This window comes from Pseudomonas sp. NPDC090208 (assembly GCF_044746785.1).
Classification (GTDB): domain Bacteria; phylum Pseudomonadota; class Gammaproteobacteria; order Pseudomonadales; family Pseudomonadaceae; genus Aquipseudomonas.
Genome location: NZ_JBIVCU010000014.1, coordinates 204 through 55,865, shown reverse-complemented (window position 1 = coordinate 55,865; position 55,662 = coordinate 204). Strand labels below are relative to the sequence as shown.

The 55,662-nt window shown below is 63.0% G+C and carries 56 protein-coding genes (1 of these 56 cut by a window edge); 29 read left to right on the top strand and 27 right to left on the bottom strand.

The window, feature by feature from the left end; genetic code table 11:
* The 3 genes in view from ACIPL0_RS21970 to ACIPL0_RS21960 are tightly spaced (at most 33 nt apart) and all read right to left on the bottom strand, a layout consistent with a single transcriptional unit that may run on beyond the window.
* Positions 1 to 55 carry the 5' portion of a GMC family oxidoreductase N-terminal domain-containing protein gene (locus tag ACIPL0_RS21970; protein WP_400599358.1) on the bottom strand. 1,547 nt of this gene lie to the left of the window's left edge, so the window shows 55 of its 1,602 coding nt (coding positions 1-55); it begins with the start codon at positions 53 to 55; its stop codon lies beyond the left edge, outside the window.
* A 33-nt stretch (positions 56 to 88) separates the two neighbouring features.
* Positions 89 to 619: a twin-arginine translocation pathway signal protein gene (locus tag ACIPL0_RS21965; protein WP_400599359.1), complete on the bottom strand. Its 531-nt coding sequence runs from the start codon at positions 617 to 619 to the stop codon at positions 89 to 91.
* Complete coding sequence (locus ACIPL0_RS21960; protein ID WP_400599361.1) at positions 616 to 2,055, bottom strand: coniferyl aldehyde dehydrogenase; 1,440 nt, start codon at positions 2,053 to 2,055, stop codon at positions 616 to 618. Before ACIPL0_RS21960 ends, ACIPL0_RS21965 begins: the two co-directional genes overlap by 4 nt.
* Positions 2,056 to 2,342: 287 nt before the next feature.
* Here ACIPL0_RS21960 and ACIPL0_RS21955 point away from each other — a divergent pair, with 287 nt between their 5' ends.
* From ACIPL0_RS21955 to ACIPL0_RS21945, 3 genes are all read left to right on the top strand, one after another.
* A complete protein-coding gene (locus ACIPL0_RS21955) occupies positions 2,343 to 3,539 on the top strand; it encodes an MFS transporter (protein ID WP_400599362.1) in 1,197 nt (398 codons plus the stop codon).
* Between the two features lie 73 nt (positions 3,540 to 3,612).
* Positions 3,613 to 4,299, top strand: coding sequence for a TetR/AcrR family transcriptional regulator (locus ACIPL0_RS21950; protein WP_400599363.1), 687 nt, complete (start codon positions 3,613 to 3,615; stop codon positions 4,297 to 4,299).
* A gap of 53 nt (positions 4,300 to 4,352) precedes the next feature.
* Complete coding sequence (locus ACIPL0_RS21945; RefSeq protein ID WP_400599364.1) at positions 4,353 to 5,207, top strand: sulfurtransferase; 855 nt, start codon at positions 4,353 to 4,355, stop codon at positions 5,205 to 5,207.
* 251 nt (positions 5,208 to 5,458) lie between these two features.
* On the opposite strand, the gene ACIPL0_RS21940 is transcribed toward ACIPL0_RS21945, so the two are convergent.
* From ACIPL0_RS21940 to ACIPL0_RS21915, 6 genes are all read right to left on the bottom strand, one after another.
* Positions 5,459 to 5,782, bottom strand: coding sequence for an AzlD domain-containing protein (locus tag ACIPL0_RS21940; RefSeq protein WP_400599365.1), 324 nt, complete (start codon positions 5,780 to 5,782; stop codon positions 5,459 to 5,461).
* Positions 5,779 to 6,501, bottom strand: a complete 723-nt coding sequence (locus tag ACIPL0_RS21935; RefSeq protein ID WP_400599367.1) for an AzlC family ABC transporter permease — start codon at positions 6,499 to 6,501, stop codon at positions 5,779 to 5,781. The genes ACIPL0_RS21940 and ACIPL0_RS21935 overlap by 4 nt, the downstream gene beginning before the upstream one ends.
* Before the next feature lie 209 nt (positions 6,502 to 6,710).
* The gene (locus tag ACIPL0_RS21930; RefSeq protein ID WP_400599368.1) at positions 6,711 to 7,736 is read right to left on the bottom strand and encodes a hydrolase; all 1,026 of its coding nucleotides are present in this window, start codon (positions 7,734 to 7,736) and stop codon (positions 6,711 to 6,713) included.
* A 221-nt stretch (positions 7,737 to 7,957) separates the two neighbouring features.
* A complete protein-coding gene (gene rsmD, locus ACIPL0_RS21925; RefSeq protein WP_400599369.1) occupies positions 7,958 to 8,569 on the bottom strand; it encodes a 16S rRNA (guanine(966)-N(2))-methyltransferase RsmD in 612 nt (203 codons plus the stop codon).
* Positions 8,569 to 10,065, bottom strand: a complete 1,497-nt coding sequence (locus ACIPL0_RS21920) for a M16 family metallopeptidase (protein ID WP_400599371.1) — start codon at positions 10,063 to 10,065, stop codon at positions 8,569 to 8,571. The genes rsmD and ACIPL0_RS21920 overlap by 1 nt, the downstream gene beginning before the upstream one ends.
* Positions 10,062 to 11,414 (bottom strand): M16 family metallopeptidase, encoded by a 1,353-nt coding sequence (locus ACIPL0_RS21915; protein ID WP_400599372.1) that lies wholly within the window; start codon positions 11,412 to 11,414, stop codon positions 10,062 to 10,064. Before ACIPL0_RS21915 ends, ACIPL0_RS21920 begins: the two co-directional genes overlap by 4 nt.
* Positions 11,415 to 11,647: 233 nt before the next feature.
* Between ACIPL0_RS21915 and ftsY the strand changes: the two genes are divergently transcribed.
* From ftsY to rpoH, 4 genes are all read left to right on the top strand, one after another.
* Positions 11,648 to 13,246 (top strand): signal recognition particle-docking protein FtsY, encoded by a 1,599-nt coding sequence (ftsY, locus tag ACIPL0_RS21910; protein ID WP_400731606.1) that lies wholly within the window; start codon positions 11,648 to 11,650, stop codon positions 13,244 to 13,246.
* Positions 13,243 to 13,914 (top strand): cell division ATP-binding protein FtsE, encoded by a 672-nt coding sequence (gene ftsE, locus ACIPL0_RS21905; RefSeq protein ID WP_400599374.1) that lies wholly within the window; start codon positions 13,243 to 13,245, stop codon positions 13,912 to 13,914. Before ftsY ends, ftsE begins: the two co-directional genes overlap by 4 nt.
* Positions 13,911 to 14,936: a permease-like cell division protein FtsX gene (gene ftsX / locus ACIPL0_RS21900; protein WP_400599375.1), complete on the top strand. Its 1,026-nt coding sequence runs from the start codon at positions 13,911 to 13,913 to the stop codon at positions 14,934 to 14,936. Before ftsE ends, ftsX begins: the two co-directional genes overlap by 4 nt.
* A gap of 138 nt (positions 14,937 to 15,074) precedes the next feature.
* A complete protein-coding gene (gene rpoH, locus ACIPL0_RS21895) occupies positions 15,075 to 15,929 on the top strand; it encodes an RNA polymerase sigma factor RpoH (protein WP_400599376.1) in 855 nt (284 codons plus the stop codon).
* Between the two features lie 181 nt (positions 15,930 to 16,110).
* Here rpoH and mtgA read toward each other — a convergent pair whose 3' ends face one another.
* Positions 16,111 to 16,821: a monofunctional biosynthetic peptidoglycan transglycosylase gene (gene mtgA / locus ACIPL0_RS21890; protein ID WP_400599377.1), complete on the bottom strand. Its 711-nt coding sequence runs from the start codon at positions 16,819 to 16,821 to the stop codon at positions 16,111 to 16,113.
* Between the two features lie 71 nt (positions 16,822 to 16,892).
* Between mtgA and ACIPL0_RS21885 the strand changes: the two genes are divergently transcribed.
* The 5 genes from ACIPL0_RS21885 (at position 16,893) to ACIPL0_RS21865 (ending at position 20,061) form a co-directional block, all read left to right on the top strand.
* Complete coding sequence (locus ACIPL0_RS21885) at positions 16,893 to 17,276, top strand: DUF423 domain-containing protein (RefSeq protein WP_400599378.1); 384 nt, start codon at positions 16,893 to 16,895, stop codon at positions 17,274 to 17,276.
* 241 nt (positions 17,277 to 17,517) lie between these two features.
* A complete protein-coding gene (thiS, locus tag ACIPL0_RS21880) occupies positions 17,518 to 17,718 on the top strand; it encodes a sulfur carrier protein ThiS (RefSeq protein WP_400599379.1) in 201 nt (66 codons plus the stop codon).
* A gap of 70 nt (positions 17,719 to 17,788) precedes the next feature.
* On the top strand, positions 17,789 to 18,583 hold the full coding sequence (locus ACIPL0_RS21875; RefSeq protein WP_110949439.1) for a thiazole synthase: 795 nt from the start codon (positions 17,789 to 17,791) through the stop codon (positions 18,581 to 18,583).
* 55 nt (positions 18,584 to 18,638) lie between these two features.
* Complete coding sequence (gene trmB / locus ACIPL0_RS21870; protein WP_400599425.1) at positions 18,639 to 19,352, top strand: tRNA (guanosine(46)-N7)-methyltransferase TrmB; 714 nt, start codon at positions 18,639 to 18,641, stop codon at positions 19,350 to 19,352.
* Positions 19,353 to 19,623: 271 nt separating this feature from the next.
* Positions 19,624 to 20,061, top strand: coding sequence for a hypothetical protein (locus ACIPL0_RS21865; RefSeq protein ID WP_400599380.1), 438 nt, complete (start codon positions 19,624 to 19,626; stop codon positions 20,059 to 20,061).
* A 506-nt stretch (positions 20,062 to 20,567) separates the two neighbouring features.
* Here the strand turns inward: ACIPL0_RS21865 and ACIPL0_RS21860 are convergent.
* From ACIPL0_RS21860 to ACIPL0_RS21820, 9 genes are all read right to left on the bottom strand, one after another.
* Positions 20,568 to 20,891 (bottom strand): DUF3392 domain-containing protein, encoded by a 324-nt coding sequence (locus ACIPL0_RS21860; RefSeq protein WP_400599381.1) that lies wholly within the window; start codon positions 20,889 to 20,891, stop codon positions 20,568 to 20,570.
* A gap of 22 nt (positions 20,892 to 20,913) precedes the next feature.
* On the bottom strand, positions 20,914 to 22,128 hold the full coding sequence (gene hemW, locus ACIPL0_RS21855; protein ID WP_400599382.1) for a radical SAM family heme chaperone HemW: 1,215 nt from the start codon (positions 22,126 to 22,128) through the stop codon (positions 20,914 to 20,916).
* On the bottom strand, positions 22,125 to 22,721 hold the full coding sequence (gene rdgB, locus ACIPL0_RS21850; RefSeq protein ID WP_400599383.1) for an RdgB/HAM1 family non-canonical purine NTP pyrophosphatase: 597 nt from the start codon (positions 22,719 to 22,721) through the stop codon (positions 22,125 to 22,127). Before rdgB ends, hemW begins: the two co-directional genes overlap by 4 nt.
* A complete protein-coding gene (locus ACIPL0_RS21845; RefSeq protein ID WP_400599384.1) occupies positions 22,718 to 23,170 on the bottom strand; it encodes a DUF4426 domain-containing protein in 453 nt (150 codons plus the stop codon). Before ACIPL0_RS21845 ends, rdgB begins: the two co-directional genes overlap by 4 nt.
* 23 nt (positions 23,171 to 23,193) lie before the next feature.
* On the bottom strand, positions 23,194 to 23,814 hold the full coding sequence (gene metW, locus ACIPL0_RS21840) for a methionine biosynthesis protein MetW (protein WP_400599385.1): 621 nt from the start codon (positions 23,812 to 23,814) through the stop codon (positions 23,194 to 23,196).
* 7 nt (positions 23,815 to 23,821) lie between these two features.
* On the bottom strand, positions 23,822 to 24,961 hold the full coding sequence (locus ACIPL0_RS21835; RefSeq protein WP_400599386.1) for a homoserine O-acetyltransferase: 1,140 nt from the start codon (positions 24,959 to 24,961) through the stop codon (positions 23,822 to 23,824).
* A 281-nt stretch (positions 24,962 to 25,242) separates the two neighbouring features.
* Positions 25,243 to 25,833: a YggT family protein gene (locus ACIPL0_RS21830; protein WP_400599387.1), complete on the bottom strand. Its 591-nt coding sequence runs from the start codon at positions 25,831 to 25,833 to the stop codon at positions 25,243 to 25,245.
* A 10-nt stretch (positions 25,834 to 25,843) separates the two neighbouring features.
* A complete protein-coding gene (gene proC / locus ACIPL0_RS21825) occupies positions 25,844 to 26,662 on the bottom strand; it encodes a pyrroline-5-carboxylate reductase (RefSeq protein ID WP_400599389.1) in 819 nt (272 codons plus the stop codon).
* A 23-nt stretch (positions 26,663 to 26,685) separates the two neighbouring features.
* A complete protein-coding gene (locus ACIPL0_RS21820; protein ID WP_400599390.1) occupies positions 26,686 to 27,372 on the bottom strand; it encodes a YggS family pyridoxal phosphate-dependent enzyme in 687 nt (228 codons plus the stop codon).
* 53 nt (positions 27,373 to 27,425) lie between these two features.
* On the opposite strand from ACIPL0_RS21820, the gene ACIPL0_RS21815 reads away from it, so the two are divergent.
* Positions 27,426 to 28,460 carry a type IV pilus twitching motility protein PilT gene (locus ACIPL0_RS21815; RefSeq protein WP_400599391.1) on the top strand — a complete coding sequence of 345 codons (1,035 nt, stop codon included), beginning with the start codon at positions 27,426 to 27,428 and terminating at the stop codon, positions 28,458 to 28,460.
* Positions 28,461 to 28,593: 133 nt separating this feature from the next.
* Here ACIPL0_RS21815 and ACIPL0_RS21810 read toward each other — a convergent pair whose 3' ends face one another.
* Positions 28,594 to 29,322: a C40 family peptidase gene (locus ACIPL0_RS21810; RefSeq protein WP_400599392.1), complete on the bottom strand. Its 729-nt coding sequence runs from the start codon at positions 29,320 to 29,322 to the stop codon at positions 28,594 to 28,596.
* A 250-nt stretch (positions 29,323 to 29,572) separates the two neighbouring features.
* On the opposite strand from ACIPL0_RS21810, the gene ACIPL0_RS21805 reads away from it, so the two are divergent.
* Positions 29,573 to 29,992, top strand: a complete 420-nt coding sequence (locus ACIPL0_RS21805) for an NINE protein (RefSeq protein ID WP_400599393.1) — start codon at positions 29,573 to 29,575, stop codon at positions 29,990 to 29,992.
* A gap of 189 nt (positions 29,993 to 30,181) precedes the next feature.
* On the opposite strand, the gene ACIPL0_RS21800 is transcribed toward ACIPL0_RS21805, so the two are convergent.
* The 7 genes from ACIPL0_RS21800 to gshB all read right to left on the bottom strand — a co-directional run bounded on the left by ACIPL0_RS21800 (position 30,182) and on the right by gshB (position 36,442).
* A complete protein-coding gene (locus tag ACIPL0_RS21800; protein ID WP_400599394.1) occupies positions 30,182 to 31,453 on the bottom strand; it encodes a dihydroorotase in 1,272 nt (423 codons plus the stop codon).
* Positions 31,450 to 32,454, bottom strand: a complete 1,005-nt coding sequence (locus ACIPL0_RS21795) for an aspartate carbamoyltransferase catalytic subunit (protein WP_400599395.1) — start codon at positions 32,452 to 32,454, stop codon at positions 31,450 to 31,452. The genes ACIPL0_RS21800 and ACIPL0_RS21795 overlap by 4 nt, the downstream gene beginning before the upstream one ends.
* A 12-nt stretch (positions 32,455 to 32,466) precedes the next feature.
* A complete protein-coding gene (gene pyrR / locus ACIPL0_RS21790; RefSeq protein WP_400599396.1) occupies positions 32,467 to 32,988 on the bottom strand; it encodes a bifunctional pyr operon transcriptional regulator/uracil phosphoribosyltransferase PyrR in 522 nt (173 codons plus the stop codon).
* Positions 32,989 to 33,064: 76 nt separating this feature from the next.
* A complete protein-coding gene (ruvX, locus tag ACIPL0_RS21785) occupies positions 33,065 to 33,505 on the bottom strand; it encodes a Holliday junction resolvase RuvX (RefSeq protein WP_400599397.1) in 441 nt (146 codons plus the stop codon).
* Entirely contained in the window at positions 33,505 to 34,074 is a 570-nt protein-coding gene (locus ACIPL0_RS21780) for a YqgE/AlgH family protein (protein ID WP_400599398.1), read from the bottom strand. The genes ruvX and ACIPL0_RS21780 overlap by 1 nt, the downstream gene beginning before the upstream one ends.
* A 228-nt stretch (positions 34,075 to 34,302) precedes the next feature.
* Positions 34,303 to 35,205 (bottom strand): TonB family protein, encoded by a 903-nt coding sequence (locus ACIPL0_RS21775; protein WP_400599399.1) that lies wholly within the window; start codon positions 35,203 to 35,205, stop codon positions 34,303 to 34,305.
* 280 nt (positions 35,206 to 35,485) lie between these two features.
* Positions 35,486 to 36,442, bottom strand: coding sequence for a glutathione synthase (gene gshB / locus ACIPL0_RS21770; protein WP_400599400.1), 957 nt, complete (start codon positions 36,440 to 36,442; stop codon positions 35,486 to 35,488).
* A gap of 263 nt (positions 36,443 to 36,705) precedes the next feature.
* Between gshB and pilG the strand changes: the two genes are divergently transcribed.
* The 15 genes from pilG (at position 36,706) to madM (ending at position 55,016) form a co-directional block, all read left to right on the top strand.
* Entirely contained in the window at positions 36,706 to 37,116 is a 411-nt protein-coding gene (gene pilG, locus ACIPL0_RS21765) for a twitching motility response regulator PilG (RefSeq protein ID WP_400599401.1), read from the top strand.
* Positions 37,117 to 37,162: 46 nt separating this feature from the next.
* Positions 37,163 to 37,528 (top strand): twitching motility response regulator PilH, encoded by a 366-nt coding sequence (pilH, locus tag ACIPL0_RS21760; protein ID WP_093468272.1) that lies wholly within the window; start codon positions 37,163 to 37,165, stop codon positions 37,526 to 37,528.
* Between the two features lie 15 nt (positions 37,529 to 37,543).
* Positions 37,544 to 38,083: a chemotaxis protein CheW gene (locus tag ACIPL0_RS21755; RefSeq protein ID WP_400599402.1), complete on the top strand. Its 540-nt coding sequence runs from the start codon at positions 37,544 to 37,546 to the stop codon at positions 38,081 to 38,083.
* A 177-nt stretch (positions 38,084 to 38,260) separates the two neighbouring features.
* Positions 38,261 to 40,303: a methyl-accepting chemotaxis protein gene (locus tag ACIPL0_RS21750; protein WP_400599403.1), complete on the top strand. Its 2,043-nt coding sequence runs from the start codon at positions 38,261 to 38,263 to the stop codon at positions 40,301 to 40,303.
* Between the two features lie 54 nt (positions 40,304 to 40,357).
* Complete coding sequence (locus ACIPL0_RS21745) at positions 40,358 to 46,348, top strand: Hpt domain-containing protein (protein ID WP_400599404.1); 5,991 nt, start codon at positions 40,358 to 40,360, stop codon at positions 46,346 to 46,348.
* Positions 46,341 to 46,832, top strand: a complete 492-nt coding sequence (locus ACIPL0_RS21740; RefSeq protein WP_400731605.1) for a chemotaxis protein CheW — start codon at positions 46,341 to 46,343, stop codon at positions 46,830 to 46,832. The genes ACIPL0_RS21745 and ACIPL0_RS21740 overlap by 8 nt, the downstream gene beginning before the upstream one ends.
* An 845-nt stretch (positions 46,833 to 47,677) precedes the next feature.
* Entirely contained in the window at positions 47,678 to 49,348 is a 1,671-nt protein-coding gene (mdcA, locus tag ACIPL0_RS21735; protein WP_400599406.1) for a malonate decarboxylase subunit alpha, read from the top strand.
* Positions 49,348 to 50,235, top strand: a complete 888-nt coding sequence (locus tag ACIPL0_RS21730) for a triphosphoribosyl-dephospho-CoA synthase (protein ID WP_400599407.1) — start codon at positions 49,348 to 49,350, stop codon at positions 50,233 to 50,235. The genes mdcA and ACIPL0_RS21730 overlap by 1 nt, the downstream gene beginning before the upstream one ends.
* Positions 50,236 to 50,237: 2 nt before the next feature.
* Positions 50,238 to 50,537: a malonate decarboxylase subunit delta gene (locus tag ACIPL0_RS21725; RefSeq protein WP_400599408.1), complete on the top strand. Its 300-nt coding sequence runs from the start codon at positions 50,238 to 50,240 to the stop codon at positions 50,535 to 50,537.
* Positions 50,530 to 51,381, top strand: coding sequence for a biotin-independent malonate decarboxylase subunit beta (locus ACIPL0_RS21720; protein ID WP_400599409.1), 852 nt, complete (start codon positions 50,530 to 50,532; stop codon positions 51,379 to 51,381). Before ACIPL0_RS21725 ends, ACIPL0_RS21720 begins: the two co-directional genes overlap by 8 nt.
* On the top strand, positions 51,378 to 52,181 hold the full coding sequence (mdcE, locus tag ACIPL0_RS21715) for a biotin-independent malonate decarboxylase subunit gamma (RefSeq protein WP_400599410.1): 804 nt from the start codon (positions 51,378 to 51,380) through the stop codon (positions 52,179 to 52,181). The genes ACIPL0_RS21720 and mdcE overlap by 4 nt, the downstream gene beginning before the upstream one ends.
* The gene (locus ACIPL0_RS21710) at positions 52,181 to 52,807 is read left to right on the top strand and encodes a malonate decarboxylase holo-ACP synthase (protein WP_400599412.1); all 627 of its coding nucleotides are present in this window, start codon (positions 52,181 to 52,183) and stop codon (positions 52,805 to 52,807) included. Before mdcE ends, ACIPL0_RS21710 begins: the two co-directional genes overlap by 1 nt.
* Positions 52,804 to 53,739, top strand: coding sequence for a malonate decarboxylase subunit epsilon (mdcH, locus tag ACIPL0_RS21705; RefSeq protein WP_400599413.1), 936 nt, complete (start codon positions 52,804 to 52,806; stop codon positions 53,737 to 53,739). Before ACIPL0_RS21710 ends, mdcH begins: the two co-directional genes overlap by 4 nt.
* Positions 53,740 to 53,803: 64 nt before the next feature.
* The gene (gene madL, locus ACIPL0_RS21700; RefSeq protein WP_400599415.1) at positions 53,804 to 54,250 is read left to right on the top strand and encodes a malonate transporter subunit MadL; all 447 of its coding nucleotides are present in this window, start codon (positions 53,804 to 53,806) and stop codon (positions 54,248 to 54,250) included.
* 1 nt (position 54,251) lies between these two features.
* The gene (gene madM, locus ACIPL0_RS21695) at positions 54,252 to 55,016 is read left to right on the top strand and encodes a malonate transporter subunit MadM (protein WP_400599416.1); all 765 of its coding nucleotides are present in this window, start codon (positions 54,252 to 54,254) and stop codon (positions 55,014 to 55,016) included.
* The last annotated feature ends 646 nt before the right edge of the window (positions 55,017 to 55,662 follow it).

Below are 55,662 nucleotides of genomic sequence, written 5' to 3'. Positions count from 1 at the left end.
CACGGGTTTTCCAGCCACGGGCGAGACCTTCGCGAAAAATGTCGGGAACTGGCATGCAACCTCGGTGTTGTTCTTGTTTTTGTAGGGATCAGATTTTCGGTGGGCCGGGGTAACCACACTGCGCCCAGGCCTCGGCGCGGCCGTACCACGCCATCAGCACCAGTTGCAGTAATGAGGCGTGGCCCTGACGCAGCAGGTTCAGCGAGCTGTGCTCCCAGCGTTGCAGAAAACCGCCGATCTGCGTGGTTGTCGCCTGTTCCCAGGCGCCCCAGACACCCGTCAGCGGCCCGCGGGTGATCGCCAGCGTCAGCACGTCGAAAAGCTGCCGGGTCAGCTTGAGCATTTCCGGCGACAGCCGCGCCAGGCTGTGATCGAGGCTGCGCAAGGTGCCATCGATGGCCGCTGCGGGCGTGATGTCGGACAGCGCGCCGTCCAGCACCACCGGAATCAGTGCCCGCAGAAACGGCAGGTCGCCACCCCGCAACACCTCGAAGCCGCTCGCCGCCGTGCTGCCGGTGCAGCCGACCAGGCTGGCCGTCGATAGAAACAGCGTCGCACCCAGACCCAGCTTGAGCGTGTCCCGGCGTGACAGACCGCCGCTGTCGAGCGCCGCGCTCATCGTACGAACAGCCGCTGGATCAGCTTCTGGATCGCCTTGCCGTAGGGCGGATAAATCAGTCGCGCGGCATTGAAGCGCTGTTTGACGAACACACCCTTGGCCTTGCTGAAGGTCAGAAAGCCCTCATGGCCGTGGTAATGGCCCATGCCGGACGGGCCGATGCCGCCGAACGGCAGGTCGTCCTGCGCCACATGCAGCAGGGTGTCGTTGATGCACACGCCGCCGGAGTGGGTCTGCTCCAGCACGCGGTGCTGTTCTGCCTTGTCGTAGCCGAAGTAATACAGCGCCAGAGGCCGGGGCCGCTGGTTGATGTAGTCGAAAGCCTGTTCGATGCGTTCATAGGGCACGACGGGCAGCAGCGGCCCGAAAATCTCGTCCTGCATGACCCGCATGTCGTCGTTGACGTCCAGCAGCAGGCTGAACGGCAGGCGTCGGCCCTGAGCTTGCGGGTAAAGCGATATCACCCGAGCGCCCTTGCTACTGGCATCCGCCAGGTAATCGTTGAGCCGCGCCACATGGCGCGGATTGATGATCGCGGTGTAGTCCGGGTTGTCGGCCAATGTCGGATAAAACCCGGTGATTGCCTGTTTGTAGGCGTCGACGAACTCGTCGATCCGCGCTCTCGGCACCAGGACGTAATCCGGCGCCACGCAAGTCTGCCCGGCGTTGAGGGTCTTGCCGAAGGCGATGCGCTCGGCGGCGTCTTTCATAGGCACGTCGTGAGCGACGATGGCCGGCGACTTGCCGCCCAGTTCAAGGGTGACCGGCGTCAGGTTTTCCGCCGCCGCGCGCATCACATGGCGGCCGACGCTGGTGGCGCCGGTGAACAATAAATGATCAAACGGCAAGCGGGAGAAGGCCACGCCAACGTCCGCTTCGCCCAGCACCACGGTCACCAGGTCTTCCGGGAAGATCCGCGCGAACAGTCGTTTCAGCAGCTCGCCGGTGGCTGGCGTCGATTCGCTGAGCTTGAGCATCACCCGGTTGCCAGCAGCGAGGGCGCCGACCAGCGGGCCGATGGCCAGATAAAGCGGGTAATTCCACGGCACGATCACCCCGACCACGCCCAGCGGCTGATACACCACTTTTGCCGAAGCCGGCTGAAAGGCCATGCCGACACTGCGCCGCGACGCACGCATCCAGCGTTTCAGGTGGCGGCGGGCGTAATGGATGTTGTGCAGGCTGGGCATCAGCTCGGCGAGCAGGGTTTCGTCGGCGCTGCGATTGCTGAAATCTGCACTGATGGCCTGGATGATCGCCTGACGTTCCTCGCTGAGCAGTGCTCGCAGATTGTCGAGCCACTGTCGGCGTTGCGCCGCAACCGGCATCGGATTGGCTGCAAATGCGCGTTTTTGCGCAGCGAACGTTTGTTCAAGCTCGGCCGCGAAAGCCGGGGCGGGATCTGACACAGGCAAGCGCACGGATTCGACAGGCATCGCTGCAGTTCCTTTTTGACGTTATGCAGTGTTTCTAGAGTCATTGCTCTAGAAAGTCAAATGTCACAGCCGCTGAAGATTCGTAGGAGCTGCCTTGCTGGCGAACGCGGCGTGTCATTCACAGCAGTAGCCCCAGTTCTGCCGCATTCGCCAGCAAGCCGGCTCCCACAGGTGAGTGATCACACCCTCACATTGGAGATAACCCCATGGCGTACTTGCGTACCAAAAAGCCTCGGTCCAGACTGTGCGACCGCTCTACCACAACGCTTGAATGACATGGAGTCTCGATGCGCACGGATTATCTGGCGTTCTTCTTCTCGCTGTTTCTGTCCCGGCTGGCCGACCAGATTCTGCTGTTTCTGGTGCCGTTGATCGTCTTCCAGACCACCAATAGCGCGTCATGGGCGGGGCTGGCGTTTTTCGTTGAAGCGCTGCCGCGTTTTCTTGCGTTTCCAGTGTGCGGTGCGTTGTGCGACCGTTTTGCGCCGATCCGTCTGTTGCACGTCAGCCAGATGTCTCGCGCGGTACTGTGCGTCGTGGCGATGATCCTGTACGGCGTTTTCGGCGGGATTTACTGGCTGGTGCTGCTCTCGGCGATCTGCGGCGTGCTGACCACCCAGGGCATCATGGCTCGGGAAGTGGTGATGCCCCATGTGTTTCCCGAATATCGCTACGGCAAGACCCTGTCGTATTCGCAGATCGCTGACCAGACCGGCCTGGTGCTCGGTCCGCTGCTGGCGGCGCTATCGCTGGACCTGTGCCCGTGGCCCGGCGTGGTGCTGGGCGTGGCCGTGCTGTTCGTGCTGGCGGATCTGGCGATGCGCGAATGGCAGCGCGGCAGCGACGTGCAACTGGAAGTGTTCGAACAACCGACCGGCCGTTGGTGGCAGCCGGTGAAAACCGCGTTCGGTCATATTCGCCAGCAACCCGAGCTGCAGAAAATCATCAGTCTGGCGGTGGGCGTCAATCTGTTGGTCGGGGTGACGCTGGCGAGTTCGGCGGCGATGGTCATCGGCTCATTCGGCCTGAGCAAGGACTATTACGCCGGCCTGCAGGCCGCCGGGGCATTGGTGACCATCGCCATCCTGTTTCTGCTGGCGCGGGTCGAACTGCCGCTGCGCCTGCTCGGCGGGCTGGCTTACTGCGCGATGACCGCCGGCACGCTGATGACCGCGACCGGCGCGGCGTCCGAGGTGTATCTGCTGGGCTTTTTGCTGATCGTCGGCTTCGACAAGATGTTCAACGTCTACATGCGCACGATCCGTCAGCAGGTGATCCCCCGTCAGGACTTCGGCAAGACCGTCGGCGTGATCACCCTGCTCAACAACCTGTCGCAGCCGCTGGCCGGGCTGCTGGTGGCGATACTGGCCGCGCCGATGGGGTTACGTGGGGTGATTCTGCTGCTGACGCTGGTCAGCGGTTTGATCGGCGTGGCCGTGTTGGCATTGGTGCGCAAACGCGAGACGGGCGCGGTCGAGTCGTAAGGGATGCCCTTGATCCTGATGCTTGCGTTAAGATCCAGCACATTCCTGTTACGTATCGACGTTCGAGCTGAACATGGCGCCTCGCATCAAAGCCCTACGCATCAACACCCGTGATCGCATCGTGCAGAGCAGCCTGGAACTGTTCAATCAGCAGGGCGAGCGTAGCGTCAGCACCAACCACATCGCGGCGCACATGGAGATTTCACCGGGCAATCTGTATTACCACTTCCCCAACAAGCAGGCGATCATCGCCGAGCTGTTCAGTGAATACGAAAGCTTGGTCGACAGTTTTCTGCACCCGCCCAAGGGCCGTCTGCCCGGCGTCGAAGACAAGCGCCATTACCTGATCGCGATCCTCGACGGCATGTGGCGCTACCGATTTCTGCACCGCGATCTGGAGCATCTGCTCGACGCCGACCCTGAGCTGGCGGCGCGGTACCGGCGCTTCTCCCAGCATTGTCTGATCAAGGCCATGGCCATTTACGGTGGCTTTGTCGAGGCCGGCATTCTGGACATGGACAAAGTGCAGATCGAGTCGCTGACCCTCAATGCCTGGATCATTCTCACCTCTTGGGTGCGCTTTCTCTGCACCACCCGGGAAAATGCCACGCACCTCAACGAAGACGCCATTCGCCGTGGCGTGTACCAGGTGCTGATGCTGGAACTGGCCTACGTCACGCCCCAAGCGCGCGAAGCCGTCCATGCGCTGTGCGCGGAATTTTACGTGCCGTTGAACAAGGCACTGGAGGACGCGGGCTGAGCCTCGCGCCACCGAACAATCATTGCCACTTTCACTGTCTGCAGGAGCCCAGCATGTCCATCGCGCAACTGATCAGCCCGCAACAACTGGCCGAACGGCTGAACCAGCCGGGTCTGGTGATTCTCGATTGTCGTTCCTCCCTCGATGACCTGGACTACGGCCAGCGCAGCTATGCCGAAGGGCATATCGAAGGTTCCTCCTACGCCGACCTGCTCAATGACCTGAGTGGCAAGATCACCAAGGGCGTCACCGGGCGCCATCCGCTGCCGGAGCCGCAAACCCTGATCGAACGTCTGCGCTTCTGGGGTGTGAATGACGACAGCGACATCGTGCTGTATGACGACGGCCCTGGCGCCTATGCCGCGCGTGCCTGGTGGCTGCTGGCATGGCTGGGCAAGCGCAGTGGCGTGTATCTGCTCGATGGCGGCCTGAAGGCCTGGCATGCAGCAGGTCTGCCGCTGAGCCTGGACCCGCCGGAGCATCGGGTCGGCAACTTCCAGGGTCGCCCTGACAACTCGCTGGTGCTGAGCGCCGAGCAGGTGCAGAAACGCCTGGACCGGCCCGAAGTGACCCTGATCGACGCCCGTGCCGGGGCACGCTTCCGGGGTGAGGTCGAGCCGATCGACCCGGTCGCCGGGCATATTCCTGGCGCGCAATGCGCGGCCTTCACCGACAACCTCGGCGCAGACGGGCGCTTTCTGCCGGCCGATCAGTTGAAGCAGCGGTTTGACGGTTTCCTCCAGGGGCGGGCGGCGGAAAAGCTGGTGGCCTATTGCGGCTCGGGCGTGACTGCCTGCCACAACCTGTTCGCGCTGTGTCTGGCGGGCTATCCGTTGGGCGGGCTGTATGCGGGGTCGTGGAGCGAGTGGATCAACGATCCGGCGCGGGGTGTGGCGACGGGGGATTGATCGCCGCCGCCCCTTGTAGGAGCTGGCTTGTCCTGCGACCGGCTGCGAAGCAGTCGTAGATTCAGGCGCATTGATAGTGTCAGGCATGGTTTACGTCACGACGCGGTCTTTGTGGGAGGGGCTGAGTGCCGCAGAACCTGGGGCTGATCCTATTGTAGGAGTGAGCTTGCTCGCGATGGCGGTGGATCGGTCACTACCGATTGTCAGCACCGACGAATCGCGAGCAAGCTCACTCCTACAGGAATTGCGATTCAGATTTGCCCCAACGCCCAGCGCAGCAAGAAGAACACCAGCAACCCACCACCAATCGTCGCCAGCAGGTTCCGGCTGAACGCGGCGATGGCAATGGCAGCTATCCCTGCCAGCAGATAGGCGTTGTCCAGCGACACCTGCCAGTGCTGGCCATCCGGCAGGAGCATGCCTGGCACCACGATGGCGGTGAGTACCGCCGTCGGCACGTAATGCAGACCCTGACGCACCACCGGCGGAAAGCGCAGGTTGGGCCAGGCGAACAGGCTGTAGCGCATCAGGAACGTGATCAGGGCCATGCCGAACACCAGCCACCAGTAATTCATGAGTGCACCTCGTTGCCCGTGGTGTGATCGGCAGTCTGGCGACGCTCCAGCAGCACGCCGACGGCAATGCCACTGAATGCAGCGGCCATCAGGCCCAGTTTGTATGGCCACGACCAAGTCAGCAGCGCGACAGCCCCGGCCGCCAGCGCGGCGGCGATCTGTGGCTGGTTGCGCAGCATCGGCACGACAATGCCGATAAAGGTCGCCAGCATGGCGAACTCCAGACCCCAGCTGGCCATGTCCGGCACGGCCTGGCCGAACAACACACCCACCAGCGAACTGCCGACCCAGCAGGCGTACAGCGCGCAGGTCACGCCAAGCCAGTACCAGTGCGCCAGCGGCGTGCGGCCATGGACCAGATAGAAACGCTGCACCACGGCGAAGGTCTCATCGGTCAGCCAGAACGCCAGCAGCAGACGCCAGCGTTGTGGCAGGTTCTGCACCTGCGGTTGCAGGGTGGCGCTGTACAGCACGTGGCGCAGGTTGACGATCAGCGTGGTCAGCAGGATCACCACGGCGCTGGCCCCGGCGCCCATCAGGCTGATCACGATGAATTGCGCGGAACCGGCATAGACGAACATCGACATGCCGACCGCCTGCCACAGCGACAGGCCGCCGACGCCAGCCAGGGTTCCGAAGATGATGCCGAACGGCGCAATGCCGACCAGCATGGGCACGCTGTCGCGAAGACCGCGAACATAGAGTTGATTGCGGGACATGGTCTTTCTCCTTATGCCCCGAATGGTAGGCCCGTGTTCGGCGGAGTGTCTTGAACGATCCTGCACATTGACGAGGGCTTGTAGGAGCGCGGCTTGTCCCGCGACCGGCGACGAAGTCGTCGTAAAACCAGTGAATGCGATGTGCCTGACACGGCCAATGCGTATGGTTTTACGACGGGTTCCCCGCCGGTCGCAGGGCAAGCCAGCTCCTACAGATTGATCGGCGCGCCGTGAACGTCAACCAGCCACGCCGGAATCCGTCGTTCCAGGTAATAGGTTGGATTTCTCAACGAGCCATCGACAAAGCCGACATGACCACCCCGACTCTGCAAATCGAACTCGGTGCTTGCCGATAGCTCGCTGACGTCCGGCAGGCTGTGCTTGAACACGAACGGGTCGTCGATGGACTGCACCAGCAGCGTCGGTGTGCGGATCGCGCCGAGGAAGTAGCGACTGGACGCACGGCGGTAATAGTCGTGGGCGTCGGCGAAACCGTTCAGCGGTGCGGTGACCTTGCCGTCGAACTCCCAGAACGTGTTCAGGTTCTCCAGCGAGCCCAGGGCCGCCAGTTCGGCCAGCCCTTCGCTGAAGCCTTCATGCTGGAAGCGCCGCTGTTTGTCCTTGATATAGCCGACCATCTCGCGCATGAAGTGGCGCTGATAGACCTTGGAGAAGCCTTGGCCGATGCGGTTGGCGCACTCATCCAGACGGAATGGCACCGACACCGCCGCCGCGCCTTGCAGGTTGCTGTCCAGTCCCGATTCGCCGAGGTGCTTGAGCAGGATGTTGCCACCCAGCGAATAGCCGACCGCATACAGCGGCGCCAAGGGTCGAGCCGCGCGCAAGTGAGCGAGCACGGCGGCGAGATCTTCGCTGGCGCCGGAGTGATAGCTGCGCGGCAGCAGGTTGGGTTCGCCGGAGCAGCCGCGCCAGTTCAGCGCCACGCTGGTCCAGCCGAATTTCGCCATGGCCTGTTGCAGGCCCACGACATAGGGCGAGTTGGAGGAGCCGGTCAGCCCGTGCAGCACCAGCACCACCGGTACGTGTGCGTCGTGGGGGCCGTGCCAGTCCATATCGAGGAAATCGCCGTCGTCCAGCCAGATCCGTTCGCGCCGCCGCTCAAGATGGATTGTGCGCCGCCACAGCGGCCCCCACAGGGTTTGCAGATGCGGGTTACCCAGACCGAAAGCAGGCACGAAACGTTGAGAAGGCGATGAAACGCGGGCGGTGGACACGGTGAAATCCGGTGGCAAGTTACATGTCGCTAACTTGCCACAATCACGGCGGGGTGTGAGCGGGTTTTTGCGGCCGACTCCTGCAACGCGCACACGACTTTTACCTGTGGGAGCGAATTCATTCGCGATGGGCCATTCCAGACGCAGCACAGGTTGCGTTTGAAATACCGCATCGCGAATGAATTCGCTCCCACGCAGTGCAATCGCGGCGAGCGTGAGCTTCAGGCGGCGCTGCGCTCCCACAGCGCGTAATACACCTGACCGGCTTTTTTCTCACGGTGCAGGCGCCAGTTGCCAGGCATGCCGAGGGTCGACGGCGCGGTTTCGCTTTCGGTGTAGATCCAGGTGTCATCGGCCAGCCAGCCGCGTGACTCCAGCAGGGCACAGGCCGGGGCCAGCAGGTTCTGGTGGAACGGCGGATCGAGGAACACTACGTCGAATTGCTCGGCCGGCTGGGTTTCCAGATAGCGCAGCGCATCGGTGGCGGCCGTTCGGCCGACCGTGCAGCGCAGGGTGCCGAGGTGTTCGCGCAGGCTGGAAATCGCCACGGAGTTGGCGTCCAGTGCCAGGCCCATGCTGGCGCCACGGGACAGCGCCTCCAGATACAGCGCGCCACTGCCGGCGAACGGATCGAGCACGCGAGCGCCCTCGATGTACGGCGCCAGCCAGTTGAACAGGGTTTCGCGCACACGGTCCGGCGTCGGGCGCAGGCCCGGCGCGTCGGGGAAACTAAGGCGCCGGCTGCGCCATTCGCCTCCGATGATCCGCAGGTGGCCGAGGCCGCTGTGGATTTTCGCGCCTTTGTGAATGCGCGGTTTGGAAGTCGAGGTCATCAGTGCTCCGGGACGCCGAGAGGTTGTTCGGCGGGTTTATCGGTAGGGGGTGGCAGCGGTTTCTGCGGCACGGTAGGACCGGCCGTGACGATCACCAGCTTGTCGGCATTCAGGTGTTTGTTCATCACCGCCTTGATCTGCTCGACGGTGACGCCCTGGGATTGGGTCATGAAATCTTCGAGGTACGTCAGCGGCAGATTATAGAAGCCGATGGCACCCAGTTGGCCGACGATGGCCGAATTGCTTGCCGTCGACAGCGGGAAGCTGCCGGCCAGTTCGCGCTTGGCGTCGTCGAGTTCTTTCTGGGTCGGGCCATTGGCCAGGAAATCACGGGTGATGTCCTTGACCAGCTTGAGGGTGTTTTCGCTCAGCTCGGCGCGGGTCTGCAGGCCGATCATGAACGGACCCTGCGCCTGCATCGGCGTGAAGCCCGAGGAAACGCCATAGGTCAGGCCGCGACGCTCACGCACTTCGCTCATCAGGCGGCTGCCGAAGCCACCGCCACCGAGGATCGAGTTGCCCAGCGACAGCGCGGCGTAGTCCGGGTCGGCGCGGTCGATGCCCAGCTCAGCAAGCATCAGGTGCGTCTGCTTGGACGGAAACTCGATGTGGGTTTCGCTTGGCGCCGGTTCGTTCGGCGCGATGGTTTTCGCCAGCGCCGGGCCTTTCGGCAGCGACGCCGAGACTTGCGCGGCAATGGCTTCAGCCTCGGCGCGAGACAGATCGCCCACCAGCGCGATCACCGCGTTGCCGGCAGCGTAAGCCTTGGCGTGGAACGCGCGCAGCTGCGCCAGGGTGATCGGCGGAATCGTCTTGGCCGTGCCCATGCTCGGGTGAGCGTAAGGGTGATCGCCGTACAGACGCTTGAACAGCTCTTCGCCGGCCAGCTTGCCGGGGTTTTGCTTCTGGTATTCGAAGCCGGCCATCAACTGGTTCTTGATCCGCGCCAGCGAGTCGGCAGGGAAGGTCGGTTTGCCGACCACTTCGGCAAACAGCTTGAGCGCCGGCTCGCGCTTGTCGGGCGCGCTGAGGCTGCGCAGCGAGGCAATCGCCATGTCGCGATAGGAGCCGTTGCCGAAGTCGGCACCCAGGCCTTCGAAACCGGCGGCGATGGCGCTGACGTCCTTGCCCTTGATGCCTTCGTTGAGCATGGCGTTGGTGACCAGGGCGATGCCCGGTGTGGCGCCGTCCTGGCTGCTGCCGGCGGCGAACAGCAGGCGCATGTCGAACATCGGCAGCTCATGGGCTTCGACGAACAGCACGCGGGCGCCTTCGGTGGTGTTCCACGCCTGGATGTTCAGCTTGCGTCGGGCCGGGGCCTTGCCGTCGAGTTCCTTCAGGGATTCCAGCTTGCTGGCGGCCTGATCGATGGCTTTGGGCGCCGCCTCGGCGGTTTCGGCCATGGCCGGAACGCTGCCGAACAGGCCAACGGTGATCGCCAGCAGCAAGGCAGACGCCCGGGGCCGCGCAACGCGAGTGTCGGTGCGCTGGGTCATTGGGCTTTCTCCTCTGGCAGAACATGGGCAACGGCGAGGCGTTCGCGGGTGAAGTAGGTGCGCGCGGCTTTCTGGATGTCTTCCGGTGTCACGCTTTGCAGCGCGGCCAGTTCCTGATCGATCAGGCGCCAGGACAGGCCGACGGTTTCCAGCTCGCCGATGGTGCTGGCCTGGCTGGTGATCGAGTCACGCTCGTAGACCAGCCCGGCAATGACCTGGGCGCGGACACGCTCCAGTTCTTCCTGGGTCGGCGGCTTGCTTTTCAGCTCGTCGAGCAGACGCCAGATGCCTTTTTCGGTGTCGGCCAGGGTTTTCTTCTTCTGCTGGTTCGGCGTGGCGCTGATGGTGAACAGGCTGTCGCCGCGGGTGTAGGCGTCGTAATCCGACGACGCGCCGGTCACCAGCTCTTCGCCGCGCTCCAGACGCGTCGGGATGCGCGCGCTGTAGCCACCGTCGAGCAGCGCCGAAATCAGCCGCAGGGCGTTGACCGACTGCGGGTCGGTGGCGGTGGCCAGGCTCGGCACGTTGAAGCCGTACATCAGGCTCGGCATCTGCGTGGCGACATGCACGGTGATCTGGCGCAGACCCGGCTCGGCCAGCTCCAGCGGTTTTTTCGACGGCGGCACGTCACGGCGCGGGATCGGCCCGAAGAAACGCTCGGCCAGCGCCTTCACTTCGTCGGGTTTCACGTCACCGACGACCACCAGCGTGGCGTTGTTCGGCACGTACCAGGATTCATACCAGTGGCGCAGCTCTTCGACGGTCATGCGGTCGAGATCAGCCATCCAGCCGATGGTCGGCGTGTGATAGCCACTGGCCGGGTAGGCGAGGGCCTTGAAGCGCTCGTAGGCCTTGGCGGTCGGTTTGTCGTCGGTGCGCAGGCGGCGCTCTTCCTTGATCACCTCGATCTCGCGGGCGAACTCCTCCGGCGGCAGGCGCAGGCTGGCCATGCGGTCGGCTTCCAGCTCCAGCGCCACGCCCAGACGGTCGCGGGCCAGCACCTGGTAATAAGCGGTGTAGTCATCGCTGGTGAAGGCGTTTTCTTCGGCACCCAGATCGCGCAGGATCAGCGAGGCTTCGCCGGGGCCGGTCTTGGAGCTGCCTTTGAACATCATGTGTTCCAGCGCGTGGGACAGACCGGTCTGACCCGGGGTCTCGTAGCTGGAGCCGACCTTGTACCAGACCTGAGACACCACCACGGGCGCCCGGTGGTCTTCACGCACGACGACTTTCAGGCCGTTGTCGAGGATGAATTCGGAAGTGGGTTGCGGATCGGCAGCGACGGCTGCCAGGGGCAGACACAGTGTGCCGAGCAGCAGGCCTGCGGCACAGCGGGCAAGAGCATTCATTGGCAATTCGAACCTTCGAGGCGGCCTGCGTGAACTTAGCGTCGGCGGGCGCGGGGGTGTTAGGATAGCGGCCAGTTTGCCTGACGACCACGACCAAAATGTCTGCGATGTTTGAACATCGTGGTCAGGCAGTCTATGAACAAGCAGACTTAAATGCAGTCTGTTTCGCATTCAGAGAATTTTTATCAGAGGCGCCGCTCTGGCGCGTCGCGACCTTGAGATAGCCGTCCTCCATGTTTGGTTCCAACGACGACAAAAAGAACCCAGCCCCGGCTGGCGAGAAAAAAGGCCTGTTCGGATGGCTGCGCAAAAAGCCGCAGGAAACCGTCGCCGAACCGCCTAAAGACGTAACGCCCCCAGCGCCCGAGCCGGTCGTCGAGCCGACGCCGTTGGCTGTCGAGCCACAGACCGCGCCCGTCATCCCGGCCCAGCCGGTGACGCCTTCCGCGCCAGCACCGGTGGTCGCGCCGATTGTCGAACCCGCTGGCGAGCCGTGGCTGAAACTGCCGGTCGCCGAAGAGCCGGTGGCGCTGACCGACGAAAGCGAACCCCATGTCACGCCACCGATTCCCGCGCACACTGCATCCCACGTGCAGCCGGAAGTCGTCACTACGCCGCCGGTCGAACCGGCCGTGGTTACCGCCTCGTCGTTCGAACTGCCGCCGGTCGTCGAGCCGACCCCGGTGGCGCAGCCTGATCCGGTCGCCGGCAGCGATCTGCCTTCCCTGGCGCAACCGTCGCCGGTTACGCCTGCGCCTGTGATTGCACCGGTTGTCGCTCCGGCTCCAGCTCCTGCACCCATCCCGGTTCCAGCAGCTGTTTCTGCGCCTGCTCCGGTAGCGCCCGCACCGGTCGCGGAAACGCCGGCTCCAGCGCCTGAGGTCAAACCCGAGCCGAAACAGCCCGGTTTCTTCGCCCGTCTGAAACAGGGCCTGTCCAAGACCAGCGCCAGTATCGGCGAAGGCATGGCCAGTCTGTTCCTGGGCAAGAAAGCCATCGACGACGACATGCTCGACGAACTGGAAACCCGCCTGCTGACCGCAGACGTGGGCGTCGAGGCGACCTCGCTGATCGTGCGTAACCTGACCCAGAAAGTCGCGCGCAAGCAACTGACCGACAGCGACGCGCTGTATGCCTCGCTGCAGGGTGAACTGACCGAGATGCTCAAGCCGGTGGAAGCGCCGCTGGTGATCAAGTCAGACAGCAAGCCGTTCGTGATTCTGGTGGTCGGCGTCAACGGCGCCGGCAAGACCACCACCATCGGCAAGCTGGCGAAGAAGCTGCAGACCGAAGGCAAGAAGGTCATGTTGGCCGCTGGCGACACCTTCCGCGCCGCTGCCGTTGAGCAACTGCAAGTCTGGGGCGAGCGCAACAAGATCCCGGTGATCGCCCAGCACACCGGCGCCGACTCGGCTTCGGTGATCTTCGACGCCGTACAGGCCGCCAAGGCCCGTGGCATCGACGTGCTGATCGCCGACACCGCCGGTCGTCTGCACACCAAAGACAACCTGATGGAAGAGCTGAAGAAGGTCCGCCGGGTCATCGGCAAGCTCGACGCTGACGCGCCGCATGAAGTGCTGCTGGTGCTCGACGCCGGTACAGGTCAGAACGCCATCAACCAGGCCAAGCAGTTCAACCAGACCGTCAGCCTCACCGGCCTGGCCCTGACCAAGCTCGACGGCACGGCCAAGGGCGGGGTGATCTTCGCACTGGCCAAGCAGTTCGGCCTGCCGATTCGTTACATCGGCGTCGGTGAAGGCATCGACGACCTGCGGACTTTCGAGGCCGAACCTTTCGTTCAGGCCCTATTCGCCGAGCGGGAGCGCACATGATTCGTTTCGAAGGGGTCGGTAAACGCTATCCGAACGGACACGTCGGCTTGCATGAGCTGAGCTTTCGAGTACGTCGTGGGGAGTTCCTGTTTGTCACCGGCCACTCCGGGGCCGGTAAAAGTACCTTGCTGCGCCTGCTGCTGGCGATGGAGCGTCCGACCTCCGGCAAACTGCTGCTGGCCGGGCAGGACCTGGGCCAGATCAGCACCGCGCAGATCCCGTTTTTGCGCCGGCAGATCGGCGTGGTGTTCCAGAACCACCAGTTGCTGTTCGACCGCACAGTGTTCAACAACGTCGCGCTGCCGCTGCAGATCCTCGGCCTGTCCAAGGCCGAAATCCTCAAACGCGTCGACTCCGCACTGGAGCGTGTGGCCCTGTCGGACAAAGCCGATCTTTACCCCGGCGACCTGTCCACCGGCCAGCAACAGCGCGTCGGCATCGCCCGCGCCATCGTTCACCGCCCGGCCTTGCTGCTGGCGGACGAACCGACCGGTAACCTCGACCCCCGACTGGCGGCGGAAATCATGGGTGTATTCGAAGACATCAACCGGCTGGGCACCAGCGTGCTGATCGCCAGCCACGATTTGGCCCTGATCGCCCGCATGCGGCATCGCATGCTGACCCTGCAACGCGGTCGTCTGATCGGTGACGGGGAGGCTGCGGAATGAGTGCCACACGCAGCCCGAAAGTATCCGAACGCGTTGCCCCGAAGGCCAGCGAGCCGGCACCGCAGAAAAAAAAGAAACACGATGACGACGACGGCCCGGACTTCGCGACGCTGTTCCACGCCTGGATCGAGTCCCACCGCTCCAGCCTGGTCGACAGCCTGCGGCGCCTGGGCAAACAGCCGATCGGCAGCTTCTTTACCTGTCTGGTGATGGCGGTTGCACTGAGCCTGCCTATGGGCCTGTCGTTGCTGCTGAGCAACGTCGAGCGCCTGGGTGGATCGTGGCAACGTGCCGCACAGATTTCGCTGTACCTGCAACTGGATGCCTCGGCCCGCGAGGGCGAAGGTCTGGTCGAACAGATCAAGGCCATGCCCGGTGTCGCCGATGTTGAATACGTCAGCCGCGATCAGGCCCTGAAAGAATTCCAGCAGCAGTCCGGTCTGGGCGAAGCGCTCAAGGAATTGCCGGAAAACCCGCTGCCCGGCGTGGTGGTGGTGACGCCGCAGGAAATCGACAAGTCGGCGCTGGAGTCCCTGCGCGGTCGTCTGGCCGAGCTGCCCAAGGTGCAGCAGGCGCAGCTCGATCTGGTCTGGGTCGAGCGTCTGGCGGCGATTCTCAAGCTGGGTGACCGCTTTGTGTTCGGTCTGACGGTGATTCTGGTGGGCGCGCTGTTGCTGGTGATCGGCAACACCATCCGCCTGCACATCGAAAACCGCCGCACAGAAATCGAAGTGATCAAGCTGGTCGGCGGCACCGACAGCTACGTGCGCAGGCCCTTCCTTTATATGGGTGCAATCTACGGTCTGGGCGCCGGTGTGCTGGCCTGGGGCGTGCTCGCGTTCGGTCTGGACTGGCTGAACGAGGCGGTCGTGCACCTCTCCGGACTGTATGGCAGCAACTTCGCCCTGGCCGGCGTGCCGTCTGCCGACGGTCTGTCGCTCTTGCTAGGGGCGGTGTTGTTGGGGTATATCGGTGCGTGGATTGCCGTAGCGCGTCACCTGAGAGAGCTGGCACCCCGTTGAGTTTTAATGTTCAGGTAATGTTTTCATTGTAAATTTTGTTTCATCTATTGACTTTTCAGCTTAAGGGAACTTGTTTCGCGGTTCCCGGTCAATTTCGCAGTGCTGAACTGCACGAGTACGTGTAGGAGGTTTTTTCGTATGACCAATTCTTTGCAACCTGCTTATGCTCTGGTTCCGGGTGCAAACCTGGAAGCCTATGTGCACACGGTGAACAGCATCCCGCTGTTGACGCCGGAGCAGGAGCGTGAACTGGCCGAGAGTCTCTACTATGAGCAAAATCTTGAGTCTGCCCGGCAGATGGTGCTTGCTCACCTGCGTTTTGTCGTACACATCGCACGTAGCTACTCCGGCTATGGCCTGGCTCAGGCTGACCTGATCCAGGAAGGTAACGTCGGCCTGATGAAGGCCGTGAAACGCTTCAACCCTGAAATGGGCGTTCGTCTGGTGTCCTTCGCTGTGCACTGGATCAAGGCCGAGATTCACGAGTTCATCCTGCGCAACTGGCGCATCGTCAAGGTTGCGACCACCAAGGCGCAGCGCAAGCTGTTCTTCAACCTGCGCAGCCAGAAAAAACGTCTGGCCTGGCTGAACAACGAAGAAGTGCATCGCGTGGCGGAAAGCCTTGGCGTCGAGCCGCGCGAAGTGCGTGAAATGGAAAGCCGTCTGACCGGTCAGGACATGGCGTTCGACCCGGCAGCCGAAGCCGACGACGACAGCGCGTTCCAGTCGCCGGCCAACTATCTGGAAGACCATCGTTACGATCCGGCTCGCCAGCTGGAAGATTCCGACTGGACCGACAACTCCACGGCCAACCTGCACGAAGCCCTGAGCGTGCTGGACGAGCGTAGCCGCGACATCCTCTACCAGCGCTGGCTGGCAGAAGAGAAGGCCACGCTGCATGACCTGGCCGAGAAGTACAACGTTTCCGCCGAGCGGATTCGTCAGCTGGAAAAGAGCGCGATGAACAAGCTCAAGCTGTCGATCGCCGCATAAGCGAATCGCGTAAAAACAAAACGCCCCGAGATGATCGGGGTGTTTTTGTTTGTGCCGTAGACGGGATCTTGTAGGAGCCGGCTTGCTGGCGAACGGGGTGTGTCATTCGGGATTGATGTACCTGGCCGGACGCTTTCGCCAGCAAGCCGGCCACAGTGTGGGAGATGAGTGCAACCTCGCATCACCATTCACGTCGATTATTGATCCCGACCAGATACCCATCCCCACCCAGCTGGCGCATCTGCTGACGAATCCAGCCGGCACGGCGCGAGACGTAGGCGCTCGGGTGGCTGGCACTCCATTCGCGCGGGTTGGGCAGTACGGCGGCCAGGTAGCTGGCCTGTTGCATCGACAGCTGGCTGGCGTTGATATGGAAGTGATGCTGCGCGGCGGCCTGGGCGCCGAACACACCTTCGTCCCACTCCACGCTGTTGACGTAGACCTCCAGAATCCGCTCCTTGGACCAGAAGATCTCGATCAGCGCCGTGAACCAGGCTTCCAGGCCCTTGCGCAGGTAGCTGCGGCCGGACCACAAGAACAGATTCTTCGAGACTTGCTGGCTCAAGGTACTGGCGCCGCGAATCGAGCCGCCGCGTTCGTTGTGGGCGAAGGCCGCTTGAATGGCGTCGAGGTCGAAGCCCCAGTGCTCGGCGAATTTCTGGTCTTCGCCAGCGATCACCGCGACCTTCAGGTCGTCGGAGATCTTGTCCCATGGCTCCCAGTCGCGCTGCAGGTCGATGGGTTCGCCGTCGAACCAGGATTCGATCTTGCGCTCGACCATCAACGCGGTGAATGGTGGCGGCACGAAGCGGAAAACCAGAACCAGCACGACGCTGGCCACTGCGAACCAGAGCACACCTTTGGCGACACGACGGAGGAGGAATTGCAGCATAGAGATGGCTTGGCCGAACCGGTTGAGCGGGCCATTATACAGATCACGCGCCATTGAACCTGGAGTCGCACATGCTTCGCACTTTTCTGATGTTGGCCGCTTTTTTCGGATTCACCGGCGTCGGGCTCGGCGCCTTTGCCGCCCACGGCCTGAAAAACCGGCTGAGCCCGGAATACCTGGCGATTTTCCACACCGGAGTGCTGTATCAGCTGATTCATGCGCTGGCGATCTTTGGCGTCGCCGTCCTCGCCACGCAGATTCAAGGACGGCTGGTGACCTATGCCGGCATCGCGTTCACTCTGGGCATCATTCTGTTTTCCGGCAGCTTGTATGTGCTGACGCTGACCGGCTTCAGCAAGCTGGGGATCATCACTCCGATTGGTGGGCTGTGCTTCCTGATCGGCTGGTTCATCCTCGGCTGGACCGCATGGCGACTGGGGCTGGATACGCTTTGATGCCGCGTATGTGACGCATGCTTTTGCTTCTGGCCGAAGGCCGTGGGAGGGAGCCCTGCTCGCGAAGGCGTCATGTCAGTCAATGTTGTTGCGTCTGAGCTGACGTTTTCGCGAGCAGGGCTCCCTCCCACAGAAGATTGATATCAACCGGCCAACTGAGACGAATGGCATGCCTTTGCCTTGGTCCCGTGGGCTGATCGGGCTAGAATGCTCGCCCCCTAAAATGATGGCTGCCTTTCGCATGCGCATTCAGTTGAACGGTGAATCCTATGAACTGCCCGACGGTGAAACCGTTGCGGCGTTGCTGAACCGCCTGGAACTGGCCGGGCGTCGAATCGCGGTCGAACTCAATCTGGATATCGTCCCGCGCAGCCAGCATGTGTCCACGACGCTGAACGAAGGCGATCAGGTCGAAGTGGTGCATGCCATCGGTGGCGGCTAGGCCTTCACGTCCTGCGCTGCAGCCCGATCCAGAAGAACTGCAAGAACCTCAACCGTAAAGAGGATTTTCGATGAGCAATGTTCGTAGCGACAAGCCGTTCACCGTGGCCGGTCGTACTTTCCAGTCGCGTCTGTTGGTCGGTACCGGCAAGTACAAGGACATGGAAGAAACCCGTCTGGCCATCGAGGCTTCGGGCGCCGAGATCGTCACCGTGGCGGTGCGTCGGACCAACCTGGGCCAGAACCCGGGCGAGCCGAACCTGCTCGACGTGCTGCCGCCGGATCGCTACACCATTCTGCCGAACACCGCCGGTTGCTATGACGCCATCGAGGCGGTGCGCACCTGCCGTCTGGCCCGCGAGCTGCTCGACGGTCACAACCTGGTCAAGCTGGAAGTGCTGGCTGACCAGAAGACCCTGTTCCCTAACGTCATCGAAACCCTCAAGGCCGCCGAAACGCTGGTCAAGGACGGCTTCGACGTGATGGTGTACACCAGCGATGACCCGATCATCGCCCGTCAACTGGCGGAAATCGGCTGCTGTGCGGTGATGCCCCTGGCGGGCCTGATCGGTACCGGTCTGGGCATCTGCAACCCGTACAACCTGCAGATCATCCTCGAAGAATCGAAAGTCCCGGTTCTGGTCGACGCCGGTGTCGGCACCGCTTCCGACGCCACCATCGCCATGGAGCTGGGCTGTGAAGCCGTGCTGATGAACTCGGCCATTGCCCACGCGCAACAGCCGGTGCTGATGGCCGAAGCCATGAAACACGCCATCCTCGCGGGCCGCATGGCCTACCTGGCTGGCCGTATGCAGAAAAAACTCTATGCCAGCGCGTCCTCGCCGCTGGATGGTCTGATCAAGTAAGAGCCTGTTGATGATTGATTCGCAAACGCCCGACCCACTTCCGGACGACGAAGTGATGAACGACGAAGACGGTAACGAGCAGGGCGGCGAACGCCAGCACCGGCGCATCAAGAGCTTCGTGATGCGCGCCGGTCGCATGACCGAAGGCCAGCAGCGCGGCCTCGATCAGGGTCGTCCGCTGTTCGTGTTGTCGCTGGCCGATGCGCCGGTGGACTACGACCAGGTGTTCGGCCGTTCTGCGCCGCGCACTCTGGAAATCGGCTTCGGCATGGGTCATTCGCTGCTGGAAATGGCGGCGGCGGCACCGGAGCAGGATTTCATCGGCGTTGAAGTCCACCGTCCCGGTGTGGGTGCGCTGCTCAATGGCGTGCTGACTCAGGGTCTGAGCAACGTGCGGGTCTATGATTGCGATGCGATCGAAGTGCTCAACCGCTGCGTGGCTGACAACAGCCTCGACCGCCTGATGCTGTTCTTCCCGGACCCGTGGCACAAGTCGCGTCACCACAAGCGCCGTATCGTCCAGGCCGAGTTCGCCGCGCTGGTGCGCAGCAAGCTAAAGCCCGGGGGCATTCTGCACATGGCCACCGACTGGGAGCCCTATGCCGAATACATGCTTGAAGTGATGAACGTGGCGCCGGGCTATCGCAACCTGGCTGAGGACGGCAAGTACGTCCCGCGTCCGGAAGAGCGTCCGATCACCAAGTTCGAGCGTCGCGGCGAACGCCTCGGCCATGGTGTCTGGGATCTGAAATTCGAGAAGCTGGCGTAAGTCGGCTTTTCCCCGGCAACTCCGCAGGCTGCGACAGGGTTACAGACCCTCACACCTCCATGACCGATTCCGGTCTGTCGCAGCCTACGACTCCTACGAAATCCCGTTTTCAGAGCCTACAAACGGTTCGCCAATGCCGCACAGGTCACATTCCGGTGAGTGGCTGAGTAGGACCACACACCCTTCGGAAACGTCTGACATCCGCCATTAAAACCTCTCGTTATAGTCCCGCCCGCTACATATATCTGAATCTGTTAACGGGGATTACTACATGAAGAAGTTCTGGCAATTGGCGGCTATGGCCACCCTGATCGCAACCACCAGCGGCTGTGTCAGCTACAACATGAGCCAGCCGACTGCGGCATTGTCGAGTGCAGTCAAGAGCGAGCTGAAAGCTGATGTGAAAGTCGGCGACAAAATCACCGGCGAATCGTCGACCAACGTCCTGTTCGGCTGGCTGGCCATCGGTGGCGATACCCAGTTCGCCGACGGCGTGACCTACGGTGGTGCTGAAGGCGGTCTGGCCCTGCCACTGCCGGATCCAGTCTCCAAGGCCAAGGCTGCTGCGGCCTACAAGGCGGTGAAGGCTTCGGGTGCCGAACTGATCGTCGCACCGCGCTACGAAGTGACCGTCAACGACTACTTCATCTTCAAGCAAGTGCACGTCAAGGTCATCGGCAACAAAGGCACCATCTCCAGCATCCGCTGATGGATCAATCACCCCTGCGCAACCCGCAGGTGTGATTCAAAAAGCCTGTACCAAAAATTCGGTCTGCTTGCGTTGGCGCCCTCAGCATTCGCCAGCGCAGGCGGGCCGTTTTGCGTGGTGTTAACGGTGCCGGGTCATGCAAAACCTGTAGGAGTGAGCTCTGCTCGCGATAGCGGTGGGTCTGATCAGTGCAGCATCGACAGCCAAGAAGCCATCGCGAGCAGAGCGCCCTCCCACAGGTTCTGAGGTGTCCCGGCTGTCTCGGCTGACACCGACCCCGTAGCAGTCCGGCTTGCCGGCGGCAGCGCTCTCAAGAAGCCACCGCCGGCAAGCCGGACTGCTACAGAATATTCGCCGCTGTAACCGTAGGAGCGCGCTTGCCCGCGATGGCGGTAGGTCAGCCAATACAGCGCTGGCTGGATTGACGCTTTCGCGAGCAGGGCTCCCTCCCACGGGCCTGATGTCGTTCATAAGACCTGTTACAGGCACAAATCCCGCAGCCTGCCTTACTTGCGGTCCGCAACCACGCCGATCAGCACCAGTACCACCAACAATACCGGCGCCAGGCTGTAGTTGTTGAACTGGCTGAGCCCGCGCACCACCCACGGGGTGGCGTAGATCAGCGCGGCGCCGCTGCCGATGGTGCAGAACAGCGCCATGACCGGTACACGCAAGGCGCCGGCCACGCTGCCCAGACGGCCTTCGATCCAGCCCTTGATGTCCGCGCCGAACAGGATCAGCAGGCAACCCACCAGCGCCAGAGCGATTTCAGACAGATTGCTGCGACTCCAGCGCGAAACGGTGGCCAGCAGGTCAAGTACGAGATCCATTCAGTGTCCTTAGCGTTAAGCCTTAAAGAAGAAAGTACTGCAGCAGGTCATTTAGGAACAATTGACCGCGGGCAGTGGCCACCAGGCGCGCCGGATCGGCCTCCAGCAGGCCGCGTTCTTCGGCCTGTCTGCGCGCACTGGCCAGCGAATCGAGGCTTAGACCCGTGCGTTGCTGAAATAATGCAGCGTCCACGCCTTTTGTCAGGCGCAGGGCGTTCATCAGGAATTCGAACGGCATTTCGTCCAGCGCCAGCAGCTTCTCACCGGCTTGAAACGACTTGGCCGGGTTCAGATAGTCCTTCGGCAGGCGGGTCTTCCAGGTGCGCACGATGCGCCCGTCCGGGTGGCTGAGCTTGCCGTGGGCGCCAGCACCGATGCCGATGAAGTCACCGAAGCTCCAGTAATTGAGGTTGTGCCGGGCCGCGCGTCCGGGTTGGGCGTAGGCCGAGACTTCGTACTGCGCGTAGCCGTTGTCGCGCATCAGCGCCTGACCGGCTTCCTGGATGTCCCAGAGGATGTCGTCTTCGGGCAGCGTCGGCGGCTGGTTCCAGAACACCGTGTTCGGCTCCAGCGTCAGCTGATACCAGGACAGGTGCGTCGGCGCCAGCGCGATGGCCTGACGGAGATCGCCCAAAGCATCGTCCTCGGACTGATCCGGCAGGCCGTGCATCAGGTCGAGGTTGAAGTTGTCGAAGCCGGCCTGCCGCGCCATGTCGGCTGCGCGCACGGCTTCATCGCCGTTGTGGATGCGGCCGAGAGCCTTGAGCTTGGCTTCCTGAAAGCTCTGGATGCCGATGGACAGGCGATTGATGCCCAGCCCGCGATAGGCGCTGAATTTGGCCTGCTCGAACGTGCCAGGGTTGGCTTCCAGGGTGATCTCGATGTCTGAGGCAAAACGGATGCGCTGTTCGACACCCTTGAGCAGCCGGCCCAGCGCATCGGCGCTGAACAGGCTCGGCGTGCCGCCACCGAAAAAGATCGTGCTCAACTCACGGCCATAGACGTGGGGCAGGTCCTGATCAAGGTCGGCCAGCAGCGCGTCGACGTATTCCTGCTCCGGCAGCACCGGGCTTGCGGTGTGGGAGTTGAAATCGCAGTACGGACATTTGCGCACGCACCACGGGATATGAATGTACAGCGACAGCGGCGGCAACTCGGGCAGAGCAGCGCGTGGCTGCTCCGAAGAAAAACCGGCCGCACCGAGAATCAGCGGCCGGGTCTGGGTATCGTTGGTCATTGCAGACCCAGACGCTGACGCAGAATGGCCATGGCGCGGGCGCGATGGCTGATCTGGTTCTTGTCGGCCGGGCTCAGTTCGGCGCTGGAGCAGTCGCGTTCCGGCACCCAGAACAGCGGATCGTAGCCAAAGCCGTGTTCGCCACGAGCGGCGGTGAGCATGCGCCCGTGCCACAGGCCTTCACAGAGGATCGGCAGCGGATCGTCGGCGTGACGCACCAAGGCCAGCACGCAGACGAACTGGGCGCCGCGTTGCGCTTCGGGTACGTCTTTCAGGGCGTCGAGCAGCTTGGCGTTGTTGGCGGCATCGCCCTGGCCGTCGGCGTAGCGGGCGGAATAGATGCCCGGCGCGCCACCGAGAAAGTCCACGGCCAGACCCGAATCGTCGGCCAATGCCGGCAGGCCGGAAATGCGCGAGGCGTTGCGTGCCTTGAGGATGGCGTTCTCGACGAACGACAGGCCGGTTTCTTCAGGCTCCACCTGGCTGAACTCGCCGATGGAGCGCAGTTGTACGCTGCCGCCGAGCATGGCCTGAAGTTCCTTGAGTTTGCCGGCGTTGTGGCTGGCCAGTACGAGCTGGGTGAAATTCATCATTCGTCCGAAAAAATCTGTTGGTTGAAGCTGAGCGTATGGGTTTCGCTGTCAGCCGCCTTGACGTTGACCGTGAAGACGTACGTGGCCGAGGTGTCGGGCTCGACGGCGAACTGGGCGATGTAATTGACCGCGCTGTTTTCGCTGACGGGTCTGAAGGTCAGCGGTTTCTTGCGCCCGGTCAGGTCGGCCACCGAGCCATCGACGCTGGCGGTGACGGTCTTGCCGTCCTTGATCGCGGTGATGTTGATCACCGCCTGGCCCTTGCTGCGGGTCAGGCCGTTCTGTTGTGCGATGGCCGGTTGCAGCAGGCCCGAGGCGAAAGCGTTGTAGTGGATGGTCAGGTCGCCGAACTGTTGCTGCCGGTTGAGACTGGCGCTGTCGGCGGCCTGCGCCGCGTTGCCCAGAGCCAGAACCAGCAGTACCGCAAACACTGCCGTCAGACGCGCCATGATCCTTCTCCCGGTGATAGTGGTCACACGGCGATCTGATGGTCCGAAAGACCCGGGCTGCTGACCCGATAGATGCCGATCTCACCCAACAGATTAGGCCAAAGCTTGCTGGCCCAGCCATGCCGATGTTCGTGATCGACCGCCAGCCGATCAATGACCTTGGCCGAACGCTCGCGGCACAGCTCCTCGAAATCGGTGAAGGTGCAGAAGTGGATGTTCGGCGTGTTGTACCAGGTGTACGGCAGGAACTCGGAAACCGGCATGCGACCTTTGCTCGCCAGGTACCAGCGGCAGCGCCAGTGGCCGAAGTTGGGGAAGGTGATGATGCACTGACGCCCGACCCGCAGCATTTCGTCGAGGATCTTGTCGGGGTAATGCACCGCCTGCAGGGCCTGGGTCATGACCACGATGTCGAAACTGTTGCTGGCGAAGTTGCCCAGGCCCTTGTCCAGGTCCTGCTCGATGACGTTGACGCCACGGGCCACGCAGCGGGCGATGTTGTCGGCGTCGTTTTCCAGGCCGTAGCCGGTGACTTGCTTGTTTTCCTGCAGCCAGGCCAGCAGTTCGCCGTCGCCGCAACCGAGGTCGAGCACGCGGCTGCCTGCCGGTATCCAGTCTTGGATGATTTCCAGGTCGGCTCTCATGGTGTCCTCAGAGTGCAATTCGGTTCATGTAGCTGGAGAACGCCTGCAGGTAGCGCGGGATCGGCATCAGGAAGGCGTCGTGGCCTTGCGGAGCGTCGATCTCCAGGTAGCAGACGTCCTTTTTCGCCGCCATCAGGGCGTCCACCAGCTCCCGCGAGCGGGCCGGCGAGAAACGCCAGTCGGTGGTGAAGGACATCACGCAGAATTTCGCGGTGGCGTTGGCGAAGGTTGCCGCCAGATCGTCGTTGAACGCAGCGGCCGGGTCGAAGTAGTCCAGTGCCTTGGTCATCAGCAGATAGGTGTTGGCGTCGAAGCGTCCGGAGAACTCTTCGCCCTGATAGCGCAGGTAGCTTTCAACCTGGAATTCCACGCTGTGGAAGTCGTAATTGAGCTTCTCGCTTTTCAGGCCACGGCCGAATTTCTCGCCCATCGAGTCATCGGACAGGTAGGTGATGTGGCCGACCATGCGCGCCAGCATCAGGCCGCGTTTGGGGATCACGCCCAGCTCCTGGAACGAACCGCCATGAAATTCCGGGTCGGTGAGGATCGCCTGACGGGCCACTTCGTTGAAGGCGATGTTCTGCGCCGACAATTTGGGCGCCGAAGCAATCGCCAGACAATGGCGCACGCGGTCCGGGTAGGTGATGGTCCATTGCTGGGCCTGCATGCCGCCCAGGCTGCCACCGACCACGGCGGCCCACTGCATGATGCCCAGGCTGTCGGCCAGACGCGCCTGGCTGTGGACCCAGTCCTCGACCGTCAATACCGGGAAGTCGGCGCCGAACGGCTTGCCGGTTTCCGGGTTGATGCTGCTGGGGCCCGTGGAACCGTTGCAACCGCCGAGGTTGTTGAGGCTGACGACGAAGAACCGGTTGGTGTCGATCGGCTTGCCGGGGCCGATGCAGCTGTCCCACCAGCCCGGCTTGCGATCTTCATTGCTGTGATAACCGGCGGCATGGTGGTGCCCCGACAGCGCATGGCAGATCAGCACCGCGTTGCTTTTCGCGGCGTTGAGCTGACCGTAGGTTTCGTAAACGAGGTCATACGCGGCCAGCGAACGACCGCAGGCCAGAGCCAGAGGCTCGCTGAAATGTGCCGTTTGTGGCGTGACCAGACCGACAGAATCTGCGGGAAAAACCGTGGACATCGACCCTGCCCTCGCTGAAATGAGGCGTAAGTCTAAAGATCGCGCGGGGTAGCGGCAACACAGGAAATGGCGGGAGGGAAAGCGGGGTGCTCGATGGCGAATTCATTCGCGGCCCCTGTAGGAGCTGGCTTGTCCTGCGACCGGCGACGAAGTCGTCGTAAACCCTGTGCACGCGGTATGCCCGACACTACCAATGCGTATGGTTTTACGACGGGTTCCCCGCCGGTCGCGGGACAAGCCACGCTCCTACAGAAGTGTGCGTCCCAGAGTGGTCCGATTGATCAGATCAACCGCCACAACACCTGAGGCATGCCCACCGCATTGGCCAGTTCCGGCATCAGGTAAGACTGCAGCACCTGAATCAGCAGGAAGGCGAAGATCGGCGAAATATCCAGGCCGCCGAGGTTGGGGATGATGCGACGGAACGGCGCCAGCACCGGCTCGCTGATCTGCCAGGCCAGTTCGGCGGCAGGGTTGTGCGTGCCCGGCGCGATCCAGGAGACGATCACCATGACGATCATTGCCACCCAGAAAATCTTCAGCAGCAGCGACAGGATGCCCAGCAGCGACCACACCAGAATGTGCGGAATATCGAAGAGGGTGCCGTAGGTCATGATCATCACGAAGCCCATCAGCAGCGCCTGAATGACGATGGCCAGCAGCAGCGACGAGGTGTCCAGCCCGAGGATGCTCGGAATGATCCGGCGGATCGGCTTGAGCAGTGGCTGCGTGGCCTTCACGGTGAACTGGCTGAGCGGGTTGTAGAAGTTGGCTTTGACCAGTTGCAGCACGAAGCGCAGCAGGACGATGGTCAGGTACAGGCTGATCAGCGTCTGGATGACAAAGATCGTCGCGCCGGTGAGTGCATTCATGTAGTGCTCCTTATTTGCCCAGCAGTTCGGCAAGTTCTGCCGAGCGGTGTGCGGCGGCGCCCAGCGCCTTTTCGACGATGGCTTCGAAACCGTCGGCCTGGAACGACTTGATCGCCGCTTCCGTGGTGCCCGCAGGCGAGGTCACGCGGCGACGCAGCTCGGCAGCGTCGACATCGCTGGTGGTCACCATTTGCGCGGCGCCCAGCGCGGTCTGCAGGGTCAGCTTGCTGGCGACGTCCGCCGGCAGGCCAAGCTTCACGCCGGCGGCGGTCATGGCTTCGATCAGCAGGAAGAAATACGCCGGGCCGCTGCCCGAGACGGCGGTGACGGCGTCCAGTTGGGCTTCTGTGTCCAGCCACAGGGCGATGCCCACGGCCGACAGCAGGGTTTCGGCCTGCTGGCGTTGGGTCTGGCTGACATCGGCGGTGGCGTACAGGCCACTGACGCCCTGACGCAGCAGCGCCGGAGTGTTGGGCATGCAGCGCACGATCGGCTGCTCGCCCAGCCAGTTCTGCATGCTGGCGCAGGTAATGCCGGCAGCGATGGACACCACCAGCTGATTCGGCTTGAGGCTTGGCTTGAGCGCTTCGCAGACGGCTTTCATCATCTGTGGCTTGACCGCCAGCAGCACCACGTCGGCACCGTCGATGGCGTCGGCGTTATCGGCGACGACGGTGATGCCGTGCTCTCTGGCGACGCGTTCGCGGGTTTCCGCGCCTGGATCGCTGGCGCGGATCAGGCTGGCGTCGACGCCCTGGGCGCGCAGGCCGCCAATCAGACTGGCCGCCATGTTGCCGGCACCGATAAACGCGATACGAGTGTTGCTCATGAACGAGTTCCTGTAAGCAAGGGTTAGGGCTGCCCGTAATTGCGGGCGCCGAAGAGGGCAGTGCCGATCCGCACCCAGGTGGCGCCTTGTGCGATGGCGGCCTCCAGGTCGTGGCTCATGCCCATGGAAAGCGTATCCAGCGGCAGGTTCAATTGGTCTTGCAGGGTGCGCACGGTGGCGAACGCAGCGTTCTGTTCGGCGCTGTCGTCGGTGGGTTCGGGAATCGCCATCAGGCCGCGCAGTTTCAGGTTGGGCAGTGCCGCGACAGCCTGGGCCAGGGCCGGCAGCTCCTCCGGTGTGCAGCCGGATTTACTGTCTTCGCCGCTGACGTTGACCTGCAGGCAGATGTTCAGCGGCGGCAGGTCGGCGGGGCGTTGCTCTGACAGGCGTTGGGCGATTTTCAGGCGGTCCACGGAATGTACCCAGTCGAAATGCTCGGCGATGGCGCGAGTCTTGTTCGACTGGATGGGGCCGATGAAGTGCCAGATCAAGGGCAGGTCGCTCAGCTCGGTCTGCTTGCCGAGGGCCTCCTGCAGATAGTTTTCGCCGAAATCACGCAGACCGGCGGCATACGCTTCTCGCAGGTCGCTTGCGGGTTTGGTCTTGCTCACGGCCAGCAGGCCGACGGATGCAGGATCGCGTCCTGCTGCGTTTGCCGCGCTGCGAATTCGCTCGGCAAGCGTTGAAATGTTCTCTGCTATCGTGGACATTGGGTTGCGCCAGCAGGCTGAAGTCTGCGGCATTCTATGTGATGAGGAGCTGTATGGATATTACCGAGCTGCTTGCCTTCAGTGCCAAGCAAGGCGCGTCGGACTTACACCTCTCTGCCGGCCTGCCGCCGATGATTCGCGTCGACGGTGACGTGCGACGGATCAATCTGCCGGCGCTGGATCAGAAAGAAGTCCAGGCGCTGATCTACGACATCATGAACGACCGCCAGCGCAAGGACTTCGAAGAAGATCTGGAAACCGACTTCTCCTTCGAAGTGCCGGGTGTTGCACGTTTCCGGGTCAACGCGTTCAACCAGAACCGTGGCGCGGGCGCCGTGTTCCGGACCATTCCGTCGAAGGTCCTGAGCATGGAAGAGCTCGGCATGGGGGAAGTGTTTCGGAAAATTACCGACGTCCCCCGCGGCCTGGTGCTGGTCACCGGACCGACCGGTTCCGGCAAGTCGACAACGCTGGCGGCGATGGTCGATTACCTGAACGCCAACAAGCACCACCACATTCTTACCATTGAAGACCCGATCGAATTCGTTCACGAATCGAAGAAGAGCCTGATCAACCAGCGTGAAGTCCACCGCGACACCCACGGCTTCGCCGAAGCGCTGCGTTCGGCCCTGCGGGAAGACCCGGACGTGATTCTGGTGGGTGAGCTGCGTGACCTGGAAACCATCCGCCTGGCGCTGACTGCCGCGGAAACTGGTCACCTGGTGTTCGGCACCTTGCACACTACCTCGGCGGCGAAAAGTATCGACCGTATCGTTGACGTGTTCCCGGCTCAGGAAAAGTCGATGATCCGTTCGATGCTGTCCGAATCGCTGCACGCGATCGTGTCCCAGGCGCTGTTGAAGAAGATCGGCGGTGGCCGGGTTGCGGCCCACGAAATCATGATCGGCACGTCGGCGATCCGTAACCTGATCCGCGAGGACAAGGTGGCGCAGATGTATTCGGCGATTCAGACCGGTGGCGCGTTGGGGATGCAGACACTGGATATGTGTCTGAAGGACTTGATCAGCAAGGGGCTGATCAGCCGGGAAAGTGCGAGAGAGAAGGCGAAGACGCCGGATAATTTCTGATGGGCTTTACCCTTGTGGGAGCGAATTCATTCGCGATTGGCCGGTATGGTCGATAAATCTCTATCGACCATACCGCCGTATCGCGAATGAATTCGCTCCCACAGGGTTTTCGTTTCCGAGGCAAACCGCCCGATCAACGTTGCGCGATACGCACGCTGCCTTTCTGGTTAGGCGCCTGCTTCGGCAGGACGCGCTTGGCGACCACGTAGTGGCTGTCCCAGTACGGCTTTTTCAGGGTGTCGATGGTCACCGACTTGCCACGACGCGGTGCGTGGACAAAGCGGTCGTCGCCCAGGTAAATGGCGACGTGGTTGACCTTGCGGCTCTTGATGTTGAAGAACAGCAGATCACCCGGTTTCAGATCCTTGCGGTCGACCTTCTGCCCATGGCCTTCGGACATGGCATTGGAGGTGCGCGGCAGATCGACTTCGCTTACGTCGTTGAAGGCGTACTTGACCAGTCCGCTGCAGTCGAAGCCCTTGGTCGGGCTGGTGCCGCCCCAGCGATAGGGCGTACCGATGACTTTCACCGCACGGTTCACCACGTTGCTGCTCTGCTTGGCGCCCATTTGTGCAGGCGCGGCCAGAGCCACGGTGTTTTGCGAAATCTTGCGCGAGCCATGGGCCTTGCCCTTGGTGGCGCGGGTCTTTCTGTTCGAGGTCGCGAGCGGCGTTGCCGTTTCGTCGATGGCCTCTTGAGTGACGTTGTTGCTGGCTACCGTTGCTTCAGCGGTCGTCGAAGAATGACTTTTCGCAGTAAAACCGGTGAAGCTGGCGGGTAGGTGTTGCTCACGATTGGTGGCGTGGGCGGCCAGTGGCATAAAGAGACAAATAGTCAGCCATGTCTTGAAAAATGGACGCATTAGGCAGGGCTCATGTAGGTCAGCGCGCAACTTTATAACAGCTTTTTCCAGATTTCCGAGGCCACTTGTCGAACAATTTACTGCCCCGCAGGTCAGTTCCGATGCGCATATTGTCATCAGGCTGCGGGCGGTTCCTTGTAGAACAATGGGTTACGAGAGCGCTTCGAGGTTCAAACCATACGTCGGACAAAGACACGAAAGTCACAAAAGTTACGCATATTTTTTTCTATTGGTGCAAAAGAGGTAAGCAATGAACACCTATTACCCTGACGATCGACGCCCGGACACCCACAGCAAGATCATGGGGTACCTGCTGTGGATTGTCGGTTTTACCGGTTCTCACCGCTTCTATTACGGCAAGCCGGTGACCGGCACGATCTGGTTTTTCACCCTGGGCCTTTTGGGTATCGGCTGGCTGATCGACCTGTTTCTGATCCCGTCCATGGACCGCGAGGCCGACCTTCGGTTCAACGCCGGCTCCACCGATTACAGCGTGGCGTGGATTCTGCTGACGTTTCTGGGGGTGTTTGGCGTGCACCGGATGTACCAGGGCAAATGGATCACCGGCATTCTTTATCTGCTGACCGGCGGCCTGGCGTTCATCGGTGTGCTGTATGACTTCTGGACGCTTAACGACCAGATTTCGGTGAAGAACGCCCAGCGGCGTTAGAAATACCGCTTTGGAAGGGACCGCGCATTTTTCGTAGGAGTCGGCTTGCTGGCGAACGGGATTTGCCAGTCAGCGCTGACGTACCTGACTTGACGCTTTCGCCAGCAAGCCGGCTCCTACAGGGGCAGTGATGGTTGATCTGTAGCAGTCCGGCCGGCCGCTACAGAGTTGTGAGTGATTACCGAAAGGTCAGCTTATATAGCTGATCCGCCCATCCACGAAGGTGTACTTCACCGCGCCCGGCAGGCAATGGCCGAGGAACGGGCAGTTGTCACCCTTGGACAGCCACTGCTCGCCGGCCACGGTCGAGGCGGCCGGGTCGAACAGCACCAGATCTGCCGCCGCACCAGCTGCCAGTTCGCCGACCGGCAGGCGCAGGGCCGATGCAGGGCCCGAGCTCAGGCGGGCGAGCAGAGTCGGCAGGTCCAGCAGGCCGTCTTCAACCAGGGTCATCGCCAGTGGCAGCAGCAGTTCGACGCTGCTGATACCGGGCTCGGTGGCACCGAACGGCGCCAGCTTGGCGTCGCGTTCGTGGGGCTGGTGGTGGCTGGAGATCGCCTGCACCACGCCGGACTTCACCGCTTCGCGCAGGGCATCGCGGTCGGCGCGGGTGCGCAGCGGTGGCTGCACGTGATAAAGGCTGGAGAAGTCGACCAGCGCCTCGTCGGTGAGGATCAACTGATACAGCGCCACGTCGGCGGTGACCGGCAGGCCGCGAGCTTGTGCCTCGGCGATCAGCGCCACGCCACGGGCGCTGGTCAGCTGGGTGAAGTGCGCGCGCACGCCGCTTTGTTCAACCAGCAGCAGGTCGCGGGCCAGGGCCACGGTTTCGGCAGACTCCGGAATGCCCGGCAGGCCGAGGAATGCTGCAGTTGCACCGTCGTGGGCCAGGCCGCCTTGCGCCAGATCGGCATCCTGCGAGTTGAAGATCACCGTCAGGTCGAAGGTCGCCGCGTATTCCAGCGCCCGCGCCAGGGTGCGGTTACTGCCGAAATTGGTCAGGCCGTTGGTGAACGCCACGCAACCGGCATCGCGCAGGGCGATCAGTTCGGCCAGTTGTTCACCTTCCAGGCCTTTGCTCAGTGCGCCGATCGGAAACACCTTGCTGTGGCCGGCTTCACGGGCGCGGTCGAGGATCAGCTCGGCGACTGCCGAGGTGTCCAGCACCGGCTTGGTCCGTGGCGGGCAGCACAGGCTGGTGACGCCGCCGGACGCCGCCGCGCGGGTTTCGCTGGCGATGCTGCCTTTGCGGCTGTAACCCGGCTCGCGCAGGGACACATTGAGATCGACCAGACCCGGCGCGGCTACCAGGCCTTTGCCGTCGATGGTCTGCGACGGGCTGAAATCGGCCGGGGCGGCGCCCAGGGCGAGAATCTTGCCGGCTTCCAGGTGTACGTCGATGACTTGATCCAGGCCGCTGACCGGGTCGATGACGCGAGCGCCGATGATGCTGAACTTCACTGCGCGTTCTCCTGTTCGAACTGGCGTTGGGCGGTCTGGCCACTCATGGCCATGGACAGCACGGCCATGCGCACGGCGATGCCGTAGGTCACTTGATTGAGGATCACCGAATGGGCGCCGTCGGCCACCGCCGATTCGATTTCCACGCCCCGGTTGATCGGGCCGGGGTGCATGACGATGGCGTCAGGCTTGGCGCCGGCCAGGCGCGCGGTGGTCAGGCCGAACAGGCGGTAGAACTCGCCCTCGCTCGGCAGCAGGCCGCCGGACATGCGCTCGCGCTGCAGGCGCAGCATGATCACTACGTCGACATCCTTCAGGCCCTCGGCCAGATCGGTGTACACCTTCACGCCGTACTGCTCGACGCCAATCGGCAGCAGGGTTTTCGGGGCGACCACGCGGATGTCCGGGCAGCCCAGCGCCTTGAGCGCGATCATGTTCGAGCGTGCCACCCGCGAATGCAGGATGTCGCCGACGATGGCCACCGAGAGGTTCTCGAAATTGCCCTTGTGGCGGCGGATGGTCAGCATGTCGAGCATGCCCTGGGTCGGGTGGGCATGACGGCCGTCGCCGCCGTTGATGATCGCCACCTGCGGGCTGACATGTTCGGCGATGAAATGCGCGGCGCCGGAGTCGGCGTGGCGCACGACGAACATGTCGGCGGCCATGGCTTCCAGGTTGCGCAGGGTGTCGAACAGGGTTTCGCCCTTGCTGGTCGAGGAGGTCGACACGTTCAGGGTGATCACGTCCGCCGACAGTCGTTGTGCCGCCAGTTCAAAGGTGGTGCGGGTCCGCGTCGAGTTTTCGAAGAACACGTTGCACACGGTCTTGCCGCGCAGCAGCGGGACTTTCTTCACCGCCCGGGCGCCGACTTCAAGGAAGGAGTCGGCGGTGTCGAGGATTTCGGTGAGCAGTTCGCGGGGCAAACCGTCGAGCGAAAGGAAATGTTGCAGCTGACCCTGATGGTTCAGCTGCAGCGGGCGCTTGGCGTCGAGAGGCGTCATCGCAAAGGACTCTTAGAGGGCGGCGGAATCGGTGGAGAGGTCTTGCAGTTCAAGCGTCAGCGGCGTCGGGCCGGACAGCTTGACCCGTTCGTTCGGCGCCAGGGCCAGAGTGGCACCGGTCACGTTCGGGCGGATCGGCAGTTCGGCGGCGTCCAGGTCAAGCAGCGAGACCAGGGTCACGCTGGCCGGACGGCCGTAGTCGAACAGTTCGTTGAGGGCGGCGCGGATGGTCCGGCCGCTCATCAGCACGTCGTCGATCAGCACCAGGTGCTGGCCTTCGATTTCGAACGGCAGCTCGGACGGGCGCACTTGCGGGTGCAGGCCGTTCTGGCTGAAGTCGTCGCGGTAGAAGGACACGTCCAGGGTGCCTAGCGGCGACTGGCTGCCCAGTGCGTCGAGCAGCGCCTGGGCCACCCACACGCCGCCGGTACGAATGCCGATGAAGCGGGGTTCGCTGATACCGCGTTTATTCAGGTGCGCTTGCAGATCGATCGCCATCTGGCTGATCAGTTCGGCGGGGTTGGGCAGGCTCATGGTCGCTCCTTGGAGGCCCCGTCGTGCTGACTGCGGCGACGGGACCCAAACTCAGATTCGATGCAGTGTAAAACGCTCAGGTGTCAAACAGTGCGCTGTTGGCTTCCAGCCAGCCTTGCAGCAACAGGGCTGCGGCGATGGCGTCCACCGGGTTGTCGCGGAAGCTGCCGCGCTGACCGCCACGGGACTGGCGCTCGCCCTTGGCTTCAAAGGTGGTCAGGCGTTCGTCATGGGTGTAGACCGGCAGGTTGAAGCGGCCATTGAGCTTGCGCGAGAACTTCTCGGCGCGGGCGCTCATTTCGCTGGGAGTGCCGTCCATGTTCAGCGGCAGGCCAACGACAATGGCGTCGGGCTTCCACTCGTTGATCAGGGCCTGGACCTTGTCCCAGTCCGGCACGCCGTTCTGCGCTTTCAAGGTACACAGCTCGCGGGCCTGGCCGGTAATGACCTGACCCACGGCCACGCCGATCTGTTTGGTGCCGTAATCGAAACCCAGCAGCAGACGCAATGCGGCCATCAGGCGTGGCCCGCCTGGCTGGTCAGCAGATTCAGATTGATGCCGAGCTTGGCGGCGGCGGCGTCGAGGCGCAGTTCGCTGTCGATCTCGAACAGAATGGCCGGATCGAATGCGCAGGTCAGCCAGGCGTTGTTGGCTAACTCGTCTTCCAACTGGCCGGCATCCCAACCGGCATAGCCGAGGGTGATCAGATTTTGATCAGGGCCATAGCCGTCGGCGATAGAAAACAGCACGTCCTGGGACGTCGACAGAGAAATGCCGCCCAGATTGACCGTGGCCTGGAACACCGGACCGCTCGGGTGCAGGACGAAACCGCGATCGGTCTGTACCGGCCCGCCGACATGGATAGGAATGTGCTGGCAGCGTGCCGGCGGTTCCATTTCCGGTCGCAACTGCTCAAGGATGTCGGCCAGCGACAGGCTTTGGGGGCGGTTGATCACCAGACCCATCGCACCATTGGCGTTGTGCTCGACGATGTAGGTCAAGGTCTGGGCGAAGTTCTGATCATGCATGTGTGGCATGGCGATCAGAAATTGATTCGTGAGGTACGACGGGGTGACGTTTTTCATGAGCCCTAGTGTGGCGCCGCAGGGCTGTTGTGACAACAGCAGGATTTGCTCTCAACGCAAATTCCGTAGGGCTGCGCGTCCTGTAGGAGCTGGCTTGTCCTGCGAGCGGCGGGGAACCCGTCGTAAAACCTGACGACCGTGTACTCCTGACACACCGCACTCGCTGGTTTTACGACGACTGCGTCGCCGCTCGCAGGACAAGCCAGCTCCTACAAGAGGGCGTACCGATCAGTTACTGGACAGCTTGTCGCCCTTGGCGAATTTCCAGGTGCGGATGATTTCCAGGCGGTCGATGTCCGACAGGTCGCCGGTGAACGGCGCGAACGGTGCCGCCAGCCGGACGATCTTCTGCGCGGCCTGATCCAGCAACGGCTGGCCGGACGACTCCAGAATCAGCACTTCATATAAAGAGCCGTCGCGGTTGATCGACACCATCATCCGCAGGCTGCCGTAAATCTGCTGGCGGCGGGCTTCTTCGGGGTAATTGAGGTTGCCGATGCGCTCGATCTTCTTGCGCCAGTCTTCTTTATACCAGGCGCCCTTGTCGCGCATGGTCGAGGCCGCGCTCAGGCGATGGATCTTCGGCCGCTTGGCATAGGCCTGCTGCTCGTCGGCAAGTTCGGCTTCGAGGCTGGCGATTTCACTGTTGAGCTGGGTGCTGTCGAAGGTCGGCGCGGCTTTCTTCGGCTCTTCGGTCTTGACTTCGTCGCGTTTGGCGACGGTCTTTTCCTTGGCTGGCGCCTTGGTGGCAACGGCGGTCTTCGGTGCCTCCTGCTTGACCACCGGTTTGGCGGCAGGCGGTGGCGTCACCTTGTTGATCTGGGTGTCCTGGTAGGGCGCGATTTCCGTGGTCTTCGGCACGGCCTTCTTGTCCAGGGTGCCGCTGCCTTGCTGGTTTTCCTGGGCGAGGAAGTCAGCGTCCTTGGGCCGGGTGTCGCTCTTGAACGGGGCGAGGGTGATTTCCAGCGTCTGGCTGATCTTTTCCGGTTTCACGTAGGTGAAGCCGACACCCAGAATCAACGCCAGGTGCACCAGGGCTGCGATCAGCAGGGTAAAACCCAGGCGATCGGCCGGGCGCACGACGGTGCGAGTCAGGGCCATGGGAAGATCTCGGTCGACCGCAGCGTTCATCGACGCCGCGCCGCAACAAGTGCCAGCATTACGCAACCCACCTCAGGGGAATTTCAGGCCGCGCATGATAACGCAATGTCGGCAGGTTCTTGGGCTTTGATGTGCATGGGCCGATTAGTGGGCGCAAAACAGCACGCGGTCTCTGTAGGAGCTGGCTTGTCCTGCGACCGGCGACGGAGTCGTCGTAAAATCAGCCGACGCGATGTGTCAGACATGCATCGTCGTCAGGTTTTACGACGGGTTCCCCGCCGGTCGCAGGACAAGCCAGCTCCTACAGCTGTTAATCGCGCAGAGCCAGCTTCTGCTCGATCGCATCCATCAGCATGCCGCCGATATCGGTGCCGAAGGCATTGTCGATTTCGCGGATGCAGGTCGGGCTGGTGACGTTGATTTCGGTCAGGTGCTCGCCGATCACGTCGAGGCCGACGAACAGCAGGCCTTTCTCCCGCAGGGTCGGGCCGATTTCGGCGGCGATCCAGCGGTCGCGGTCGGTCAGCGGGCGGGCTTCGCCTCGGCCACCGGCCGCCAGGTTGCCACGGGTTTCACCGGCAGCAGGGATGCGCGCCAGGCAGTACGGCACCGGTTCGCCATCGATCATCAGGATGCGCTTGTCGCCGTCCTTGATCGCCGGCAAATAAGCCTGCGCCATGATCTGGTGCGCGCCGTTGACGGTCAGGGTTTCCAGAATCACCGACAGGTTCGGGTCTTCGGCGCGATGACGGAAGATCGAAGTGCCACCCATGCCGTCCAGCGGCTTGTAGATCACATCGCCATGTTCGGCGGCGAAAGCGCGCAGAATGTCCGAGCGACGGCTGACCAGGGTCGGCGGGGTGCAGTGCGGGAACAGGGTGGCGAACAGCTTCTCGTTGCAATCGCGCAGGCTCTGCGGCTTGTTGACGATCAGCGTGCCGGCGCGTTCGGCCTGCTCCAACAGATAAGTGGTGTAGATGAAATCCATGTCGAACGGCGGATCCTTGCGCATCAGGATCACGTCGAGGTCGTCCAGACCGCTGTCGATTTCGTCTTGGAACTCGAACCAGTGCGCCGGGTCGGCGAACACTTTCAGCGGTTTCATGCGGGCGCGGGCCTGACCCTTGGCCTGGTACAGATCCTGCTGTTCCATATAGAACAGCGACCATCCGCGTTTCTGTGCGGCAAGGAGCATGGCCAGTGAGCTGTCCTTTTTATAGGAGATGCGCTCAATGGGGTCCATGACAATTCCCAGGCGAACGCTCATGGGCAGTATCCTCTGTCGGTAATGGCCGCTCGCGGCCTGAAATAGGCGTCAGGGTGGCGCCGCGCTTGCTCCGGGTCAAGGGGCAGAGGTGGCTGCCCGCTGCCTTTTTTGGTTTATGGATTGCGTCTGGAGAGTGTGCTAAAAAGGCTCGGCATCTGGCGACATGCCAGTTGTCATACACCCCTCCAGATGCAGGGTCAGCAGTCTCAACAGCGCCAGGCGAAGAAACCCGTCTGAATCGCCAGGGCGATGGTAGAGCCGATATGGAACAGCATTCAGCCCCATTGAAAGTGATGGTCATCGACGATTCCCGCACGATTCGTCGCACCGCCGAGACGTTGCTGAAAAACGTCGGCTGTGAAGTGATCACCGCGATCGACGGCTTCGACGCACTGGCCAAGATTGCCGACAATCATCCGAGAATCATCTTTGTCGACATCATGATGCCCAGGCTGGACGGGTATCAGACCTGTGCGTTGATCAAGAACAATCGGGCATTCAAGGCCACCCCGGTGATCATGCTGTCCTCGCGGGACGGACTGTTCGACAAGGCCAAGGGGCGTATCGTCGGTTCCGATCAGTTTTTGACCAAGCCGTTCAGCAAGGAAGAACTGCTCAGTGCGATCAAGGCGCATGTGCCGGGGTTCGTTGCAGTAGAACAACAACTATCGTGATGCCGACGCCCTCTGCGGGGCGCGGCTGTTTGTATGGGGAAGCACCATGGCTCGAATTCTGATCGTCGATGATTCGCCGACCGAAATGTACAAACTGACCGGGATGCTGGAAAAACACGGCCATCAGGTGCTCAAGGCGGAAAACGGTGCGGACGGCGTGGCTCTGGCCCGCCAGGAAAAGCCCGACGCCGTGCTGATGGACATCGTCATGCCGGGCCTCAACGGCTTTCAGGCGACCCGCCAGCTGACCAAGGATGCCGACACCAACATGATCCCGGTGATCATGATCACCACCAAGGATCAGGAAACCGACAAGGTCTGGGGCAAACGCCAGGGCGCGCGGGATTACCTGACCAAGCCGGTGGATGAAGAAACCCTCATGAAAACCCTGAACGCGGTTCTGGCGGGCTGACGGCCGCCAGCGTTCATGGCTCAGTCGCAGACCGCCTTCCAGCTGCTGCTCGACATCGACCAGCGTTGCCGCTCGCTGGCTGCCGGCCTGCCCCTGCAGGAAACCCGGCAGCAGGGCTGGAGCGGCATCGGCTTTCGCATGGGCGAGCGCTTTTACGTGGCGCCGATGGGCGAGGTCGACGAAATTCTCCACGAACCGCGCTACACGCCGCTGCCAGGGGTGAAACCCTGGGTCAAGGGTATCGCCAACCTGCGCGGTCGCTTGCTGCCGATCATGGATCTGTATGCGTTCTTCGGCCATGAGCTGTCGCCCTTGCGCAAACAGCGTCGGGTGCTGGTGGTCGATGATCAGGAGGTGTTCGTCGGCCTGCTGGTCGATGAAGTGTCCGGCATGCAGCATTTCAGCGAGCGCAGCCTGATGGCCGAGCCGTCCGGTGACAGCGAAACCAACATCGCGCCCTACGTGCAGGGCCGGTTCGTGCGCGAGCAGGTCTGGCGGGTGTTCAGCCCGCGGGCGCTGGTGCAGTCGCCGGGTTTCATGGATGTGGCGCTGTGATTCACCATTCTGTGATGCACCGTCCTGTGGGAGCGAATTCATTCGCGAATCGTCCGTACAGCCGACAAAAATGTATCGCCCGGACTACCGATTCGCGAATGAATTCGCTCCCACAGTTCAGAATCCCGGATATTCGGCTGTCCAGCGCAACCCGATCTTCAGGCGGAGCCCTGAGAAATGAGTAATACCGGCAAGTCCCAGGAAGGCCTGCGCAGCCGTTCGCAGATCATTTCGCTGTTCGTCGGCCTGATCGTTCTGATCATGCTGCTGTTCGTCAACTTCGCGTACCTGAGTACGCAGTCCAACTACGACAAGCAATACATCGGTCACGCCGGCGAGCTGCGCGTGCTGTCCCAGCGTATCGCCAAGAACGCCACCGAAGCGGCGGCGGGCAAGGCGGCGGCCTTCAAGTTGCTCGCCGATGCGCGCAACGATTTCGACACCCGCTGGCAGTACCTGAAGAAGGGCGACAAGAACACCGGCCTGCCCGCCGCGCCCGACGCGGTCAACGACGAACTGAAAGCGGTGCAGAACGACTGGGAAAATCTGCGAAAAAGCACCGATGTCATCCTCGCTCGCGAGCAAACCGTGCTCTCGCTGCACCAGGTGGCGGCGACCCTGGCCGAAACCATCCCGCAATTGCAGATCGAGTCGGAAAAAGTCGTCGACATCCTCTTGCAGAACCACGCGCCGGCCAGTCAGGTCGCGCTCGCCCAGCGTCAGTCGTTGCTGGCGGAGCGGATTCTTGGCGCGGTCAATACCGTGCTGTCCGGCGATGAAACCGCCGTGCAGGCCGCCGACGCCTTTGGCCGCGATGCCACCCAGTTCGGTCGGGTGCTCAACGGCATGCTGGAAGGCAACGCCACGCTGAAAATCACCCAGGTCGACGACCGTGATGCCCGCGCCCGTCTCAGCGAGATTGCCGAGCTGTTCCAGTTCGTGTCGGGATCGGTAGACGAAATTCTGGAAACGTCGCCGGAATTGCTGGAAGTACGCGAGGCGGCCGGGAATATCTTCAACCTCTCGCAGACCCTGCTCGATGAAGCGTCGGTGCTGGCCAACAGCTTTGAGCACATGGCCGGTGGCCGCGCCACCAATAGCTATGGCGGCTACATCCTCGGCCTGCTGGCGCTGGCGTCGATCATCCTGATCGGCCTGGTGATGGTGCGTGAAACCAACCGCCAGCTGCGCGAGACCGCCGAGAAGAACGAACGCAACCAGACTGCGATCATGCGCCTGCTCGATGAGATCGAAGACCTGGCCGACGGCGACCTGACCGTGGCCGCCTCGGTGACCGAAGACTTCACCGGGGCAATTGCCGACTCGATCAACTACTCGATCGACCAGTTGCGCGAGCTGGTGGCAACCATCAACCTGACTGCCGAGCAGGTGTTCGGTGCGGTGAAGGACACCCAGACCACCGCGACCCAACTGGCCGCGGCCTCCGAGCACCAGGCCCTGCAGATCGCCGCCGCGTCCAATGCGGTGAACGATATGTCGAAATCGGTCAGGCAAGTGTCGGCCAATGCCTCGGAATCGGTGGCCGTGGCCGGGCGTTCCGTGGCCATCGCCAACAAGGGCAACGAAGTGGTGCACAACACCATCAACGGCATGGACAACATTCGTGAGCAGATTCAGGACACGTCCAAGCGGATCAAGCGCCTGGGCGAGTCATCCCAGGAAATTGGCGACATTGTCAGCTTGATCGACGACATTGCCGATCAGACCAATATTCTGGCCCTGAACGCGGCGATTCAGGCGTCCATGGCCGGTGATGCCGGGCGCGGCTTTGCCGTGGTGGCCGATGAAGTGCAGCGGCTGGCCGAGCGTTCGTCGTCGGCGACCAAACAGATCGAGACGCTGGTGCGGGCGATTCAGAACGACACCAACGAAGCCGTCATCTCCATGGAGCAGACTACCGCCGAGGTGGTGCGTGGCGCCCGATTGGCGCAGGATGCCGGGGTGGCCCTAGAAGAAATTGAAGGTGTTTCGCGCACCCTCGCCGGGCTGATCGAAAGCATTACCGGGGCGGCGCAGCAGCAGGCGGCGTTGGGGCAGCAGATCTCCGCGACCATGACGGTGATACAGCAGACCACCACGCAGACCACTTCCGGCACGGCGGCAACGGCACAGAGCATGGGCAACCTGGCCAAGATGGCCAGCGAGATGCGCCGCTCGGTGTCCGGTTTCAAATTGCCGGACTCGCGGGAACAGCATTGATCGTCGCGGCCGGAGGCAAGCGGCAGAGCACAGGCTTAGGCATTCGGAGTCAACATGGCTGACCGTCACGACTACGTGGCCCTGGAGTGGGTCAAGGGCGAAATAGCCGAAACCCTCAAGCACGCCCGACAGGCGCTGGATTCGTTTGTCGCTCGACCTCACGACCCGGCGGGCATGGAGGTCTGCCTGGACCTGATCCATCAGGTACACGGCAGCCTGCTGATGATCGAGTTCTACGGCGCGGCGCTGTTTGCCGAAGAGGTCGAACAACTGGCGGTGGCCCTGCAACAGGGGCGCGTAGTGCAGGACAGTGAAGCGGTGCAACTGCTGCGGCTGGCCCTGAGCCAATTGCCATCGTATCTGGAGCGCATTCACTCGGCCCGGCGCGACCTGCCACTGGAGGTGCTGCCGCTGCTCAACGACCTGCGCAGTGCCCGTGGCGAAAGCCTGCTGTCGGAAACCAGCCTGTTTGCCCCGCAACTGCTGGCGCTGCCCGCGCTGGATGAACAGACCCTGGCCGAACGCGACACCGCCGAATTGCCCGGCAAACTGCGCAAGCTGCGTCAGACCTTGCAGACCGCGCTGGTCGGCCTGCTGCGCGAGCAGGACGTGCAAGTCCAGTTGGGCCTGATGGACAAAGTGTTCTGCCGTCTCGAAACGCTGTGCAAGGACGCGCCGCTGGAGCCGCTGTGGCGGATCGCCTCGGCGCTGGTGGAAGACATGATCGCCGGCAACTTCACCAACAGCCCGGCGCTGCGCAGTCTGTTCAAGGACGCCGACAAGGAGCTCAAGCGCCTGCTTGAGCAGGGTATCGCCGGCATCAACCAGCCGGCGCCCGACGAATTGCTGAAAAGCCTGCTGTTTTACATCGCCAAGTCAGACAGCCAAGCCCAGAGGATGATCGAGTTGAGGGACCAATACGGCCTGGCCGACGCGTTGCCGGAAAGCGCACAGGTAGATGAGGAACGTGCGCTGGCCGGCCCCGATCGCGACGCCATGCGCTCGGTGATCATCGCCCTGTGCGATGAACTGGTCCGCACCAAGGAGCATCTGGATGTCTTCGTGCGTGGCGACCGCGCCCATGTCAGTGAACTCAATGCCCTGTTGCCGCCGTTGCGGCAGATCTCCGACACTCTCGCGGTGCTGGGTTTCGGCCAGCCGCGCAAGGTCATCATCGATCAACTGACTGTGGTGCAGGGCATGGCCCAGGGGCAGCGCGAGCCCAGCGATGCCGCGCTGATGGATGTGGCCGGTGCGCTGTTGTACGTCGAGGCCACGCTGGCGGGCATGGCCGGCACGGTGGATCAGGGCAGCCCGGAAGAAAGCCGCCTGCCGACCACCGACCTGAGCCAGATCCATCAGCTGGTGATCAAGGAAGCCCGCACCGTACTGCAACAGGCCCGCGAGGTGATCGACGATTACATCGACGGCGAGCTCGACCGCCAGCGTCTGGCGCCGTTGTCGGCGCAACTGGTGCAGGTGCGCGGCGCGCTGGCGATGATTCCGCTGGCGCGGGCGTCCGGCCTGCTGGCCGCGTGCAACGAATACATCGTCGAGCAGTTGCTCAACGGCAAGGAAAAACCGGCCTGGTCGCAGTTGGACAACCTCGCCGACGCGCTGATCGGCGTCGAGTACTACCTGGAACGCATGGCCGAAGACCCGCAGGCACCGGGTGAGCACGTGTTGGATCTGGCCGAGGAAAGCCTGGGCAAGCTCGGTTATTCGCCAGTGCCGGACGCAGTCGACGTGCCGCTGCTGGATGAGGTCGTCAGCCACGAAGAATTCCACGAACTGCGCGAGAACCAGGCGCTGGCCACTCCCGAGCAGAGCCTGGCTGAAGTGCTGGCCAGCCCGGTCTCCGCGGTCAACCCGCCGGCCCGACATGTGCCGGCCAGCCTGCTGCCGCCGCCCAAGGATGAACCGGCGGTCGGCGATGAACTGCGCGACGTGTTCCTCGAAGAAACCGATGAGATGCTCGATGCGCTGCATGAATACCTGCCGCGCTGGCTGAACGACCCGAGCAACTGTTCCGCGCTGAGTGAAATCCGCCGGGCGTTCCATACCCTCAAGGGCAGTGGGCGCATGGTTCGCGCGCTGATTCTCGGCGAACTGGCCTGGGCAGTGGAAAACCTGATCAACCGCGTGCTGGAACGCAGCGTCGAACCGGACGAACAGGTCCGTCAGCTGCTGACCGACGTGCAGCAACTGCTGCCGGACGTGATCCGCGATTTCGCCGAAGATGTTCAGCACCAGCGCGACGATGTCGACCTGTTGGCCGCCAGAGCCCATGCACTGGCGCAAGGCGAAATTCTCGACATCGCGCCGCCAGTGACACCTGCACCTGCTCCGGTCGAAGCGGCCAAAGAAGGTTTCGATCCACAACTGCTGGAGATTTTCCGGCAGGAAGCGCTGACCCATCTGGACACGCTCAATCGCTACCTTGACGCCGTGCAGGGCGACGATTCGCCGACTTTCAGCGACGAGTTGCTGCGGGCACTGCACACTCTCAAGGGCAGTGCGTACATGGCCGGCGTGCTGCCGATGGCCGAGTTGGCGACGCCGCTGGACCAGCTGGTGCGCGAGTTCAAGACCCACCTGATCGCCATCGACGACGCGGAAATCAGCCTGCTGCGCGACGCCGAGCCGCTGTTTCATGAAGGACTGGCGCAGCTCAAGCGCGACCCGTTGCTGCCTATTGCCGGAGCGACGCCGCTGATCGAACGCGCCCGTGCGCTGCTCGACGAACGCATGGCGGCCGCCCATGAAGCGGACAGCAACGGCCTGCGCGTGCGGCGCAATCCGCAGTTGATCGCCAGCTTCCTCGCCGAAGGCATGGACATCCTGCTGGACGCGGAAAACCTGCTGGAACGCTGGCGCAAACACCCCGGCGAACGCCAGGAACTCAATGCGCTGCTGGACGAGCTGACCATGCTCGGCCATGGCGCGCACATGGCCGACCTGCCACAGGTGGACGAACTCTGTGAAGCGTTGCTCGACCTCTACGGCGCCGTGGAAGAAAGCAGCCTGGCGGTCAGCGAGCGCTTTTTCTCGGAGGCGCAAAGTGCCCACGAAGCGCTGATCAACATGCTCGACGAAATCGCCGCCGGGCAGCAGGTGCAGCCACGTCCGGAGCGTGTCCGGGCACTGCGCGAGCTGCTGGAAGAAGGCCTGGCCCCTGACGCCACCGGGCTGATTCGTCGAGACGGCGAGCAGGCTGCGCACATCACCGATCTGCAACAGGCGACCGCCGAACTGGTGGCGGCGGACGAACCCGAATCTGCTCACGAGCTGGATCAGGAAATCGTCGACATCTTCCTTGAGGAAGCCGTGGACATCCTCGACGGCGCCGGCAAAGCCTTGCAGCGCTGGCTCGACGACCCGGAAAACCCGTTACCGCTGTCGGCCCTGCAACGCGACCTGCACACCCTCAAGGGTGGTGCGCGAATGACAGAAATCGGCCCGGTGGGCGATCTCGGCCATGAGCTGGAGTCGCTTTACGAAGGATTGATCGACCGGCGCTGTAACTTCACCCCTGACCTCGCCGGTTTGCTGCTGCGCAGCCACGATCATCTGGCGCTGATGCTGGAGCAGTTGCAGAACCGCACGGCCCTGAGCAGCCCGGAGGCGGTGATCGGCGCGATTCGTGAATTCCGTCAATCCAACTGTTTCGTGCTGCCCCATGAAAACGAAGGGCGCAACGTTGGCGCGATGATCCAGCCGCTGGACGAGCGCGACCCCGAGCTGCTGGAAATCTTCCTAGAAGAAGCCGATGACATCATCGAAAGCTCCAGCGCCGCGCTGGTGCGCTGGCAAGCCGAACCGCAGAACACCGTGGAAGTGGAAAACCTGCTCCGTGACCTGCACACCCTCAAGGGCGGCGCGCGCATGGTGGAAATCGCCCCGATCGGCGATCTGGCCCATGAAATGGAGTCGCTCTACGAAGGCCTCTCCAGCGGCGCCCTGAAAAACAGCGCGCTGCTCAACGGCCTGCTGCAGAGCGGCCACGACATGCTCGCCGACATGGTCGATGCGGTGCGCGGCTACGAACCGCTGCCCAACCCGGCGTTGCTGATCGACAGCATCACCCAATATTCGGCCTCGGGCGCGACTCAAGAAATGGTCAGCCGGCCGCCGGAAGAAGCGGTGGTTGCACCGCCGCCCGTCGAGCCTGCCGCCCCGGCTGCCGACGCAGACGCCGAGCGCGCCGGGCCGGAAATGGTCAAGGTGCCCGCCGAACAGCTGGAGGATCTGGTCAATCTGGCCGGTGAAACCTCGATTTTCCGTGGCCGTATCGAGCAGCAGGTCAGCGACGCCCAGGCCACCCTGGCCGAGATGGAAACCACCATCGAGCGGATGCGCGATCAGTTGCGCCGGCTGGACGTCGAAACCCAGGGGCGCATTCTCAGCCGCGACCACAGCCACGAGCGCTCGGGTTACGAAGAATTCGACCCGCTGGAAATGGACCGCCATTCGCAGTTGCAGCAGTTGTCCCGGGCGCTGTTTGAATCCGCCTCCGACCTGATGGACCTCAAGGAAACCCTCGACACCCGTGCCCACGAGGCGGAAACCCTGTTGCTGCAACAGGCGCGGGTCAACACCGAGTTGCAGGAAAACCTCATGCGCACGCGCATGGTGCCGTTCGAGCGGATGGTGCCGAGGCTGCGGCGGATCGTGCGTCAGGTGTCCGGCGAACTGAACAAGAAGGTCAGCTTCGACGTGCTCAACGCCGAAGGCGAAATGGACCGTAACGTGCTGGAACGCATGGTCGCGCCGCTGGAGCACATGCTGCGCAACGCCATCGACCACGGCCTGGAAACCGCGGAAAAACGCCTCGCTGCCGGTAAGCCCGAGACCGGGCATATCACCCTCAGCCTGGCTCACGAAGGCGGCGACATCGTCATCGAGATGAGCGACGACGGCGCCGGTGTGGATTTTGCCGCAGTGCGCCGCAAGGCGATCAAGCGCGGGCTGATCGCACCGGATGCCGAGCTGAGCGAGCACGACACCTTGCAGTTCATTCTGCAGGCCGGCTTTTCCACTGCCGAAACCATCACCCAGATTTCCGGGCGCGGCGTCGGCATGGATGTGGTGCATGCCGAGGTCAAGGAACTGGGCGGCTCGATGGTCATCGATTCCAAATCGGGGCAGGGCGCACGTTTCCGCATCCGCTTGCCGTTCTCGGTGTCGGTCAACCGTGCGTTGATGGTGCAGTGCGGCGAAGAGCAGTACGCAGTGCCGCTGAACAGCATCGCCGGCATCGTGCGGGTCATGCCGGCCGAGCTTGAGGCTTATTACCAATCGGCACCGCCGCGTTATCAGTACGGCGAGCGGACCTACGAGCTGCGTTATCTGGGCGAGCTGCTGCACAACGGTCAGCCGCCGAAACTGCTGGGGCAGACGCAACCATTGCCGGTGCTGCTGGTGCATGTCCATGAACAGTGGGTGGCGGTGCAGGTCGATGCGCTGGCCGGCTCGCGAGAAATCGTGGTGAAGAACCTCGGTCCACAGTTCAGCGCCGTGCAGGGCATTGCCGGGGCGACCATTCTCGGCGATGGGCGGGTCGTGCTGATTCTCGACCTGTTCGCCCACATTCGCCGCCTGCATGCGCGGATGCTCGCGCAGCAGGTGTCGGGTCAGGCGCCGCTGCCGTATGTCGAGGCCGAACAGACGCGGCCTTTGCTGGTCATGGTGGTGGACGACTCGGTCACCGTGCGCAAGGTCACCGGGCGGCTGCTGGAGCGCAACGGCATGAACGTGCTGACGGCCAAGGACGGGGTCGACGCCATGGCGCTGCTGCAGGAACACACCCCGGACGTCATGCTGCTGGACATCGAAATGCCGCGCATGGACGGTTTCGAGGTCGCCAGCAAGGTGCGCGCAGACGAAGCGCTCAAGCACTTGCCGATCATCATGATCACCTCGCGCTCCGGGCAGAAACACCGTGACCGCGCCATGGCGCTGGGGGTCAACGATTACATGAGCAAGCCGTATCAGGAAGCTGCGCTGCTGGAGAGTATTGCGCACTGGAGCCACGCCCATGTCTGACACCACCACCCAGACCGCGCGCCTGACCAGCCTGACCGGGTTGCTGATTCCCCTGAGCGACCGCCATCTGCTGTTGCCCAACGTCGCGGTGGCCGAACTGATCGACTATCAGGACAGCATCGCCGACCCCGCTGCGCCGCAGTGGTACCTGGGCCCGATCAACTGGCGCAACCGCAGCCTGCCGCTGCTCAGCTTTGAAGCCGCCTGCGGCAGCCGCGCCCGTGTCGGTGGTCGCGCCCGCATCGTCGTGCTCAATGCCCTGGGCGGTCGCGCGGACCTGAAATTCATCGCCCTGCTGACCCAAGGCATTCCACGTTCGTGCAAGCTCGACAACCAACTCAGCTATGTCGACGTGCCTTTGGCCGAACTGGAACTGGCCGCCGTGCAAGTCGGCGAAACCGTCGCCAAAGTCCCCGACCTGGTGGCGCTGGAGCAGTGGCTGGTGGATACCGGACTGGTACAGGCGGAAGGCGCCGGGTTGTAAGTCGTGAGTACTGGGTGGGCAGCAGACACCGCAAACCCGTGGGAGCGGGCTCGCCCGAGAAAGCGTCAGCCCGCTCGGTACTGTACTGACTGACCCACCGCCTTCGCGGGCAAGCCCGGCTCCCACAGGGTTATGTATTTGGCCTGGCTATGGCGGCTTGCTCAAGACCAGCACCGCCGGCAAGCCGGACTGCTACGGACTGGGGGGCTGCTGAAACAGGGCAGACACCTTGAATCCTGTGGGAGGGGGCGGACGTTAGGACGGTCGCGAAAGCGGTGTGTCAGACCAATCGCTTTCGCGACCCTCGTAACCTCGGATCCCTCCCACAAAAGCACATGCGACGCGCTGTCTGTAGCAGCCTGGCTTGCCAGTGACGGCACCTTTGAAATCACCACCGCCGGCAAGCCGGACTGCTACGGACTGTGAGCTGCCGAGACAGAGCAGACACCTTGAACCCTGTGGGAGCGGGCTCGCCCGCGAAAGCGTCGGCCCGCTCGGTACTGTGCTGACAGACCCACCGCCTTCGCGGGCAAGCCCGGCTCCCACAGGGTTATGTATTTGGCTTGGCTATGGCGGCTTGCTCAAGACCACCACCGCCGGCAAGCCGGACTGCTACGGACTGGGGGGCTGCCGAAGCAGAGCAGGCACCTTGAATCCTGTGGGAGGGAGCTCTGCTCGCGATGGCGTCCTTCCTGTCGATCGACGATCACATGCGGTACATAAATACCAAGTCCTGACTTTTTCAAATCATTACTCTCACCGTAACGATCACGCCCCCTGCTTGATTGATGCCCCCACCCCGACACTCCTAAGGTAAGCCACGACAGCGAACCCGTGGAGTCAGCATGACAACAACCAACCTTGACCCGCGCTGGTCGCGTCGTCGCAGTGAGAAGCAGCGGCGGCTCGAACAAGTGCGTTCCCTCGCCGATGGCGTGGTTCTGCCTACCGACAAGATCGTCGCGGCGCTGGAGGCGTTGATTGCGCCCGGCGACCGGGTGGTGCTGGAAGGCAATAACCAGAAGCAGGCGGATTTCCTCTCTCGCTCGCTGGTTCAGGCCGACCCCGTCAAGTTGCACGACCTGCACATGATCATGCCCAGCGTCGGTCGCGCCGAGCATCTGGACCTGTTTGAACGCGGCATCGCCCGCAAACTCGATTTCTCCTTCGCCGGTACGCAAAGCTTGCGCATCAGCCAGTTGCTGGAAGACGGCCTGCTGGAAATCGGCGCGATTCACACCTACATCGAGCTGTATTCCCGCTTGCTGGTCGACCTGATTCCGAATGTCGTGCTGTCCGCCGGTTTCATGGCCGACCGCGCCGGCAACATCTACACCGGCGCCAGCACCGAAGACACCCCGGCCCTGATCGAACCGGCCGCCTTCAGCGACGGTATCGTCATCGTTCAGGTCAACCAGTTGGTGGACGACGTCAGCGATCTGCCACGGGTCGATATTCCGGCGTCGTGGGTCGATTTCGTGGTGGTGGCCGACCGGCCGTTCTACATCGAACCGCTGTTCACCCGCGACCCGCGTCATATCAAGCCGGTTCACGTGCTGATGGCGATGATGGCGATTCGCGGGATCTACGAAAAACACAACGTGCAGTCGCTCAACCACGGCATCGGCTTCAACACCGCGGCCATCGAGCTGATCCTGCCGACCTACGGCGAATCCCTAGGCCTGAAGGGCAAGATCTGCCGCAACTGGACGCTCAACCCGCACCCGACGCTGATTCCTGCCATCGAAAGCGGCTGGGTCGACAGCGTGCATTGCTTCGGCACCGAACTGGGCATGGAAAACTACATCGCCGCCCGGCCCGACGTGTTCTTCACCGGGCGCGACGGCTCGATGCGCTCCAACCGCATGATGTGCCAGCTGGCCGGACAGTACGCCGTGGACTTGTTCATCGGTGCGACCTTGCAAGTCGATGGTGACGGCCATTCCTCCACCGTCACCCGTGGCCGTCTGGCCGGTTTCGGTGGCGCGCCGAACATGGGCCACGACCCGCGCGGTCGCCGTCACGGCACCCCGGCCTGGCTGGACATGCGCCAGCAGACGCCGGACACCGATGCCTATCTGGCCCGTGGCAAAAAGCTGGTGGTGCAGATGGTCGAAACCTTCCAGGAAGGCGGCAAACCGACGTTTGTCGACAAGCTGGATGCCATCGAGGTGGCGAAGAAAAGCGGCATGCCACTGGCGCCGATCATGGTCTACGGCGACGACGTCACTCACCTGCTCACCGAAGAAGGCATCGCCTACCTGTACAAGGCCCGCAGCCTGGAGGAGCGTCAAGCGATGATCGCCGCCGTGGCCGGGGTCACCGCCATCGGTCTGCGACACAACCCGAAAGACACCGCGCGCATGCGCCGTGAAGGCCTGATAGCACTGCCGGAAGACCTCGGCATTCGCCGTACCGATGCCACCCGCGAGCTGCTGGCGGCCAAGAGCATCGCCGAGCTGGTCGAGTGGTCCGGTGGTTTGTACAACCCGCCTGCGAAATTCAGGAGCTGGTGATGCCTGCACTCAATATTGCAATTCAGGCGGCACCGGCGTCGTTGGCGCTGGCCGAGCGGCTGGCGGATCTGGCGGTGGACGCGCTGATCGACGAGGCCGACCTGTCGCCCAAGCCGGCGCTGGTCGACCGTCGTAGCAGCGGCGCGCACAGCGACTTGCACCTGGGTCTGATGCACGCTTCGGCACTGTCGTTGTGGCCGGCGTTCAAGGAAATGGCCGAGGCCGCCAGTGAGATTGGCGAAATCAATCAGACATTACGAGAAGCGATTGGCCGCATCGGTCGTGAAGGCGAAGCGGCGATGCTGCGCACTACCGACGGCGTGAACACCCATCGCGGCGCGATCTGGGCGCTGGGTTTGCTGGTGACGGCTGCGGCGCTGGAGCCGACGGACCTGTCGCCGGCCGGCCTGGGTCTGCGTGCCGGCTGTCTGGCGCTGATCGAGGATCGGCAGATGCCCCGGCACAACAGCCATGGCACCCAGGTGGCCCGACAGTACGGCGCCATGGGCGCTCGCGAGCAGGCGCAGCTGGGTTTTCCCGCAGTCACTCAACTCGGCCTGCCGCAACTGCAACGCAGCCGCGCCGCCGGCCATGGCGAACAGAACGCCCGCCTCGATGCGCTGCTGGCGATCATGACGTCGCTGTCGGACACCTGCGTGCTGTACCGCGCCGGTGAACAGGGCCTGCACACCATGCAACAGGGCGCCCGGCAGGTGCTCGACGCGGGCGGCAGCGCCACGTTGAGCGGTCGTCGCGCCCTGCATGCGCTGGATCAGCAACTGCTCAGCCTCAACGCTTCTCCCGGTGGCGCCGCCGATCTGCTCGCCGCCTGCCTGTTCATCGATTGCCTGGAGCCTGCGCTCGGCAACGTCACGAGGACTGTCTGACCATGGAAACCCTGTCTTTTGAATTTCCCGCCGGCCAGCCGCCGCTGGGCCGTGCGCTGGTGGGCTGTGTCGGTTCGGGCGATCTGGAAGTGCTGCTTGAGCCCGGCGTGCCGGGCAAGCTGACCATCCAGGTGGTCACGTCGGTCAACGGCAGCGCACTGCGCTGGCAGCACCTGTTTTCGCGCATGTTCGACGGCCAGACGCCGCCGGCCCTGAGCATCGACATCCACGATTTCGGCGCCACCCCCGGCGTTGTTCGCCTGCGTCTGGAACAGGGCTTCGAGGAGATCGGCCATGACTGACAGCGCGCATCTGCTGCAACAACACAGCTTCGTCGAACTGGGCGCTCGCCAGCGTGCCCGCGCCTTGCTCGACAACGGCAGCTTCCGTGAACTGATCGATCCGTTCGCGCGGATCACCTCGCCCTGGCTGCCGAAGCAAGGCATCGTGCCCCAGGCCGACGACGGCGTGGTCATCGCCAAGGGCAGCATCGACGGCCAGCCGGTGGTGGTGTGCGCCATCGAGGGCAACTTTCAGGGCGGCAGCATGGGCGAAGTCGGCGGCGCGAAAATCGCCGGCGCACTGGAACTGGCCGCCGAAGACAACCGCAACGGCATTCCCACCGCTGCCGTGCTGCTGCTGGAAACCGGAGGCGTTCGGCTGCAGGAAGCCAATCTGGGGCTCGCCGCGATTGCCGAAATTCACGCTGCCATTGTCGATCTGCGCCGTTATCAGCCGGTGATCGGCGTGGTGGCGGGCAGCGTCGGCTGCTTTGGCGGCATGTCCATCGCCGCTGGACTGTGCAGCTATCTGCTGGTGACTCAGGAAGCCCGGCTGGGTCTTAACGGTCCGCAGGTGATCGAACAGGAAGCGGGCCTCGACGAGTACGATTCCCGCGACCGGCCGTTCATCTGGAGCATCACCGGCGGCGAGCAACGCTTTGCCAGCGGCCTGGTGGATGCCTTCGTCGCCGACGACATCGCTGCCATCCGCCAGCAGGTCGAAACGCTGCTGAGCAAGGGCAAGCCCGAACAAGAGCGCAGCAGCCGTTACGCCTTCTTCCAGCAGCGTCTGGCGCAAGTCGACACCCGCGAGCAGATCGCCCCCGCCAGCGTGCGCAGCCTGTATCAAGGAGAACAGCCATGAGTGCCTATTCCACCCGTGGATTGCAGTGGTTCAAGGCGTTGAGCAGCGGCGCCACAACGGTGAATGGCCTGCCGGCTTCCGTGCTGGCCGCCGATGGACAACTGGGCGATCAGGCGGTGCGTTTTCTCGCCGTGGTGGCCGATCCGGACAACCGCTTCCCCCGTGCCCGCAACGGCGAAGTCGGCCTGCTGGAAGGCTGGGGCCTGGCCCAGGCGGTGGATGCAGTGATCGAGGAAGACCGTCAGCAAGCCCACAAACGTGCGTTGCTGGCGATCATCGACGTGCCGAGTCAGGCCTATGGCCGCCGTGAAGAAGTGCTGGGCATTCATCAGGCCCTGGCCGGTGCCGTGGATGCGTACGCCCGGGCACGACTGGCCGGGCATCCGGTGATTGGACTGCTTGTAGGCAAGGCGATGTCCGGGGCGTTTCTGGCCCACGGTTATCAGGCCAACCGCCTGATTGCCCTGCGCGATCCCGGTGTGATGGTGCATGCGATGGGCAAGGCTTCGGCGGCGCGGGTCACCCTGCGCAGTGTCGAAGAGCTGGAAACCCTCGCCGCCAGCGTGCCGCCGATGGCCTACGACATCGACAGCTACGCCGGCCTCGGGCTGCTGTGGGAAACCCTGTCGGTGAGCCAGATCGAACAGCCGACGGCAGACGACGTCGGTGCCGTGCAAGCGTGCCTGCTGGCAGCGATCAAGGACACTCTGGCGGGCAGCAACGATTTGCGCACAAGGCTGGGCGCGCCGAACCGTGCGGCCTCGTCGACCGTGCGTGAACTGCTGCGGGCGCAGTGGTGATGCGAGCGCTGCTGGCGGTGCAGCCCCACGATCTGTTGTGGGGCTTGTCGGTGGCCGCGTTGCCCGCCGACGCACCGGCCTGGGTGGTCGAAGTCATCGGCTTGGGTCAGCCGGTGGTGGTGCGTCGTGCATCGGTGGCGCCGGGCTACGTCGCGGTCGGCGTGCGCGGGCATTCCCGCGATCAGCGTTACGCGACGTTGATGCCGTTGTCTGCTGTCCGCCGTCGCGTGCAGCCGGAGCAACTGCTCAACGTCAGCGGCAGCGCGCAATGGCCGGCGTTGCAGGCCTTGCGCCAGGCTCGGCCATTGATGGACTCACTCGGCCTGCCCTGGGGTGTGGCCGGCGGTGCCGGTTTCGAACTGGCGACCGGCGTGCCGGTGCTGCATCAGGGCAGCGATCTGGATCTGATTCTGCGTACCGCCGCCGTTTTCAGCCGCGAACAGGCTGCCCGCCTGCTCGCTGGCCTCGACTGCGCGCTGTGCCGAATCGACCTACAACTGCAAACCCCGGCCGGTGCCGTGGCCCTGCGCGAGTGGGCCGGTTCGTCGCGGCAGGTGCTGCTCAAGGCTGCCGACGGTGCGCGGCTGGTGGATAACCCCTGGCATGCGCTGGAGTGTGCGGCGTGAGCAGCTTCTGGGTGTTTCCGGGGCAGGGCGCGCAGCAGCCGTGCATGCTGCACGGGCTGTCGGACGATCCGCTGAGCGCGCAATACCTGAGTCAGGCCAGTGCTGCGTTGGGTGAAGACGTGCTGACGCTGGACACCGCCGAAGCGCTGCAATCCACCCGCGCCGTGCAGTTGTGCCTGCTGATCGCGGGAGTTGCCTGTGCCCGCGTGCTCATGACCCACGGCAATCGGCCGCACAGCGTTGCCGGGCTGTCGATTGGTGCCTATCCCGCTGCGGTGATCGCGGGCGCGCTGGATTTCGCCGACGCGGTGCGGCTGGTGGCGTTACGCGGCGAGCTGATGCAGGGTGCTTATCCGCGGGGCTACGGCATGACCGCGCTGACCGGGCTGGATCAGGCCACGGTCGAAGGCTTGATCGCACAGGTTCACGGCGCGGACCAGCCGGTGTACCTGGCCAACATCAACGCCGACAGCCAGTTCGTCATCGCCGGCAGTGAAGCGGCCATGGCTGCCGTTGCGGCACTGGCGAAACAGCAGGGCGCGGGCATGGCCAAGCGACTGGAGGTCAGCGTGCCGTCCCATTGCGAGCTGTTGAACGAACCGGCGCAGCGCCTGGCCGAGGCATTCAGCCAGGTGACGCTCAAGGCACCGACCCTGCGCTACCTCAGCGGCAGCACGGCGCGGCCTTTGATGTCGGCAGAAAAGATACGTGACGACCTGGCGTTCAACATGTGCCGGGTCATCGACTGGCGCAGCACGGTGCAGACCGCCTACGAGCGCGGCGCCCGTCTGCAGATCGAGTTGCCGCCCGGCACCGTGCTCACGGGCCTGGCGCGGCGTGTGTTTGAACAAGGATCCGCAGTCGCCTTCCAGGGCGCCCGGCTGGATACGCTGAGCGCGCTGTCGCGAGAGGAGGAACGCCGCCACCCATAAACCTGCGGCTGCTTCGAAGGAACAAAAACAACAACTTCGACGATGCAATTAGAGGGTAACAACAATGATTATTTATGGTGTCGCGTTACTGGCTATCTGCACCCTTGCGGGGGTGATTCTCGGTGATCTGCTTGGCGTGCTGCTGGGCGTCAAATCCAATGTCGGCGGGGTCGGCATCGCCATGATCCTGCTGATCTGCGCCCGTCTGTTCATGCAAAAACGTGGCGGCATGAGCCAGGGCTGCGAAATGGGCGTCGGCTTCTGGGGCGCCATGTACATTCCGGTGGTGGTCGCCATGGCTGCCCAGCAAAACGTCGTCACAGCGCTCAAGGGCGGCCCGATTGCGGTGATCGCTGCCATCGGTTCGGTCCTCGTCTGCGGGTGCACCATCGCCCTGATCAGCCGCACCAACAAAGGCGAACCGCTGCCCAGAGAAGATGAACCCGAAGCGCCGAAACCGGTGATGGCGACCGCCGCGCCGACTGTCTCGACAGCAGCAGGAGGTCGCTGATATGTGGGATCTCATTCAGAAAGACCTGATCAGCCAGGGCGTGGTGACCGCGTTTGCCGTGGTCGGCGTGGTGATGTGGATTTCCGTGGTGCTGTCCAAACACCTGACTTTCGGCCGTATTCACGGCTCGGCGATTGCCATCGTTATCGGGCTGGTGCTGGCCTGGGTCGGCGGTGTGCTGACCGGTGGGCAGAAAGGGCTGGCGGACCTGGCGCTGTTTTCCGGCATCGGCCTGATGGGCGGCGCCATGCTGCGCGACTTCGCCATCGTGGCCACGGCGTTTGAAGTGCAGGCTACCGAGGCGAAAAAGGCGGGTTTGATCGGTGCCTTTTCGCTGTTCCTTGGCACTGTGTTGCCGTTCATCGTCGGTTCGTGTGTGGCCTATGCCTTCGGTTATCGCGACGCGGTGAGCATCACGACCATCGGTGCCGGTGCGGTGACCTACATCGTCGGCCCGGTGACCGGCGCGGCGCTGGGGGCGAGTTCCGACGTGATGGCGTTGTCGATCGCCACCGGGCTGATCAAGGCCATTCTGGTGATGGTCGGCACGCCCATGGCCGCTCGCTGGATGGGCCTGGACAACCCGCGCTCGGCCATGGTCTTCGGCGGCCTGGCCGGCACAGTCAGCGGCGTGACCGCAGGCCTGGCAGCGACCGATCGGCGGCTGGTGCCCTACGGCGCACTGACCGCGACCTTCCACACCGGGCTGGGCTGCTTGCTGGGGCCGTCGCTGCTGTACTTCATCGTGCGCGGGATTCTGGGTTGAGTGCTGTGTGGGAGGAAGACGGTGAATCAAACAACACATCATTGTCTGAACCGACGCCTTCGCGAGCAGAGCTCCCTCCCACAGGTTTTGCGTTCATTCACACGACCTGCGGCTGGTCATGATCCTGTGGGAGCGCGCTTGCCCGCGAAGGCGGTGTGTCAGCCGAAGCCGGGTTGTCTGAACTGACGTCTTCGCGAGCAGAGCTCCCTCCCACAGGTTTGGCGTTCATTCACACGACCTGCGGCTGGTCATGGTCCTGTAGGAGCGCGCTTGCCCGCGAAGGCGTTGTGTCAGCCGAAGCCGGGTTGTCTGAATTGACGCTTTCGCGAGCAGAGCTCCCTCCCACAGGTTTTGCGTTCATTCACACGACCTGCGGCTGGTCATGGTCCTGTAGGAGCTGGCTTGTCCGCGAATGCGGTGTGTCAGCCGAAGCCGGGTTGTCTGAACTGACGTCTTCGCGAGCAGAGCTCCCTCCCACAGGTTTTGCGTTCATTCACACGACCTGCGGCTGGTCATGGTCCTGTAGGAGCGGGCTTGCCCGCGATGGCGGTGTGTCAGCCGAAGCCGGGTTGTCTGAATTGACGCTTTCGCGAGCAGAGCTCCCTCCCACAGGTTTTGCGTTCATTCACACGACCTGCGGCTGGTC

Coding starts and splice junctions, on each gene's coding strand:
- ACIPL0_RS21965 (WP_400599359.1), bottom strand. CDS start 619: ATGAGCGCGGCGCTCGACAGCGGCGGTCTGTCACGCCGGGACACGCTC.
- ACIPL0_RS21960 (WP_400599361.1), bottom strand. CDS start 2,055: ATGCCTGTCGAATCCGTGCGCTTGCCTGTGTCAGATCCCGCCCCGGCT.
- ACIPL0_RS21955 (WP_400599362.1), top strand. CDS start 2,343: ATGCGCACGGATTATCTGGCGTTCTTCTTCTCGCTGTTTCTGTCCCGG.
- ACIPL0_RS21950 (WP_400599363.1), top strand. CDS start 3,613: ATGGCGCCTCGCATCAAAGCCCTACGCATCAACACCCGTGATCGCATC.
- ACIPL0_RS21945 (WP_400599364.1), top strand. CDS start 4,353: ATGTCCATCGCGCAACTGATCAGCCCGCAACAACTGGCCGAACGGCTG.
- ACIPL0_RS21940 (WP_400599365.1), bottom strand. CDS start 5,782: ATGAATTACTGGTGGCTGGTGTTCGGCATGGCCCTGATCACGTTCCTG.
- ACIPL0_RS21935 (WP_400599367.1), bottom strand. CDS start 6,501: ATGTCCCGCAATCAACTCTATGTTCGCGGTCTTCGCGACAGCGTGCCC.
- rsmD (WP_400599369.1), bottom strand. CDS start 8,569: ATGACCTCGACTTCCAAACCGCGCATTCACAAAGGCGCGAAAATCCAC.
- ACIPL0_RS21920 (WP_400599371.1), bottom strand. CDS start 10,065: ATGACCCAGCGCACCGACACTCGCGTTGCGCGGCCCCGGGCGTCTGCC.
- ACIPL0_RS21915 (WP_400599372.1), bottom strand. CDS start 11,414: ATGAATGCTCTTGCCCGCTGTGCCGCAGGCCTGCTGCTCGGCACACTG.
- ftsY (WP_400731606.1), top strand. CDS start 11,648: ATGTTTGGTTCCAACGACGACAAAAAGAACCCAGCCCCGGCTGGCGAG.
- ftsE (WP_400599374.1), top strand. CDS start 13,243: ATGATTCGTTTCGAAGGGGTCGGTAAACGCTATCCGAACGGACACGTC.
- ftsX (WP_400599375.1), top strand. CDS start 13,911: ATGAGTGCCACACGCAGCCCGAAAGTATCCGAACGCGTTGCCCCGAAG.
- rpoH (WP_400599376.1), top strand. CDS start 15,075: ATGACCAATTCTTTGCAACCTGCTTATGCTCTGGTTCCGGGTGCAAAC.
- mtgA (WP_400599377.1), bottom strand. CDS start 16,821: ATGCTGCAATTCCTCCTCCGTCGTGTCGCCAAAGGTGTGCTCTGGTTC.
- ACIPL0_RS21885 (WP_400599378.1), top strand. CDS start 16,893: ATGCTTCGCACTTTTCTGATGTTGGCCGCTTTTTTCGGATTCACCGGC.
- thiS (WP_400599379.1), top strand. CDS start 17,518: ATGCGCATTCAGTTGAACGGTGAATCCTATGAACTGCCCGACGGTGAA.
- ACIPL0_RS21875 (WP_110949439.1), top strand. CDS start 17,789: ATGAGCAATGTTCGTAGCGACAAGCCGTTCACCGTGGCCGGTCGTACT.
- trmB (WP_400599425.1), top strand. CDS start 18,639: ATGAACGACGAAGACGGTAACGAGCAGGGCGGCGAACGCCAGCACCGG.
- ACIPL0_RS21865 (WP_400599380.1), top strand. CDS start 19,624: ATGAAGAAGTTCTGGCAATTGGCGGCTATGGCCACCCTGATCGCAACC.
- ACIPL0_RS21860 (WP_400599381.1), bottom strand. CDS start 20,891: ATGGATCTCGTACTTGACCTGCTGGCCACCGTTTCGCGCTGGAGTCGC.
- hemW (WP_400599382.1), bottom strand. CDS start 22,128: ATGACCAACGATACCCAGACCCGGCCGCTGATTCTCGGTGCGGCCGGT.
- rdgB (WP_400599383.1), bottom strand. CDS start 22,721: ATGATGAATTTCACCCAGCTCGTACTGGCCAGCCACAACGCCGGCAAA.
- ACIPL0_RS21845 (WP_400599384.1), bottom strand. CDS start 23,170: ATGGCGCGTCTGACGGCAGTGTTTGCGGTACTGCTGGTTCTGGCTCTG.
- metW (WP_400599385.1), bottom strand. CDS start 23,814: ATGAGAGCCGACCTGGAAATCATCCAAGACTGGATACCGGCAGGCAGC.
- ACIPL0_RS21835 (WP_400599386.1), bottom strand. CDS start 24,961: ATGTCCACGGTTTTTCCCGCAGATTCTGTCGGTCTGGTCACGCCACAA.
- ACIPL0_RS21830 (WP_400599387.1), bottom strand. CDS start 25,833: ATGAATGCACTCACCGGCGCGACGATCTTTGTCATCCAGACGCTGATC.
- proC (WP_400599389.1), bottom strand. CDS start 26,662: ATGAGCAACACTCGTATCGCGTTTATCGGTGCCGGCAACATGGCGGCC.
- ACIPL0_RS21820 (WP_400599390.1), bottom strand. CDS start 27,372: ATGTCCACGATAGCAGAGAACATTTCAACGCTTGCCGAGCGAATTCGC.
- ACIPL0_RS21815 (WP_400599391.1), top strand. CDS start 27,426: ATGGATATTACCGAGCTGCTTGCCTTCAGTGCCAAGCAAGGCGCGTCG.
- ACIPL0_RS21810 (WP_400599392.1), bottom strand. CDS start 29,322: ATGCGTCCATTTTTCAAGACATGGCTGACTATTTGTCTCTTTATGCCA.
- ACIPL0_RS21805 (WP_400599393.1), top strand. CDS start 29,573: ATGAACACCTATTACCCTGACGATCGACGCCCGGACACCCACAGCAAG.
- ACIPL0_RS21795 (WP_400599395.1), bottom strand. CDS start 32,454: ATGACGCCTCTCGACGCCAAGCGCCCGCTGCAGCTGAACCATCAGGGT.
- pyrR (WP_400599396.1), bottom strand. CDS start 32,988: ATGAGCCTGCCCAACCCCGCCGAACTGATCAGCCAGATGGCGATCGAT.
- ruvX (WP_400599397.1), bottom strand. CDS start 33,505: ATGGCCGCATTGCGTCTGCTGCTGGGTTTCGATTACGGCACCAAACAG.
- ACIPL0_RS21780 (WP_400599398.1), bottom strand. CDS start 34,074: ATGAAAAACGTCACCCCGTCGTACCTCACGAATCAATTTCTGATCGCC.
- ACIPL0_RS21775 (WP_400599399.1), bottom strand. CDS start 35,205: ATGAACGCTGCGGTCGACCGAGATCTTCCCATGGCCCTGACTCGCACC.
- gshB (WP_400599400.1), bottom strand. CDS start 36,442: ATGAGCGTTCGCCTGGGAATTGTCATGGACCCCATTGAGCGCATCTCC.
- pilG (WP_400599401.1), top strand. CDS start 36,706: ATGGAACAGCATTCAGCCCCATTGAAAGTGATGGTCATCGACGATTCC.
- pilH (WP_093468272.1), top strand. CDS start 37,163: ATGGCTCGAATTCTGATCGTCGATGATTCGCCGACCGAAATGTACAAA.
- ACIPL0_RS21755 (WP_400599402.1), top strand. CDS start 37,544: ATGGCTCAGTCGCAGACCGCCTTCCAGCTGCTGCTCGACATCGACCAG.
- ACIPL0_RS21750 (WP_400599403.1), top strand. CDS start 38,261: ATGAGTAATACCGGCAAGTCCCAGGAAGGCCTGCGCAGCCGTTCGCAG.
- ACIPL0_RS21745 (WP_400599404.1), top strand. CDS start 40,358: ATGGCTGACCGTCACGACTACGTGGCCCTGGAGTGGGTCAAGGGCGAA.
- ACIPL0_RS21740 (WP_400731605.1), top strand. CDS start 46,341: ATGTCTGACACCACCACCCAGACCGCGCGCCTGACCAGCCTGACCGGG.
- mdcA (WP_400599406.1), top strand. CDS start 47,678: ATGACAACAACCAACCTTGACCCGCGCTGGTCGCGTCGTCGCAGTGAG.
- ACIPL0_RS21730 (WP_400599407.1), top strand. CDS start 49,348: ATGCCTGCACTCAATATTGCAATTCAGGCGGCACCGGCGTCGTTGGCG.
- ACIPL0_RS21725 (WP_400599408.1), top strand. CDS start 50,238: ATGGAAACCCTGTCTTTTGAATTTCCCGCCGGCCAGCCGCCGCTGGGC.
- ACIPL0_RS21720 (WP_400599409.1), top strand. CDS start 50,530: ATGACTGACAGCGCGCATCTGCTGCAACAACACAGCTTCGTCGAACTG.
- mdcE (WP_400599410.1), top strand. CDS start 51,378: ATGAGTGCCTATTCCACCCGTGGATTGCAGTGGTTCAAGGCGTTGAGC.
- ACIPL0_RS21710 (WP_400599412.1), top strand. CDS start 52,181: ATGCGAGCGCTGCTGGCGGTGCAGCCCCACGATCTGTTGTGGGGCTTG.
- madL (WP_400599415.1), top strand. CDS start 53,804: ATGATTATTTATGGTGTCGCGTTACTGGCTATCTGCACCCTTGCGGGG.
- madM (WP_400599416.1), top strand. CDS start 54,252: ATGTGGGATCTCATTCAGAAAGACCTGATCAGCCAGGGCGTGGTGACC.